Origin of the sequence: Enterobacter cloacae complex sp. 6730903 (genome assembly GCF_048283985.1) — a bacterium.
In the GTDB taxonomy this organism is placed as follows: Bacteria; Pseudomonadota; Gammaproteobacteria; order Enterobacterales; family Enterobacteriaceae; genus Enterobacter; species Enterobacter hormaechei_C.
Genome location: NZ_JBLVXX010000008.1, coordinates 56058 through 113135 on the forward strand (window position 1 = coordinate 56058; position 57078 = coordinate 113135).

52 protein-coding genes, 7 tRNA genes and 1 pseudogene (2 of these 60 running past the window's edge) are annotated in these 57078 nt (G+C 54.6%); 17 read left to right on the top strand and 43 right to left on the bottom strand.

What is annotated here, in order from left to right; translation table 11 throughout:
• Window positions 1-519: the start of an anaerobic C4-dicarboxylate transporter DcuC gene (dcuC, locus tag ACNQ0W_RS06050; protein ID WP_017382481.1), read on the bottom strand. The gene continues 849 nt to the left of window position 1, outside the view; only the first 519 of its 1368 coding nucleotides appear in the window; its start codon is at window positions 517-519; its stop codon lies off the left edge, out of view.
• A gap of 339 nt (window positions 520-858) precedes the next feature.
• Here dcuC and ACNQ0W_RS06055 point away from each other — a divergent pair, with 339 nt between their 5' ends.
• The 7 genes and pseudogenes from ACNQ0W_RS06055 (at window position 859) to cspE (ending at window position 8321) form a co-directional block, all read left to right on the top strand.
• Entirely contained in the window at window positions 859-1260 is a 402-nt protein-coding gene (locus ACNQ0W_RS06055) for a hypothetical protein (protein ID WP_032620077.1), read from the top strand.
• Window positions 1261-1313: 53 nt separating this feature from the next.
• Window positions 1314-1607, top strand: coding sequence for a copper-binding protein (locus ACNQ0W_RS06060; RefSeq protein ID WP_062932209.1), 294 nt, complete (start codon window positions 1314-1316; stop codon window positions 1605-1607).
• Window positions 1608-1618: 11 nt separating this feature from the next.
• Window positions 1619-2875: pseudogene (locus tag ACNQ0W_RS06065) on the top strand (TolC family protein).
• Complete coding sequence (locus tag ACNQ0W_RS06070) at window positions 2872-4071, top strand: efflux RND transporter periplasmic adaptor subunit (RefSeq protein ID WP_062932207.1); 1200 nt, start codon at window positions 2872-2874, stop codon at window positions 4069-4071. The pseudogene ACNQ0W_RS06065 and the gene ACNQ0W_RS06070 overlap by 4 nt, the downstream one beginning before the upstream one ends.
• On the top strand, window positions 4068-7184 hold the full coding sequence (locus tag ACNQ0W_RS06075) for an efflux RND transporter permease subunit (protein WP_062932206.1): 3117 nt from the start codon (window positions 4068-4070) through the stop codon (window positions 7182-7184). The genes ACNQ0W_RS06070 and ACNQ0W_RS06075 overlap by 4 nt, the downstream gene beginning before the upstream one ends.
• Before the next feature lie 161 nt (window positions 7185-7345).
• Complete coding sequence (pagP, locus tag ACNQ0W_RS06080; protein ID WP_062932205.1) at window positions 7346-7921, top strand: lipid IV(A) palmitoyltransferase PagP; 576 nt, start codon at window positions 7346-7348, stop codon at window positions 7919-7921.
• A 190-nt stretch (window positions 7922-8111) separates the two neighbouring features.
• Window positions 8112-8321, top strand: a complete 210-nt coding sequence (cspE, locus tag ACNQ0W_RS06085; protein ID WP_002439184.1) for a transcription antiterminator/RNA stability regulator CspE — start codon at window positions 8112-8114, stop codon at window positions 8319-8321.
• Between the two features lie 219 nt (window positions 8322-8540).
• On the opposite strand, the gene crcB is transcribed toward cspE, so the two are convergent.
• Window positions 8541-8924 (bottom strand): fluoride efflux transporter CrcB, encoded by a 384-nt coding sequence (gene crcB, locus ACNQ0W_RS06090; RefSeq protein WP_116329819.1) that lies wholly within the window; start codon window positions 8922-8924, stop codon window positions 8541-8543.
• A gap of 67 nt (window positions 8925-8991) precedes the next feature.
• Here crcB and ACNQ0W_RS06095 point away from each other — a divergent pair, with 67 nt between their 5' ends.
• Window positions 8992-9780: a deaminated glutathione amidase gene (locus ACNQ0W_RS06095; protein WP_062932204.1), complete on the top strand. Its 789-nt coding sequence runs from the start codon at window positions 8992-8994 to the stop codon at window positions 9778-9780.
• Between the two features lie 125 nt (window positions 9781-9905).
• On the top strand, window positions 9906-10109 hold the full coding sequence (tatE, locus tag ACNQ0W_RS06100; protein ID WP_003858723.1) for a twin-arginine translocase subunit TatE: 204 nt from the start codon (window positions 9906-9908) through the stop codon (window positions 10107-10109).
• A 79-nt stretch (window positions 10110-10188) separates the two neighbouring features.
• Here the strand turns inward: tatE and lipA are convergent, their stop codons facing one another.
• From lipA to leuS, 14 genes are all read right to left on the bottom strand, one after another.
• On the bottom strand, window positions 10189-11154 hold the full coding sequence (gene lipA, locus ACNQ0W_RS06105; protein ID WP_006809637.1) for a lipoyl synthase: 966 nt from the start codon (window positions 11152-11154) through the stop codon (window positions 10189-10191).
• Between the two features lie 207 nt (window positions 11155-11361).
• On the bottom strand, window positions 11362-12315 hold the full coding sequence (locus ACNQ0W_RS06110; protein WP_062932203.1) for a YbeF family transcriptional regulator: 954 nt from the start codon (window positions 12313-12315) through the stop codon (window positions 11362-11364).
• A 291-nt stretch (window positions 12316-12606) separates the two neighbouring features.
• Window positions 12607-13248 carry a lipoyl(octanoyl) transferase LipB gene (gene lipB, locus ACNQ0W_RS06115; RefSeq protein WP_017382471.1) on the bottom strand — a complete coding sequence of 214 codons (642 nt, stop codon included), beginning with the start codon at window positions 13246-13248 and terminating at the stop codon, window positions 12607-12609.
• Between the two features lie 94 nt (window positions 13249-13342).
• The gene (gene ybeD, locus ACNQ0W_RS06120; RefSeq protein ID WP_003858718.1) at window positions 13343-13606 is read right to left on the bottom strand and encodes a DUF493 family protein YbeD; all 264 of its coding nucleotides are present in this window, start codon (window positions 13604-13606) and stop codon (window positions 13343-13345) included.
• Between the two features lie 107 nt (window positions 13607-13713).
• On the bottom strand, window positions 13714-14925 hold the full coding sequence (gene dacA / locus ACNQ0W_RS06125) for a D-alanyl-D-alanine carboxypeptidase DacA (protein ID WP_003858714.1): 1212 nt from the start codon (window positions 14923-14925) through the stop codon (window positions 13714-13716).
• A 139-nt stretch (window positions 14926-15064) separates the two neighbouring features.
• Window positions 15065-16171, bottom strand: coding sequence for an endolytic peptidoglycan transglycosylase RlpA (gene rlpA, locus ACNQ0W_RS06130; protein ID WP_023303295.1), 1107 nt, complete (start codon window positions 16169-16171; stop codon window positions 15065-15067).
• A gap of 16 nt (window positions 16172-16187) precedes the next feature.
• The gene (mrdB, locus tag ACNQ0W_RS06135) at window positions 16188-17300 is read right to left on the bottom strand and encodes a peptidoglycan glycosyltransferase MrdB (RefSeq protein WP_015571139.1); all 1113 of its coding nucleotides are present in this window, start codon (window positions 17298-17300) and stop codon (window positions 16188-16190) included.
• Window positions 17301-17302: 2 nt separating this feature from the next.
• Window positions 17303-19204, bottom strand: a complete 1902-nt coding sequence (mrdA, locus tag ACNQ0W_RS06140) for a peptidoglycan DD-transpeptidase MrdA (RefSeq protein WP_015571138.1) — start codon at window positions 19202-19204, stop codon at window positions 17303-17305.
• A 28-nt stretch (window positions 19205-19232) separates the two neighbouring features.
• Entirely contained in the window at window positions 19233-19700 is a 468-nt protein-coding gene (gene rlmH, locus ACNQ0W_RS06145) for a 23S rRNA (pseudouridine(1915)-N(3))-methyltransferase RlmH (protein WP_003858701.1), read from the bottom strand.
• A 3-nt stretch (window positions 19701-19703) separates the two neighbouring features.
• A complete protein-coding gene (gene rsfS, locus ACNQ0W_RS06150) occupies window positions 19704-20021 on the bottom strand; it encodes a ribosome silencing factor (RefSeq protein ID WP_003858696.1) in 318 nt (105 codons plus the stop codon).
• A gap of 268 nt (window positions 20022-20289) precedes the next feature.
• The gene (nadD, locus tag ACNQ0W_RS06155; protein WP_062932202.1) at window positions 20290-20955 is read right to left on the bottom strand and encodes a nicotinate-nucleotide adenylyltransferase; all 666 of its coding nucleotides are present in this window, start codon (window positions 20953-20955) and stop codon (window positions 20290-20292) included.
• On the bottom strand, window positions 20948-21979 hold the full coding sequence (gene holA, locus ACNQ0W_RS06160; protein ID WP_062932201.1) for a DNA polymerase III subunit delta: 1032 nt from the start codon (window positions 21977-21979) through the stop codon (window positions 20948-20950). The genes nadD and holA overlap by 8 nt, the downstream gene beginning before the upstream one ends.
• Window positions 21979-22548: an LPS assembly lipoprotein LptE gene (gene lptE / locus ACNQ0W_RS06165; RefSeq protein ID WP_062932200.1), complete on the bottom strand. Its 570-nt coding sequence runs from the start codon at window positions 22546-22548 to the stop codon at window positions 21979-21981. Before lptE ends, holA begins: the two co-directional genes overlap by 1 nt.
• Before the next feature lie 14 nt (window positions 22549-22562).
• Entirely contained in the window at window positions 22563-25145 is a 2583-nt protein-coding gene (gene leuS, locus ACNQ0W_RS06170; RefSeq protein WP_062932199.1) for a leucine--tRNA ligase, read from the bottom strand.
• Between the two features lie 214 nt (window positions 25146-25359).
• Here leuS and ACNQ0W_RS06175 point away from each other — a divergent pair, with 214 nt between their 5' ends.
• The gene (locus ACNQ0W_RS06175; protein WP_003858689.1) at window positions 25360-25842 is read left to right on the top strand and encodes a zinc ribbon-containing protein; all 483 of its coding nucleotides are present in this window, start codon (window positions 25360-25362) and stop codon (window positions 25840-25842) included.
• 54 nt (window positions 25843-25896) lie between these two features.
• Here ACNQ0W_RS06175 and rihA read toward each other — a convergent pair whose 3' ends face one another.
• The 10 genes from rihA to miaB form a co-directional block, all read right to left on the bottom strand.
• The gene (rihA, locus tag ACNQ0W_RS06180; protein ID WP_062932198.1) at window positions 25897-26838 is read right to left on the bottom strand and encodes a pyrimidine-specific ribonucleoside hydrolase RihA; all 942 of its coding nucleotides are present in this window, start codon (window positions 26836-26838) and stop codon (window positions 25897-25899) included.
• 119 nt (window positions 26839-26957) lie between these two features.
• Entirely contained in the window at window positions 26958-27683 is a 726-nt protein-coding gene (locus ACNQ0W_RS06185; RefSeq protein ID WP_006809622.1) for an amino acid ABC transporter ATP-binding protein, read from the bottom strand.
• Entirely contained in the window at window positions 27683-28357 is a 675-nt protein-coding gene (gene gltK, locus ACNQ0W_RS06190; protein ID WP_003858686.1) for a glutamate/aspartate ABC transporter permease GltK, read from the bottom strand. The genes ACNQ0W_RS06185 and gltK overlap by 1 nt, the downstream gene beginning before the upstream one ends.
• Complete coding sequence (gene gltJ, locus ACNQ0W_RS06195) at window positions 28358-29098, bottom strand: glutamate/aspartate ABC transporter permease GltJ (protein ID WP_015571133.1); 741 nt, start codon at window positions 29096-29098, stop codon at window positions 28358-28360.
• A 155-nt stretch (window positions 29099-29253) separates the two neighbouring features.
• Complete coding sequence (locus ACNQ0W_RS06200) at window positions 29254-30159, bottom strand: amino acid ABC transporter substrate-binding protein (protein WP_047052994.1); 906 nt, start codon at window positions 30157-30159, stop codon at window positions 29254-29256.
• 383 nt (window positions 30160-30542) lie between these two features.
• Window positions 30543-32081 carry an apolipoprotein N-acyltransferase gene (gene lnt / locus ACNQ0W_RS06205; RefSeq protein WP_062932197.1) on the bottom strand — a complete coding sequence of 513 codons (1539 nt, stop codon included), beginning with the start codon at window positions 32079-32081 and terminating at the stop codon, window positions 30543-30545.
• A 5-nt stretch (window positions 32082-32086) separates the two neighbouring features.
• Entirely contained in the window at window positions 32087-32965 is an 879-nt protein-coding gene (gene corC / locus ACNQ0W_RS06210) for a CNNM family magnesium/cobalt transport protein CorC (protein WP_003858679.1), read from the bottom strand.
• 84 nt (window positions 32966-33049) lie between these two features.
• Complete coding sequence (gene ybeY / locus ACNQ0W_RS06215) at window positions 33050-33517, bottom strand: rRNA maturation RNase YbeY (RefSeq protein WP_003858677.1); 468 nt, start codon at window positions 33515-33517, stop codon at window positions 33050-33052.
• Window positions 33514-34560 carry a PhoH family protein gene (locus tag ACNQ0W_RS06220; RefSeq protein ID WP_047063366.1) on the bottom strand — a complete coding sequence of 349 codons (1047 nt, stop codon included), beginning with the start codon at window positions 34558-34560 and terminating at the stop codon, window positions 33514-33516. Before ACNQ0W_RS06220 ends, ybeY begins: the two co-directional genes overlap by 4 nt.
• A gap of 163 nt (window positions 34561-34723) precedes the next feature.
• Window positions 34724-36148, bottom strand: a complete 1425-nt coding sequence (miaB, locus tag ACNQ0W_RS06225) for a tRNA (N6-isopentenyl adenosine(37)-C2)-methylthiotransferase MiaB (RefSeq protein WP_047052999.1) — start codon at window positions 36146-36148, stop codon at window positions 34724-34726.
• Window positions 36149-36283: 135 nt separating this feature from the next.
• Between miaB and ubiF the strand changes: the two genes are divergently transcribed.
• Complete coding sequence (gene ubiF / locus ACNQ0W_RS06230; protein ID WP_062932196.1) at window positions 36284-37459, top strand: 3-demethoxyubiquinol 3-hydroxylase; 1176 nt, start codon at window positions 36284-36286, stop codon at window positions 37457-37459.
• A 108-nt stretch (window positions 37460-37567) separates the two neighbouring features.
• Here the strand turns inward: ubiF and ACNQ0W_RS06235 are convergent.
• From ACNQ0W_RS06235 to nagB, 12 genes are all read right to left on the bottom strand, one after another.
• Window positions 37568-37642 (bottom strand) — tRNA-Gln (locus ACNQ0W_RS06235).
• Window positions 37643-37676: 34 nt separating this feature from the next.
• Window positions 37677-37751, bottom strand: a tRNA-Gln gene (locus tag ACNQ0W_RS06240).
• Window positions 37752-37792: 41 nt separating this feature from the next.
• Window positions 37793-37869: transfer RNA gene (locus ACNQ0W_RS06245), tRNA-Met, on the bottom strand.
• Between the two features lie 17 nt (window positions 37870-37886).
• Window positions 37887-37961, bottom strand: a tRNA-Gln gene (locus ACNQ0W_RS06250).
• 32 nt (window positions 37962-37993) lie between these two features.
• Window positions 37994-38068, bottom strand: a tRNA-Gln gene (locus tag ACNQ0W_RS06255).
• Window positions 38069-38091: 23 nt separating this feature from the next.
• A tRNA-Leu gene (locus ACNQ0W_RS06260) sits at window positions 38092-38176 on the bottom strand.
• A gap of 8 nt (window positions 38177-38184) precedes the next feature.
• A tRNA-Met gene (locus ACNQ0W_RS06265) sits at window positions 38185-38261 on the bottom strand.
• 225 nt (window positions 38262-38486) lie between these two features.
• Window positions 38487-40151, bottom strand: a complete 1665-nt coding sequence (gene asnB, locus ACNQ0W_RS06270) for an asparagine synthase B (protein ID WP_015571128.1) — start codon at window positions 40149-40151, stop codon at window positions 38487-38489.
• A gap of 250 nt (window positions 40152-40401) precedes the next feature.
• Window positions 40402-41154, bottom strand: coding sequence for a ribonucleotide monophosphatase NagD (gene nagD, locus ACNQ0W_RS06275; protein ID WP_003858667.1), 753 nt, complete (start codon window positions 41152-41154; stop codon window positions 40402-40404).
• Between the two features lie 45 nt (window positions 41155-41199).
• Window positions 41200-42420: a DNA-binding transcriptional regulator NagC gene (nagC, locus tag ACNQ0W_RS06280; protein ID WP_006809613.1), complete on the bottom strand. Its 1221-nt coding sequence runs from the start codon at window positions 42418-42420 to the stop codon at window positions 41200-41202.
• An 8-nt stretch (window positions 42421-42428) separates the two neighbouring features.
• Window positions 42429-43577 carry an N-acetylglucosamine-6-phosphate deacetylase gene (gene nagA / locus ACNQ0W_RS06285; protein WP_062932195.1) on the bottom strand — a complete coding sequence of 383 codons (1149 nt, stop codon included), beginning with the start codon at window positions 43575-43577 and terminating at the stop codon, window positions 42429-42431.
• A 55-nt stretch (window positions 43578-43632) separates the two neighbouring features.
• Window positions 43633-44433, bottom strand: a complete 801-nt coding sequence (nagB, locus tag ACNQ0W_RS06290) for a glucosamine-6-phosphate deaminase (RefSeq protein WP_003858663.1) — start codon at window positions 44431-44433, stop codon at window positions 43633-43635.
• 325 nt (window positions 44434-44758) lie between these two features.
• Between nagB and nagE the strand changes: the two genes are divergently transcribed.
• The 4 genes from nagE (at window position 44759) to chiQ (ending at window position 50763) form a co-directional block, all read left to right on the top strand.
• Window positions 44759-46708 carry a PTS N-acetyl glucosamine transporter subunit IIABC gene (nagE, locus tag ACNQ0W_RS06295; RefSeq protein WP_062932194.1) on the top strand — a complete coding sequence of 650 codons (1950 nt, stop codon included), beginning with the start codon at window positions 44759-44761 and terminating at the stop codon, window positions 46706-46708.
• A 169-nt stretch (window positions 46709-46877) separates the two neighbouring features.
• Complete coding sequence (gene glnS, locus ACNQ0W_RS06300; protein ID WP_045335806.1) at window positions 46878-48545, top strand: glutamine--tRNA ligase; 1668 nt, start codon at window positions 46878-46880, stop codon at window positions 48543-48545.
• A 446-nt stretch (window positions 48546-48991) separates the two neighbouring features.
• Window positions 48992-50389: a chitoporin ChiP gene (chiP, locus tag ACNQ0W_RS06305; RefSeq protein ID WP_017694280.1), complete on the top strand. Its 1398-nt coding sequence runs from the start codon at window positions 48992-48994 to the stop codon at window positions 50387-50389.
• A 47-nt stretch (window positions 50390-50436) separates the two neighbouring features.
• Window positions 50437-50763, top strand: coding sequence for a ChiQ/YbfN family lipoprotein (gene chiQ, locus ACNQ0W_RS06310; protein ID WP_062932311.1), 327 nt, complete (start codon window positions 50437-50439; stop codon window positions 50761-50763).
• Between the two features lie 91 nt (window positions 50764-50854).
• Here the strand turns inward: chiQ and fur are convergent, their stop codons facing one another.
• The 4 genes from fur to ybfF all read right to left on the bottom strand — a co-directional run bounded on the left by fur (window position 50855) and on the right by ybfF (window position 53468).
• The gene (gene fur, locus ACNQ0W_RS06315; protein WP_003858655.1) at window positions 50855-51301 is read right to left on the bottom strand and encodes a ferric iron uptake transcriptional regulator; all 447 of its coding nucleotides are present in this window, start codon (window positions 51299-51301) and stop codon (window positions 50855-50857) included.
• A 291-nt stretch (window positions 51302-51592) separates the two neighbouring features.
• Entirely contained in the window at window positions 51593-52123 is a 531-nt protein-coding gene (gene fldA / locus ACNQ0W_RS06320) for a flavodoxin FldA (RefSeq protein WP_003858653.1), read from the bottom strand.
• Between the two features lie 155 nt (window positions 52124-52278).
• The gene (gene ybfE, locus ACNQ0W_RS06325; RefSeq protein WP_003858652.1) at window positions 52279-52566 is read right to left on the bottom strand and encodes a LexA regulated protein; all 288 of its coding nucleotides are present in this window, start codon (window positions 52564-52566) and stop codon (window positions 52279-52281) included.
• A gap of 128 nt (window positions 52567-52694) precedes the next feature.
• Complete coding sequence (gene ybfF, locus ACNQ0W_RS06330) at window positions 52695-53468, bottom strand: esterase (RefSeq protein ID WP_023296122.1); 774 nt, start codon at window positions 53466-53468, stop codon at window positions 52695-52697.
• A 183-nt stretch (window positions 53469-53651) separates the two neighbouring features.
• Between ybfF and seqA the strand changes: the two genes are divergently transcribed.
• Both seqA and pgm read left to right on the top strand, forming a co-directional pair.
• Window positions 53652-54197 carry a replication initiation negative regulator SeqA gene (gene seqA / locus ACNQ0W_RS06335; RefSeq protein ID WP_003858650.1) on the top strand — a complete coding sequence of 182 codons (546 nt, stop codon included), beginning with the start codon at window positions 53652-53654 and terminating at the stop codon, window positions 54195-54197.
• 24 nt (window positions 54198-54221) lie between these two features.
• A complete protein-coding gene (gene pgm, locus ACNQ0W_RS06340; protein WP_062932193.1) occupies window positions 54222-55862 on the top strand; it encodes a phosphoglucomutase (alpha-D-glucose-1,6-bisphosphate-dependent) in 1641 nt (546 codons plus the stop codon).
• 145 nt (window positions 55863-56007) lie between these two features.
• Here pgm and potE read toward each other — a convergent pair whose 3' ends face one another.
• Window positions 56008-57078, bottom strand: partial view of a putrescine-ornithine antiporter gene (potE, locus tag ACNQ0W_RS06345; RefSeq protein WP_003858648.1) — the 3' portion only. Its footprint extends 243 nt past the window's final position; 1071 of the gene's 1314 nt are visible here — the last part of the coding sequence; its start codon lies beyond the right edge, outside the window — the gene reads right to left on this strand; the stop codon is at window positions 56008-56010.

Consider the following 57078-nt stretch of genomic DNA (forward strand, 5'->3'; position numbering starts at 1 on the left):
AATAATCGCCGCCGGAGAGGCGCAAATAGCCGCCGCTGCGCCACGGCTGATCCCGACGTTAACCATTACCGGGAACAACGTTGCCATTAACAGCACGCCAAGGCCCGTTGCTGAGGAAACGGCTAATGACATCAGACAGGCCAGGAAATAGGCCGCGACCATCAGCAGATAGGGGGAATTAATATATTGCAGCGGCTTAGAAGCCAGCTTTACCACCATATCATTCGCGCCGATATGGGTCATATAGGCAGCAAATCCGCAGAGCATCATGATCATCATGCCCAGATCGCCGCCGCGGCTCATCAGCAGAATTTTTATATATTCCACAATATCGGTAGCGGTATATCCGGTGCTGGCTTCGCTGGCGGGTAAAACCTGATGACCCATTAGCGCGCTAATGATCAGCAGCGTCAGGCCGCCGACAAATAGCACGCCGGTGGCTGAGTAACCTTTAATGATGTAGCGTGCTACACCGACAATGACCACGACTCCAATGAGGAGTTCGAGAAAAGTAAGCATGATTTCCCCTGTATCCTTGCTGCCCGAGAGACAAATAATCAATAAAAAAGAAGCTGAAATGTGCCGAATAAATGTCCAGTCCTTGCTGATTAAAATCAAGAAAGAGACTACTAAAGGCACTGATGACGATATTTTTGCTAACCCTGCGTCATTTATATTAAGACGTTATTGACCTGATGAATAGATATTATATGTCATTAAATTGATGGTGAAGTGTTAAGGTTTTGAGTATTACTTGCCGACAATCGATTTAAAACGTAAATCTCTTTAAAACCACTTCTCTTTCATTCTTTTGCCTGCTTATACTCGGTTCACTTTCTCCTGTCCGACGATCTGAATATGCACGCCAGCTGGACATATCGCCTGCGCTTTATCAAAAAACATCTGCTGATGTTTTTGCTGGCGTTTGGCTGGCTGTTGATCCAGAGTCAGGTGGCCGTCGCCTCCCATCAATGTTCAATGGATTTGCGCGGCGAGGTGGCCACCATCCAGCATATGGAGATGATGGCGCAACCGGGGCCGCATTATGCTGCCGGTGCTTCACCGCTGTGTGAAAAACATTGTGTGCCGGATCAGGTACAAAAAGATCCTGCCCAGCCGCATCTGGTGGCGCTGCCTGCCGCCATGACCCTGACCTTAACGACGCCAGAGTGCTCCTCTGCGAGCCACTCTGCGTGGTCCGTTACCCCTCCTGCTGTGGGGCCGCCGGCAACGATCCGCTATTGCCGGTTTCGGGAGTAAAAACCTGTTAATTCGTTGATTTTATTTACTTAACGTTTAACAGGAGTTTTATCATGCGTACCGTATTCCTTTCCGCGCTGGTTGGCGCGTCCGTCTCTTTCGCTTCTTATACCGTTCAGGCAAACCAGACCTGGCAGGGCCACGGCGTGGTTCAGTCGATCTCTGACAGCGCCGTCATGCTCCGGCACGAGGCCATACCGGAACTAAAATGGCCAGCAATGACCATGCCGTTTACTTTATCTTCGGGCGCCACGCTGAACGGCGCCAAACCGGGGGATGAAGTGACCTTCACGCTTGAGCGTGCGGGTGACGGTTTCCAGATTATCTCGCTGACGCCAGCACGCTAAGCGAGGTCACCATGAAACAACACACACTGAGCCTGTGGCTCGGTGGGGTGTTGTTCGGCCTGTTAACCTCCGTCGCGCAGGCGGAGCCGTGGACGCTCGAACACACCCTGACCGAAGCCCAGCGCTACTCGGCAGAACTCTCCGCCAGCCGTAACGAAGCGCAGGCGCTGGATGCGATGGCGGATTCCGCCACGCAATTACCTGACCCAAAACTGAAATTCGGCATCGAAAACGTGCCGGTACAGGGCAGCAACGATCGGCGGCTGACGCGCGAAGGGATGACCATGCAGAAGGTTGGCATCATGCAAAGCTACGTCAGCTCAGAGAAGCGGGAACGTAAAGCGCAGACCTTTCAGGCGCAGGCGCGAAGCGTGCTGGCTAAATCCGAAGCCGTCCGCGCCGCGCTTCAGCGTGATACCGCCCAGGCCTGGCTGGATCTGGCGCTGGCCCAGCAGGCGCTGAATACGGCCAGAACGCTGGTACGCGAAACGGAACGCCAGCGCGGCGTGCAGAAGGCGAGCGTCGGGGCGGGAAGCGCAACGCCGGACAGCGTACTGGCCCTGCAAATGATCCTCAGCGCCATGCGTGACAAAGAGACGCTGGCGCAGCGGGATGTGCAGCTGGCGCAAAGCCGTCTGCTGGAGCTTACGGGGCACGCGATTACGGAGGTTAGCGGTCCGCTGCCGCGCTATCAGCGTCTTCCTGCCGATGAATAAACGTTGCAGGAGGGGATCGTCAGGCACCCGGAAGTGGAAGCCGCACGACGTGAAGCCGAGACCGCGAAAGCGCGTTCGGCGCAATCTGCCGTGGCGGCGATACCCGATGTGGATGTAGAGGTCTATTACGCCCACCGCGCCGAAGGTTATGACGATATGGCTGGCGTGATGTTCAGCGTGGATCTGCCTCTGTTCCAGTCAAAACGCCAGGACAAGGATTACGCAGCCGATGTTTCCCGCTCAATGCAGGCGGTGGATCAACTGACGCTGCTCAAACGCGAACACATTGCCCAGGTGCAAACGCTGGTGGCGCAGTATCAGGCTGCGCAAACGGTGTGGCAGCGTCAGCGGGACGAGGTACTGCCGTTGCAACGTCAACGGCTGGCGGTGCTGACGGCGCAATATCGCTCTGGACAGTCGGCGCTTCCGGCCCTGCTGGAGGCGCGTCGTGGCGTACTGGATACGGAACTGGCGGTGAACCAGGCGGAGCGCGAAATGGCGCGAACCTGGGCTGCCGTGAACTGGCTGATCCCGCAGGAGCTGGCGCAATGAAAAAAACAATGTTAATGGCGATTGCCATCGCGATAGCTGCCGCTGGCGGCTATTTTGTCGGAAAGAAGCAGACGCATCAGCCGGCTGCGGCTGCACAACCCTCTGAACGTAAGGTGCTTTACTGGTACGACCCTATGGTGCCCGGTCAGCGCTTCGATAAGCCGGGTAAATCCCCCTTTATGGATATGGATCTGGTCCCGCGCTACGCCGATGAAGCACAGGCGGCGTCAGGCGTGGCCATCAGCACTCAACAGCAGCAAAACCTGGGGATGAAAACCGCCAACGTTGAGATGCGCCAGCTGGTTTCGCCGTTCTCGGCCTTTGCCACGGTTGCAACGGATGAACGTAACGTCTCGGTGGTGTCAGCCCCGGCCAATGGCGTGGTGTCAAAATTGTTTGTTAATGCGCCGCAGCAGCAGGTGAAAGCCGGGGAGGCGCTGGCGCAACTGTGGATCCCGCAATGGACCACCGCCCAGCAGGAGTATCTCGCGGTTCGTCAGCTTGGCGATGCCGCATTGACCCGCGCCGCACGCGAGCGGCTGGCGTTGCAGTTTATGCCGGAAGAGGTCATTCGTTTGCTGGAGCGTAGCGGTAAGCCGCAGACCACGCTCACCCTGCGCGCTGACCGGGCGGGCTATGTGGTGAAGCTGGATGTGCGGGAAGGGGCGCAAATCACCGCAACGGCGCCGCTGTTTGAGATCGCCAGCCTCGATCCGGTCTGGCTGGTGGTCGATTACCCGCAAACGCAGGCGCAGTCTCTGGCAGTGGGCAGCAACGTGGTCGCAACGTCAGAAAGCTGGCCGGGGGAGCAATTCCACGGCACGGTCAGCGAGTTGCTGCCGCAGATGGAGGCGACCACGCGAACCCTGAAAGCCCGTATCGTGCTGGAAAATACCGCACATAAGCTGAAGCCAGGCATGTACCTCTCCGTCAGGCGTGCGGAAGAGCTGAAAGGCCCGCCGGTGCTGGCGGTGCCGGAAGAGGCGGTAATTAACAGCGGAGAGTCTGCGCGTCTGCTGCTGGCCACCGGGAACGGTTATTTCCGGCCTGTGACGGTAAAAACCGGCCTGACGGCGCAGGGCTGGACGGCGATCCTGTCCGGGGTCAAAGAGGGCGATAAGGTGGTGACGTCCGGGCAATTCCTCATTGATTCCGAAGCCAGCCTGCGTAGCGTGATGCCGGAGGTGACGCCATGATTGCCGCTGTGATTCGCGCCTCGTTGAGTAACCGCCTGCTGGTGATCCTGGCCGCGCTGATGATGGCAGGCTGGGGCTGGTGGGCGGTGCAGCGCGCGCCGCTGGACGCGTTGCCCGATCTGTCTGATGTGCAGGTCATTATCAAAGCGAGTTACCCCGGAAAAGCGCCGCAGGTGATTGAAGATCAGGTGACCTGGCCGCTGACAACCTCCATGTTGTCTGTGCCGGGCGCCAAAACCGTGCGTGGTTTTTCAATGTTTGGTGACGCTTATGTGTATGTGCTGTTTGAGGATGGCACCGATCTCTACTGGGCGCGATCCCGGGTACTGGAATATTTAAGCCAGGTACAGGCGCAGTTTCCGCCGGGCGTGAAGGTGTCGCTGGGGCCGGATGCGACGGGCGTGGGCTGGATCTACGAATATGCGCTGATCGACCGTAGTGGAAAACACAGTCTGGCAGATCTGCGGGCCCTTCAGGACTGGACGCTTAAGTTCGAGCTCAAGACAGTACCGAATGTATCTGAAGTGGCAAGTATTGGCGGAATGGTGCGTCAGTATCAGATCGTGGCGGACCCGGCGAAGATGCGCGCGCTGAATATTACCCACAGCCAGCTATCCGGCGCGGTGCAGGCCGCCAATAAAGAGAGCGGCGGCGCCCTGCTGGAGATGGGCGAAGCGGAGTATATGGTGCGGACAACGGGCTATTTGCGCTCGCTGGAGGATTTTCGCAATGTGGTGATCGCCACCCGCAATGGCGTGCCTGTCCTGCTGAAAGATGTCGCCACCCTTGGCATTGGCCCGGAGATCCGCCGGGGCGTGGCGGAGCTTAACGGTGAAGGGGAGGTCGCTGGCGGCGTGATCGTGATGCGCTACGGGCAGAATGCGCTGGAAACGCTTCGTGCGGTAAAAGCGAAACTGAGCGAGCTGCAAAAAACGCTGCCGCAGGGCGTCGAGATTATTCCGGTCTACGATCGCTCCACGCTGATTGAGGACTCGGTCAAAACGCTGACGCACAAGCTGCTCGAAGAGTTTGCCGTGGTGGTACTGGTGTGCGCGCTGTTCCTGTTCCACCTGCGCTCCGCGCTGGTGGCGATGGTCTCGCTGCCGCTGGGGATCCTCGGGGCATTTGTGGTGATGCACTATCAGGGCATTAACGCGAATATGATGTCGCTCGGCGGGATCGCCATTGCCATCGGGGCGATGGTGGATGCGGCAATTGTGATGATTGAAAATATGCACAAGGTGCTGGAGCAGTGGCGGCATGATAATCCGGGCAAGGAGCCCGCGCCGGGAGAGTACTGGCGTCTGGCGGAAAAGGCGGCGGTTGAAGTGGGACCAGCGCTGTTTTGCAGCCTGTTAATCATCACGCTGTCATTTATACCGGTTTTTTCGCTGGAAGCGCAGGAGGGACGAATGTTCTCGCCGCTGGCGTTCACCAAAACCTGGTCGATGGCCGTGGCCGCCGGGCTTGGGATCACCCTGGTGCCGGTGCTAATGGGCTTTTTCATTCGCGGGAAAATCCCGGATGAGAAGGCAAACCCGATCAACCGCCTCCTGATCCGCCTGTATGAGCCACTGCTGGACAAGGTGCTGACCTTCCCGAAAACGACCCTGGCGCTGGCATGTCTGCTGCTGATCGCCACACTGTGGCCGCTGAGCCGCCTGGGCAGCGAATTTATGCCGCCGCTGGATGAAGGGGATTTGCTCTATATGCCCTCCACGCTGCCGGGGATCTCTGCTCGCGAGGCATCGCGGCTGCTTCAGCAGACGGATCGCTTGATCAAAAGCGTCCCGGAGGTGGCGAGCGTGTTTGGCAAAGCCGGTCGGGCAGAGTCGGCAACCGATCCCGCGCCATTAACCATGCTGGAAACAACCATCCACTTTAAGCCCCGCGAGCAGTGGCGGCCAGGAATGACGCCGCAAAAGCTGGTGGAGGAGCTCGATAAAACCGTGTCGCTGCCGGGCATTGCCAATGTGTGGGTGCCGCCTGTCCGTAACCGCCTGGACATGCTGGCAACCGGGATCAAAAGCCCGGTCGGCATTAAGGTGAACGGCAATAATATTGCCGACATTGAGCGTGTGGCCCGGCAGATTGAGCAGGTGGTGAAGGACGTTCCTGGCGTCTCCTCTGCGCTGGCGGAGCGTCTGGAAGGCGGACGCTACGTGGATATTCGTATCGACCGGCAAAAAGCCGCGCGCTACGGCGTTTCCGTCGATGAACTGCAAAGCCTGGTCTCCACGCTGGTCGGGGGCGATAACATTGGCGAGGTGATCCAGGGACGCGAGCGGTATCCCATCAACCTGCGTTATCCCCGCGATTTGCGTGATAACGTCGACACGTTGCGGGTGTTGCCGGTAGTGACCGCCAGCGGTAGCCAGGTGGCGCTGGGGGAATTGGCCGATATCGTCGTGACGGAAGGCCCACCGATGCTCAAAAGTGAAAACGCGCGCCTTTCCAGCTGGATCTACGTGGACTTGCGCGGGCGCGATCTGAAATCCGCCGTGGATGAAATGCAAAAACGGGTGGAGGAGAAGGTGGTATTGCCGCAGGGCGTGTCTCTCTCCTGGTCCGGGCAGTTTGAATATCTGGAACGGGCGACCGCGATGCTCAAAATAGTTTTACCTGTCACGCTGATGATTATATTCGTCCTTTTATGGTTAACCTTCAGGCGGATATCAAATGTCCTGATAATAATGGGGACATTGCCTTTCGCGCTTATTGGGGGCGTGTGGTTACTGTGGCTGCTTGAATATAATTTGTCAGTGGCGGGGGCCGTTGGCTTTATCGCCCTTTCCGGGGTGGCGGCAGAATTCGGCGTAATTATGGTTCTTTATTTGAATCATGCGCTTGATAAATATCACAGGCTGGAGCCAGAAGGGGGAAATACGGTGCTGATTCGGGCGATCCACGAAGGAGCCGTGCTGCGCGTGCGTCCGAAGGTGATGACGGTCGCCACTATTATGGCAGGACTGCTGCCCATCATGTGGGGCAGTGGGAGTGGCTCAGAGGTGATGCAACGTATTGCCGCGCCGATGATTGGTGGCATGGTAACGGCACCGTTATTATCGATGTTAGTTATTCCCGCACTTTATAAATTGTTACATCAACGTTAAATATGTCAACTGCATGTGCTTATTCAGGCATGCAGTTTATGTTTCCTCAGATTATTCCCAGAAACGGGAGGGTAATTAGGAATAACACCCATGCTGTTAAGCGTTCATTCAAGTATTCTGTGTTAAAGTCTGCACCGAATACTAAATATGGTAATGGCACTGTGAATGTACGAATTAAATTTTCCCTGATTTTATTGTTTATTATTGGGCAGTTATCATTTGCGTCTGCTGTTAATGCAGACAGCAATACAGCGGATAAAGGCTGGTTCACCACCTTCACGGATAACGTCGCGCAAACATGGAATGAACCTGAGCATTACGATCTCTACATTCCGGCCATTACGTGGCATGCACGTTTTGCCTACGATAAAGAAAAAACTGACCGTTATAACGAGCGTCCGTGGGGGGCCGGCTTCGGTCAGTCTCGCTGGGATGAAAAAGGTAACTGGCATGGCCTGTACCTGATGGCGTTTAAGGACTCCTACAATAAATGGGAGCCTATTGGCGGCTACGGCTGGGAAAAAACCTGGCGTCCGTTATCGGACGACAACTTCCGTCTGGGGCTGGGCTATACGGCAGGGTTTACGGCGCGTGATAACTGGAAATACATTCCTGTTCCGGTACTGCTGCCGCTTGCCTCCATCGGTTACGGGCCGGCGACGTTTCAGATGACCTACATACCGGGTACGTATAACAACGGTAACGTTTACTTTGCCTGGATGCGGTTTCAGTTTTAACTGAATTTTTCTGCTAAATCGGCCAAAAAACGCACAGGCATTGAAATGTAAAGAATAAAAATCGGACAGCGAAAATTAACGCGACTTTTGTCACTTTTTATCAAAGATCCGCTGGACAAAACGCCTCACAATTGTTGTACTGATACCCGACACAGCATTTGTGTCGTTTTTTAATGTAAAGGTAATTTTGATGTCTAAGATTAAAGGTAACGTTAAGTGGTTTAATGAGTCCAAAGGATTCGGTTTCATTACTCCTGAAGATGGCAGCAAAGACGTGTTCGTACACTTCTCTGCAATCCAGTCTAATGGTTTCAAAACTCTGGCTGAAGGTCAGCGCGTAGAGTTCGAAATCACTAACGGTGCCAAAGGCCCTTCTGCTGCTAACGTAATCGCTCTGTAATTCAGACGCGTCAGCAAGAATTTCAAAACCCGCTCAATGAGCGGGTTTTTTTCGTTCTGAATCAACCAATAAGATAGATCTTCAGGAAGCTGGCGACGATCGCGACGCTTAGCAATACCATACCTGCGCCTAAGAGATTTTCTTTCATGCTATCACCCTCGTTCAATATTGAGCCAAGAGTGACAGAGAAAAATTAAGCCAACATTAAGGTTGCCGCGCTTAATGTCCGCTGGCGGAGGAAAATAACCAGAATGCGATCGCAGTCATCGCAAACGAGCCAAGCATGTTAACGGCAATGTTGGTCAGCGCCCAGCCCATCCGGTCTTCCTGAAACAGAAATACCACCTCCGCAGAGAAGGTAGAAAACGTTGTTAAGCCGCCGCAGAAACCAGTTGTAATCAGAACCTTCCACATAGGGTCGATGTTGGTCATACGATTAAACCAGGCCAGCCCCATCCCAATAATAAACGCCCCAATCAGGTTTGCCGCCAGTGTTCCCATCGGAATGGCCTGATGCAGGGGGTTAAACCGCATGCTTAAGAGCCACCGCGCAACGCTACCCGTGCCTCCACCAATAAAAACGGCTATAAGTAGTTGTAACACTGTCAATACCTGCTATTTGCTGTGTAAGTGCGTCGAGTGTAACGCTGTTTTTGACCGGGAGACAATTATGTATGTTGCAGTAGGGCAGTTCGCGGTAACGCCGGACTGGAATGAAAACGCGGAAAAATGCGTCTCCCTGATGCATCAGGCGAAGCAAAAGGGGGCGTCGTTGCTGGTACTTCCCGAGGCGTTACTGGCCCGTGATGATACCGATCCGGATCTGTCGGTAAAGTCTGCACAAACGCTGGAAGGGGCGTTTCTGAAACGACTGCTGGCCGAAAGCGTTGACAACACGCTCACCACCATATTGACGGTCCATGTTCCGTCCACGTCGGGGCGCGCGGTGAACACGCTGGTGGCGATACGTGAAGGCGCCATTATCGCGAGCTACGCCAAACTTCATCTGTATGATGCGTTCAGCGTTCAGGAGTCGCGCCTGGTCGATCCGGGGAGTGTAATTCCGCCGCTGATTGAGGTGGAGGGATTTAAGGTTGGCCTGATGACCTGCTACGACATTCGTTTTCCCGAGCTGGCGCTGAACCTGGCATTGCAGGGGGCCGAGGTGCTGGTTCTGCCTGCCGCCTGGGTCAAAGGACCGCTTAAGGAGCATCACTGGGCGACGCTGCTGGCAGCACGCGCGCTGGATACCACCTGTTACGTGGTAGCCGCGGGTGAATGTGGTAACAAAAATATCGGGCAGAGCAGGGTTGTCGATCCGCTGGGGGTGACGGTTGTTGCGGCAGCGGAGACGCCTGCGTTATTGCTGACGGAGATAATTTCAGCCCGAATAGCGCTTGCGCGGCAGCAATTACCTGTTCTGCGCAATCGCAGGTTTGCGCCACCGCAATTAATGTGATGTTTTTTTCAACAATGCTTGATTCACCTTGTTACAGATTGCTATTGTGTGCACGCGCCAAATGACCGTTAATACGTTCAGGTTTTTTGGCGGAATGCAGCCTGTTTCATGTAAAGAAGGTATTTATGGGTGAGATTAGTATTACCAAACTGCTGGTGGTTGCCGCACTGGTCGTCCTGCTGTTCGGTACCAAGAAGTTACGCACGCTGGGTGGAGACCTGGGTGCTGCCATTAAGGGCTTTAAGAAAGCAATGAACGATGACGACGCGGCAGCGAAGAAAAGTGCCGAAGATGACATCACTGCACAGAAGCTTTCACACAAAGAGTAATGGCAATGCTGCAAGGCTTGCATAAAAAACCGGCTCAGAAGGCCGGTTTTTTGTTTTACTGTAAATAAATTTTACAGCTTTATTTCACTTCTTCGCCCTTCGCCTGCATATCGGCGTGATAAGAGGAGCGAACAAACGGACCGCACGCGGCATGGGTAAAGCCCATCGCCATCGCTTCGGCTTTCATTTCATCGAACTCATCCGGGCTCACGTAACGCTGTACAGGCAGGTGGTGACGGCTTGGCTGGAGGTACTGGCCCAGCGTCAGCATGGTGACGCCGTGGCGGCGCAGATCGCGCATCACTTCAATGATCTCAGCGTTGGTTTCACCCAGGCCGACCATCAGGCCAGACTTGGTTGGAATATGCGGATGGGCTTCTTTAAAGCGCTCCAGCAGCTTCAGCGACCAGTTGTAGTCTGCACCGGGACGTACCTGACGGTAGATACGCGGTACGTTCTCCAGGTTGTGGTTGAACACGTCTGGTGGCGTCGCGGTCAGGATATCGAGCGCGCGATCCATACGGCCACGGAAGTCCGGCACCAGCGTCTCAATCTTAATGTTCGGGCTTTTTTCGCGGATGGCGGTAATACAGTCAGCGAAATGCTGAGCACCGCCATCGCGCAGATCGTCACGGTCAACGGAGGTGATAACAACATAACGCAGCGCCATATCGGCAATCGTCTGCGCCAGTTTTTGCGGTTCGTTAGCGTCAGGCGCAACAGGACGGCCATGGGCAACGTCACAGAACGGACAGCGGCGGGTGCAGATGGCACCCAGAATCATAAATGTCGCGGTACCGTGATTGAAACATTCAGCAAGGTTAGGGCAGGAGGCCTCTTCACAGACAGAGTGAAGGCCATTTTTGCGCATCGCCGCTTTGATCCCCTGGATACGCGAAGAGTCGGCCGGAAGTTTGATTTTCATCCATTCCGGTTTTCTTAACAGCGCCTCGCGCTCTGTAGCCACGTTTTTAACCGGGATAAGGGCCATTTTATCGGCATCGCGGTATTTAACACCGCGTTCCATCACAATGGGTTTACTCATAGCGTGCGTGTTCCAGTTGCGAATATCGAAGGAAAGCGTTTCAATTCAAGGGAATGTTGTAATTATCAACTATTTTTGAACGAACGACAGGCAGTATATCATTTAAAGGGGCGATAAAGCAGCCTGCCAGGTCGCCAATTTGTAAAATAGTTGTTGATTTGTGCCTTTTGCCCCGCATGCGGCAGGGGCTTGTGCTGAAAGGCGGGATCAGAACGCCTGGCGGATCACGTTAATGACGTTTTCCAGCACCGGATCGCGCAGGCTTAGCTTGTTGTAATGCAGTGAGATTTCAACAGATTCCGTCGTAAGTTGACTCAATGGAATACTCTCCAGCGGCCAGCACTTTTGAAGCAGAGTGAAGAGACGCACAGGCATAATACAGAGCAAATCGCTGCTGCCAATCAGGGCCGCGAGGGTAAACATATTGTAACTGCTGAAGCTGATCAGACGGTCCGGGAACAGTTCGTCAATACGCTGGCGCAGCGGATCCGGACCCTGTCCCTCGGACATAAAGGTTGCATGTTCGTAATGACGTAAATTTTCAGGCGTTAAAGGTGCGCCCAATGCAGGATGATTCTGACGACACACGAGCGCCAGAGAGTCGGTATAGAGAACGTTATGCCCTAATGCCCTGGCTGCGAAGCTATTGCTGTCGATGATCAGGTCCGTCTGGAATTGTGCCAGCTGAGTTTCCGGATCGTTAACGGGCACGTTGCGGATCAGCAGCTGTGGCACATGCTGTTTAACAGCCTGGTAAATAGCGGGCATGACCAGAACGCCCACAGAGGGAGAGGTGCCTATGGTGATGGTTCGTTGCTTATCGTAACTGCCGGTGAGATCCAGCGCGCCCAGTATCGATTCCAGACCCTGGCTGATGTACTCATGCAGATGGGTGGCGTACGCGGTGGGGGTTACGCCCTGGCCTTTACGAATAAATAAGGGATCGGGAAATATCGCGCGCAATTTTTGAATTGACTGGCTAATTGCAGAGGGCGTGAGATTAAGAATTTTCGCAGCATTAACGATCCCTTTGTGGACATATACCGCCTCAAAAATAGTCAATAAATTGAGATCAATATTACGTAAAGTCCGGAAAATTTGCGGCTTATCTTCGCCGCTGGTTTCATTCAGGCGTTTGGCTGGTAAATTAGTAGGCTCCACGCTCTTACTCCGTATCCATTCACAATATGAATGATAGTTGAATTTATTTATTATGCTTGCAGAGATTCGTAAAGTGTTTCGTAAGTTTCCCTTGTTTATCGAAAACAAGCAGTTGGGTGATTATCACGCACGTTACACGATACCCAGTGATGGTACTATTAAGGTTATAATTAATATGGGACGCTAATATATGGGCGACTCGAAAATATAGAATATGCGGTTTATTGTAAAGCGTAAATGCGGCAATTAAGCAGTGGCTGGTCAAATAACCGAGCCACTGCCGGAAGTGTGTTAAGCAGCAATATATTCGTAGTCAGGATTGTTAAGCAGTGCTAAAAACTTCTTCAGAAGCACGGGGCGGATATTCTCAGGCGTGGCGGTATCTACCCACTGGCGCATTTGCGTCATTTCCATACCGGCATACCCGCATGGGTTGATGCGCTGGAAAGGGGTCAGATCCATATTGATATTCAGCGCCAGCCCGTGGAACGAGCAGCCTTTACGGATACGCAGCCCCAGCGAACAGATCTTCATCTCTCCCACGTAGACGCCCGGGGCATCGGCGCGAGGGTGAGCATCGATACCGTACTCAGCGAGCGTGTTCACCACGGTCTGTTCCAGTAAGGTCACGAGCTCACGCACGCCCAGCTTTCTGCGTTTCAGGTTAAGCAGGACATACATGACCTGCTGGCCCGGGCCGTGGTAGGTTACCTGTCCACCGCGATCGCTCTGGATCACCGGGATATCACCCGTCATCAATAAATGTTCGGCTTTTCCTGCCTGGCCTTGAGTAAACACCGGCAGGTGTTCAACCAGCCAGATTTCATCAGGGGTGGTGTCATCGCGCATATCGGTAAAGTCATGCATAGCCTGAGAGACTGGCTCGTAAGGCTGTAGCCCAAGATGGCGGACAAGAATTTTATCCTGGTACAAAAGGACGTCTCCGAAGACAAGGGAGAATAGGTAACGGGGAGTATATCACAGCGGGGAAGTGGGTTACCCGGCAAACCGGGTAACCGCTGAGGGACTACAGCACCATACGAACAATTTCGATATTGCCGAGCTCTTCGTACAGCGTCTCAACCTGCTCAATGTGTGTCGCAGTGATGGTGATTGAGACCGAGTGGTAGTTACCTTTGCTGCTCGGTTTGACTGATGGAGAGTAGTCGCCCGGCGCATGGCGCTGTACCACTTCAACCACCTGATCAACCAGCTCAGGTTTCGCCAGACCCATTACTTTGTAAGTAAAAGGGGTAGGGAATTCAAGCAGTTCGTTAAGTTTGGTTTTCATGTCAGCTCCGGCGTGTGTATAAAAAATAATAACTCCCGCCACGGGGCGGGAGTTTTACTGATACGTAGTATATGGGGATCAAAATCACACTTTCAAGTGTTCAATTTTTAACCAAACCAGTGATGGAACATCAGCTTAATGTAATCAATGATTTTGCCGAAGAAATTGCCTTCAGGAATTTCCTCCAGCACCACCAGCGGGCGCTGATCGATGGTTTTGCCATCCAGCTGGAAGTTGATAGTACCCACGACCTGATTCTTTTGCAGCGGGGCGTGCAGCTCGGTGGTATTCAGCACGTAGCTGGCTTTCAGATCTTTCATACGACCGCGTGGGATCGTCAGATAGAGATCTTTGTCCACGCCCAGGGAAGCGCGGTCGTTATCGCCAAACCAGACAGGTTCAGAGGCAAATTCTTTACCGGCTTTCAGCGGGTTCACGGTTTCGAAGAAGCGGAAGCCCCAGGTCAGCAGTTTTTTGCTTTCCGTTTCGCGACCTTTAAACGTACGTCCCCCCATCACGGCAGAGATCAGACGCATCTGGCCTTCAGTGGCGGAGGCCACCAGGTTATAGCCGGCTTTGTCGGTGTGGCCGGTTTTGATACCGTCGACGTTCAGGCTGTTGTCCCACAGCAGGCCGTTACGGTTGGTCTGACGAATGCCGTTGAAGGTGAACTCTTTCTCTTTGTAGATAGAGTACTCGTTTGGCACATCGCGGATCAGCGCCTGACCGATCAGCGCCATGTCACGCGCGGAGCTGTACTGACCCTCGGCGTCCAGGCCATGTACGGTCTGGAAGTGGCTGTTTTTCAGACCCAGCGCGGAGACGTAGCTGTTCATCAGGCCCACAAACGCGTCCTGGCTGCCCGCTGCAAAATCGGCCATGGCCACGCAGGCGTCGTTACCGGACTGCAAGTTGATGCCACGGATAAGCTGAGAGACCGGAACCTGCATGCCTGGCTTCAGGAACATCAGCGATGAACCTTTGAACACCGGGTTGCCGGTTGCCCACGCATCGTTACCGATGGTCACCAGGTCGGTTTCTTTGAATTTGCCTGCTTTCATGGCCTGGCCGATAACATAGCTGGTCATCATTTTGGTCAGGCTGGCCGGATCGCGGCGGGCATCGGCGTTCTGTTCTGCCAGAACTTTGCCGGAGTTGTAATCAATCAGGATGTAGGATTCCGCGTCGATCTGCGGAACGCCAGGGATCATGGTCTTGATGTTCAGGTCGTCCGCGTGAGCTGCGGAGAACGCAGCAGCGCAAAGGGCCGTGGTCAGCGCCATGCGCTGCACAAAACGAGCAGAAAAAGTGGTCTTCATGGTCAGAACTACGACATCCGTGATGGAATTAAAAAAAGTGCCTTACTATAGCAAATGCTATACGGGCAGGCATCCGACTTTCATCATGAGAGTGTTAACGTGCTTTACACAAACTGACATTTCGGATACCACCGAATAATTATTTTGCAACAGCGATAAACGACTGGAGCTGCGCCTCGCTCTGCAAACGCTGTTGCAGGGAAGCTGCCTGCGATTTGCTGGCAAATGGACCCATCTGGATACGCCATACCGCACCGTTTTGCTCAACGCGGCCTGGCACGCCAAACTGCTTGCTTAAACGCTGCTGATATTGCTCTGCACGGGTCCGATCGCTGACGGCGCCAACCTGAACCACGTAGCTGCCGCTCGCCGTAGCAGGCGCCGCAGTCTGCGTAGCAGCAGGCGCGGTCACCGGGGCGGGTTGTGTAGCGGGTGCAGCAGCGACGGGCGCAGGCGCTGGAGCAGGTTCATTTGATTCAATCACGCCCGGCGCTAACGTGGTGGGTGCGCCAAGGAAACCACTGCTTTTAACCGGGGCGCCTGTCGCGTCTTCACTTTGCAGCGTATCGTTGCTGATAGCACGCACTTCACCCTGAGGCTGTGCGGGCTCTGCCGGCGTTGAAGCGCCCCCCATACCACCGCTCAGATCCGGGCGAGCGGGCAGGGCATAGGTCTGTTTCGCGACCGTGGTACAGGCCGTGCCCGGGCCAGACAGTGAACCATCCTGCGCCACGATAATCGGGTCGATACGCACTTTAGTATTGTTTGAGGTGTTCAGACGGTCGGCCGCCGCGCGGGACAGGGAGATGACGCGATCGGTGCCGTAAGGACCGCGATCGTTGATACGCACCACGATCATTCGGCCATTCGCCAGGTTAGTGATGCGTGCATAGCTCGGGACAGGCAACGTCGGGTGTGCCGCTGTGATCTGCATCGGATCGAAGGTTTCACCCGACGCGGTCAGATTGCTGCCGGGCTCAGCGTCATAGATGGCAGCAAAGCCAGCCTGGCTGAAACGGGAAGGATCCTGAACGATTTTATAGCTTTTACCGTCGCGCTGATAATCCTGATTCACGCTGGCGTTCAGCGGTTCATAAACGGGATCGGCACCGCTAATCTCGACAATCGGGCCATTACAGACCGCAGGCTGCGGCGGCGCGACGGTTGCCTGTTGCTGACCATCATCACTTGTACAGGCGGCAAGTAAACTTGCTGCGATGCAGATCCCCAGCCACTGCTTACGCATTGCGATCCCCTTATTTTTATACGCTTTTGGACAACATTTTCCTGTGGGTATGGATCGACATGACGATACCAAACCCGGCCATCAACACGATCAGTGCCGAGCCCCCGTAACTCACCAGCGGCAGCGGTACGCCAACAACCGGCAGGATCCCACTCACCATACCAATATTTACGAAGACATAAACGAACAAAATCAACATTAATCCGCCTGCCATCACGCGACCAAAGGTGGTTTGCGCGCGCGCGGCAATCCACAAACCTCGCATGATCAGCAGCACGTAGAGTGCAAGCAGCACCAGGATGCCTACCAGCCCCAACTCCTCAGCCAGAACGGCAAAGATAAAGTCGGTATGGCGTTCCGGTAAAAATTCGAGCTGCGACTGCGTACCGTGCAGCCAGCCTTTACCGCGCAGGCCGCCGGAGCCAATCGCAATCTTCGACTGAATAATATGATAGCCTGCGCCCAGCGGATCGGTCTCGGGATCGAGCAGCATCATAACGCGCTGACGCTGGTAATCATGCATCAGGAAGAACCAGAGGATAGGGATAAACGCGGCAACCAGCACCACGGCGATACCGATCAGACGCCAGCTCAGGCCGGACAGGAACAGGACGAACAGGCCGGAGAGGGCGATAAGAATTGAAGTACCGAGGTCCGGCTGTGCGGCCACGAGCAGCGTCGGCAGGAAAATCAGCACCAGCGCAATGGCGGTATTTTTCAACGACGGCGGGCAGACGTCGCGGTTAATAAAGCGCGCCACCATCAGCGGGACGGCGATTTTGGCGATTTCCGACGGCTGGAAGCGAACAATCCCCAGATCCAGCCAGCGTTGCGCCCCCTTCGAGATGGCGCCGAAAGCATCTACTGCCACCAACAAAATGATACAGAAAATATAGAGATAGGGCGCCCAGCCCTCGTACACGCGTGGCGGTATTTGCGCCATCACCACCATAATGACCAGACCCATGGCGATCTGGCCGATTTTACGCTCCATCATGCCGATATCCTGGCCGCTGGCGCTCCAGATAACGAGGGCGCTATAGACCAGCAGAGCCAGCAGGATCAGCAGCATGGCTGGATCGATGTGGATCTTGTCCCACAGCGATTTTTTATTCGGATTATCCGTCATGATTATTGGTCCTCCGCCGCAGCGGCTGCCGGGTTTTCAGCTGGCAGTTCGGTGTTGTTGTCACCCAGCATGATGTGGTCGAGGATTTGACGCATGATGGTACCCACCGCCGGGCCTGCGCCGCCGTTCTCCAGAATCATCGCCACCGCAACCTGCGGGTTATCATAAGGGGCAAACGCCGTCATGAGCTTGTGGTCACGCAGACGTTCGGCAATTTTATGTGCGTTATAGGTTTCATTCGCTTTCAGACCGAAGACCTGAGCCGTACCTGATTTCGCGGCTACCTTATACGGTGCGCCAGCGAAATATTTGTGCGCCGTCCCGTTAGGGCGGTTGGCTACACCGTACATGCCGTCTTTCGCGATTTCCCAGTACCCGGAATGAATGTCACCCACCGGCGGCTCGTGCGGCTGTATCCACGGCACTTTTTTGCCGTCTTCAACGGTGCTTTGCAGCAGGTGCGGCACTTTCACGACGCCATCGTTAATGAGGATCATCATCGCCTTGTTCATTTGCAGCGGCGTTGCCGTCCAGTAGCCCTGGCCGATCCCCACCGGAATGGTGTCACCCTGATACCAGGGTTTTTTAAAGCGCTTCAGCTTCCATTCGCGGGTTGGCATGTTGCCGGAACGCTCTTCCGCCAAATCTATACCGGTGTAATGCCCGTAGCCGAATTTGCTCATCCATTCAGACAGACGGTCAATACCCATGTCGTAGGCGACCTGATAGAAGAAGGTATCCGCCGACTCCTCCAGTGATTTGGTCACGTTCAGATGGCCGTGGCCCCATTTTTTCCAGTCGCGGTAGCGTTTCTCAGAGCCAGGCAACTGCCACCAGCCGGGGTCAAACAGACTGGTATTACGGGTGATGACGCCCGCACTCAGCGCAGACACGGCGACATACGGTTTAACCGTTGAAGCTGGAGGATAAACCCCCTGCGTTGCGCGGTTTACCAGCGGCGTGTTTGGATCGTTGAGCAGGCCGGAGTAATCCTTGCTGGAGATGCCATCCACGAAGAGGTTCGGATCGTAGCTTGGCATGGAAACCATCGCCAGAATGCCGCCGGTACGCGGGTCGGTCACGATAACCGCCGCACGGCTACCCGCCAGCAGCGTCTCGATATACTGCTGTAGCTTCAGGTCGAGCGTCAGATAGACGTCATGTCCCGCCTGCGGGGGAACCTCTTTCAGCTGACGGATCACGCGGCCACGGTTGTTAACTTCAACCTCTTCATAACCGGTCTGACCGTGCAGCACATCTTCGTAATAACGTTCGATCCCCAGCTTGCCAATATCATGGGTTGCGGCGTAGTTAGCCAGCTTGCCGTCTTTATCAAGGCGTTCGACGTCTTTATCGTTGATTTTGGAGACGTAACCGATGACGTGCGTCAGCGCGGAGCCGTAAGGATAGTAGCGGCGTTTATAGCCTTTGACTTCCACACCGGGGAAACGGTACTGGTTAACGGCAAAACGGGCGACCTGCACTTCTGTCAGGTTGGTTTTTACCGGAATGGAGGTGAATCGGTGAGAACGTGCGCGCTCTTTTTTGAACGCAGCGATATCGTCATCAGTCAGGTCGACAACGCTTCTCAGCGCGTTCAGCGTATCCTGCACGTTATCCACTTTCTCGGGCATCATCTCTATCTGGTAGATGGTGCGATTAAGCGCCAGCGGCGTGCCGTTACGATCGTAGATAATGCCGCGGCTGGGCGCGATGGGCACCAGCTTGATACGGTTTTCGTTTGAGCGGGTCTGGTAATCGGTATAGCGGACAATTTGCAGATTATAGAGGTTGGCGATCAGCACGCCGGTAAGCAGCAAAATCCCCGTAAAGGCGACCAGCGCCCGGCGCACAAACAGCGCGGACTCAGCCGTATAGTCGCGAAAAGAATTCTGTAGTTTCATCCGCTGCTTAAATTACCCTGGTCAGTCATTACTCGCGGTGATAAGGGTGGTTGGTAGTGATGCTCCATGCGCGATACAAACTTTCTGCCACGAGAACCCGTACAAGCGGGTGGGGCAGCGTCAGCGCCGAGAGTGACCAACTTTGTTCTGCTGCCGCTTTGCAGGCGGGAGATAACCCCTCTGGTCCGCCAATCAACAGACTGACGTCCCGACCATCCTGCTTCCAGCGCTCCAGTTCGTGCGCCAGCTGCGGCGTATCCCAGGGTTTGCCCGGGATATCGAGGGTCACGATGCGGTTTTTGCCTGCGGCAGCCAGCATCAGCTCTCCCTCTTTATCGAGAATACGTTTGATATCTGCGTTCTTGCCGCGCTTTCCTGCTGGGATCTCCACCAGTTCGAACGGCATATCTTTTGGGAAACGACGCAGATACTCAGTAAAACCGGTTTGTACCCAGTCCGGCATTTTGGTGCCGACGGCGACCAGTTGCAACTTCACGCATTAACCCCAGAGTTTTTCCAGCTCATACAGGCGACGGCTCTCTTCCTGCATGACGTGGACAATCACATCGCCGAGATCGACAACCACCCAGTCAGCGGTCGCTTCACCTTCAACGCCCAGCGGAAGCAGCCCTGCCGCGCGCGATTCCTGAACAACATGGTCAGCAATCGAAACAACGTGACGAGTTGAGGTCCCGGTGCAGATGATCATGCAGTCGGTGATGCTGGATTTACCCTTAACGTCGATAGCGATGATGTCCTGACCTTTCAGGTCATCAATTTTGTCGATAACAAAATCCTGGAGTGCTTTACCCTGCAAGTTTTCCCCCTGGGTGAATGAGATTATACAACTATGATTTCGTGGCCAGTCAGTATACCTGAACTGACGCCAGTCGCGGGACAAATGTCACCGCCCGGCTTTTGAAGGCGGGTATCATCCCACCCTCCGCCTGAGATTGCATCGCCATTTTTGTAAAACAATTTCTGTAAAGCAGCGATCGGCGGGAAAGTCTGGCAGCGGAGGATATCAGTATGGCTTAGCCTGTCAAGGCAGGATAATCATTAACGGACAATTTCGCCGGCGATGATCAGACATCTGTACTTTTCTGATACAGACCGTGCGCATGGATATAGGCCAGCACGGACGAGGGGAGGAGATCGTCACAGTCTAAACCCTGCTGGAGACGCTCGCGGATGAGGGTTGCGGAAATATCAAACCACGGCGTTTCAGCGAGGTAAATTTTCCCGGCGGGGAGACTGTGCAGGTCTTCTATATTGTCCGTCAGATGCGCGTCAAGCCACTGCTGATGCTGCGCCTCGCGCATGGTCAGCGGGTAGCCCGGACGGCGGCAGACCAGCAGATGACTGTTTTCCAGGATGGTTTCGTACTGGTACCAGCTGGGAAAGTTGAGCAAGGAATCCTGGCCGATGATAAACGCCAGCGGTTTCATGGGCCCTTGCTCAGCGCGCCACTCCCGCAGCGTTTGCGATGTCCAGGAAGGGGTATCCCTGCGCAGTTCACGCTCATCCAGCGTGAAGAGAGGCTTATCGGCTATAGCCAGTGCGAGCATCGCTTTACGCTGCTCGCTGGTTGCTTCTGGCTGAGGACGGTGCGGCGGAACATTGTTGGGCATGATGATTACCCGCTGCAACCCAATCAAATTCGCGAGGATTTCTACCGGCTTAAGATGTCCATAGTGTACCGGGTCGAAGGTCCCGCCATACATGGCCTGTAAAGAATGCATATCACCCATCGATAAATACGTCTGCCAGCGCCTTATGGCAGAGCAGCAAAGAGAGGCTCTCCAGCTCCGCCCAGACAGACTGGCCGTAATCCTGTTTTAACGTCAGTTCGGCGCGCATCAGAAGTTGCACTGCCTGACGCAACTGCTCCTGGCTCAGGCGGTTTATCGCCTCCGTGGTCATCGCCCGACGGTTTTGCCAGACGCGATGTTTGTCGAATAAGGCGCGCAGGGGTGTATGTGCCGACTGGCGTTTAAGGTTGTTCAGCAGCAGTAATTCGCGCTGGAGCGTACGGAGCAGGATGACCGGCTCACTCCCTTCCAGGCGCAGCTGTTGCAGGATGTGCAGAGCACGCTTACTTTTCGCCGACAGCAGCGCATCAACCCAGTGGAAGGGGGTAAAGTGCGCGGCATCATTCACCGCCTGTTCCACGCGCGGCAGCGTCAGCTTGCCATCGGGCCACAGCAGGGCTAGCCTGTCCAGCGCCTGCGCCAGTGCCAGAAGGTTGCCTTCGTAGCAGTAGCACAGGAGCTGACTGGCGGCCTCATCCAGCTGCAAATTGTGCTGCCTGGCTCGCGCGGCAACCCATTTTGGCAGATGTGCCTGCTCTGGCGTCTGGCAGGTGATCAGCACCGCACTGGGGGCAAGCCGGGTAAACCAGGCCGCGTTTTCCTGCGCTTTTGTGAGTTTGTTGCCGCGTACGATAAGCAGCAGATCGCCGTGTAACAAACTCACGAGCATAGCCAGCTGTTCATTGATGGCAGCGTTAGGTCCATTCTCCGGCAGCAGGATCTGGATTGTCTGACGAGAGGCAAACAGGCTCATGGCCTGACAAAGCGAGAAGATAGCGTTCCAGTCGGTACTGTTATCGATCTGGAACGTATGATGCTCATCGAAACCCTGCGCGGCTGCCGCATGGCGAACCGCATCAAGGCTTTCCTGAAGTAACAGGGGGTCATTGCCGAGTAGCAGATAGGCCGCGCGCAGCCCTTCGTTGAGCTGCGCGCGGAGTTGTTCAGGATACAACCTGATCATCAGTTACCCAGCGACGTTGGCATATCCGGCGTGCTGGCATCCGGTGTTTCGATGACGTCAGCGCCTTTTTTCGTCGACGCGGCAATGGCAGGCAGTCTGCGGATCAGCTGTTCCGCGGCCTTATCGTACATTTCCTTGATGATAATCTGCTGTTCGGCGTCTTTTGCCAGCGCCGTCTGCGGGTTATCAAAGAACGAGCGGTAGACTTTGGTACTGATAGGGTAAATATCTTTACCTGGCATCAAGACGGCCGCATCAACGGTAAGCACCATCTGATATTCCGCCGTCCGCCCATCCTGGAAGATCGAGGCCGTATCTTGTGACAGCGTTGATTTCAGGACGCGAAGCGAAGGAACATCCTGACGCAGGGTTTCCTTCTCGATCAGCTCAACATCGTTCAAACGCAGCTGGTTACGAATGGCCCGGCTCAGCGGTCCGTTCGGATCGGATGAGTCGAAGATCATTGTTTTCATCTGAGCAGGCACTGCCGTGGTGTTGCGCAGGTGCCAGCCACAGCCAGCGGTGACCAGCACCGCCAGAGATAAGAGTATTGTTGCCAGTTGTCGCACGTTTCCTCCCGCGCTTAGCCAACGACCAGATTCAGCAGTTTACCCGGTACGTAGATCACTTTACGTACGGTAACGCCCTCAAGGTATTTCGCGACCAGATGCTCCTGGCCTGCGCGCTCGCGAACCTGTTCTTCGGTTGCGTCGACCGCGACGGTAATTTTACCGCGCACTTTACCGTTAACCTGCACCACCACCAGCGTGGTATTTTCCACCATAGCGGATTCATCCGCCACTGGCCACGGCGCGTTGTCGATATCGCCTTCGCCTTTCAGTTCCTGCCACAGGGTGAAGCTAACGTGCGGCGTGAACGGGTTCAGCATGCGAACGACCGCCAGCAGCGCTTCACGCATTAACGCGCGATCCTGCTCGCCATCCTGCGGAGCTTTCGCCAGCTTGTTCATCAGTTCCATAATAGCCGCAATTGCGGTATTGAAGGTCTGACGACGACCAATATCATCGGTGACTTTCGCAATGGTTTTATGAACATCACGACGCAGCGCCTGCTGATCTTCGCTCAGTGCAGCCACGTTCAGCGCTGGCGCATCACCCTGAGAGGTGTGCTCGTACACCAGTTTCCAGACGCGCTTCAGGAAGCGGTTTGCCCCTTCAACGCCGGATTCCTGCCATTCCAGCGTCATATCTGCCGGGGAAGCGAACATCATGAACAGACGCACGGTGTCAGCGCCGTAACGCTCAACCATTACCTGCGGGTCGATACCGTTATTTTTCGACTTGGACATCTTGCTCATGCCGGTATACACCAGTTCATGACCTTCGGCGTCTTTCGCCTTCACGATACGGCCTTTCTCGTCGCGCTCCACAATCGCATCAACCGGAGAAACCCAGTTACGCTCGCCGTTCGCGCCAACGTAGTAGAACGCATCTGCCAGCACCATACCCTGACACAGCAGCTGTTTTGCCGGCTCGTCGGAGTTGACGAGGCCTGCGTCACGCATCAGTTTGTGGAAGAAGCGGAAGTAGAGCAGGTGCATGATGGCGTGTTCAATGCCACCGATGTAGATGTCTACCGGCAGCCAGTAGTTTGCTGCATCGGAATCCAGCATGCCTTCTTTGTACTGCGGGCAGGTGTAGCGCGCATAGTACCAGGAGGATTCCATAAAGGTGTCAAAGGTGTCGGTTTCACGCAGCGCAGGCTGACCGTTGACGGTGGTTTTCGCCCACTCAGGATCGGCTTTGATCGGGCTGGTGATGCCGTCCATGACCACGTCTTCCGGCAGGATCACCGGCAGCTGATCTTCCGGCGTTGGCATCACGGTGCCATCTTCCAGAGTCACCATTGGGATTGGCGCACCCCAGTAACGCTGACGGGAAACGCCCCAGTCGCGCAGACGGTAGTTCACTTTACGCTCGCCCACGCCCAGGGAGGCCAGCTTGTCGGCGATGGCGTTGAAGCCCTCTTCGAAGCTCAGGCCGCTGAACTCACCGGAGTTAAACAGGGTGCCTTTTTCAGTCAGCGCTTGCTCAGAGAGATCCGGTTCAGAGCCGTCAGCAGCAAGAATAACAGGCTTGATGGTCAGGCCGTATTTGGTGGCAAATTCGTAGTCGCGCTGGTCGTGACCCGGCACGGCCATCACGGCGCCTGTGCCGTATTCCATCAGTACGAAGTTGGCGGCCCAGACAGGGATCGCTTCGCCCGTCAGTGGGTGAATGGCTTTAAAGCCGGTATCAACGCCTTTTTTCTCCATCATCGCCATGTCGGCTTCGGCCACTTTAGTATTGCGGCATTCGTCGATGAAGGTCGCCAGTTCCGGATTGTTTTCTGCCGCTTTCTGCGCCAGCGGGTGACCTGCGGCCACGGCCAGGTAGGTCGCGCCCATAAAGGTGTCCGGACGGGTGGTGTAGACGGTCAGGGTCTGGTCGTAGTTCTCAACGTTGAAGGTAATTTCCACACCTTCGGAACGGCCGATCCAGTTGCGCTGCATGGTCTTAACGGTATCTGGCCAGTGGTCCAGATTATCCAGATCGTTCAGCAGTTCGTCAGCGTAGGCAGTGATTTTGATAAACCACTGCGGGATCTCTTTACGCTCTACTTTGGTGTCGCAGCGCCAGCAGCAGCCATCGATAACCTGTTCGTTCGCGAGAACGGTCTGGTCATTCGGGCACCAGTTAACGGCAGAGGTCTTCTTGTACACCAGGCCTTTTTTATACAGCTCGGTGAAGAATTTCTGCTCCCAGCGGTAGTATTCCGGGGTACAGGTTGCCAGCTCGCGGCTCCAGTCATAGCCGAAGCCCAGCATTTTCAGCTGGTTTTTCATGTACGCGATGTTGTCGTACGTCCACGGCGCCGGTGCCGTGTTGTTTTTCACCGCCGCGCCTTCAGCAGGCAGGCCGAACGCATCCCAGCCGATAGGCTGAAGCACGTTTTTGCCCAGCATACGCTGGTAGCGCGCAATCACGTCACCGATGGTGTAGTTACGCACGTGGCCCATGTGTAGTCGACCAGAAGGATAGGGAAGCATCGACAGGCAGTAATACTTCTCTTTGCTCTCGTCTTCGGTTACTTCAAAGGTGCGCTTCTCGTCCCAGTGTTGCTGGACTTTTGATTCTATCTCTTCCGGGCGGTATTGCTCTTGCATGGCAGCCAGTGGTCCTGTGTTCAATACAGCTACAAATGTAGCCAATGGATGTGGTAATTCAGATCCGCATAGCATAGCCCAAACGCCCGCGTCAAAACAGCCTTTCACGCAAATGCACTTTGCAGGAATTTACCGGGTCTGTGCTTCACCTGACAAAGCGGCGGCGAAATAAGGTCTATTATTAGAGACAGTTACTTACCCGGGAGGCAAAATGATGAACAAGGTTGCTCAATTTTACCGTGAACTGGTAGCGACTCTGACGGAACGGCTGCGTAACGGCGAGCGTGATATCGACGCGCTGGTCGAACAGGCACGCGCACGCGTGACGCAAACGGGTGAGTTAACGCGAACCGAAGTGGAAGAGGTAACGCGCGCCGTGCGTCGCGATCTGGAGGAGTTTGCGCGAAGCTATGAAGAGAGCCAGGACGAGATCGCCGACAGCGTTTTTATGCGGGTCATTAAAGAGAGCCTGTGGCAGGAGCTGGCGGATATTACCGATAAAACTCAGCTGGAATGGCGTGAGGTGTTTCAGGATTTAAACCACCACGGTGTCTATCACAGCGGCGAAGTAGTGGGGTTGGGGAATCTGGTGTGTGAGAAGTGCCACCACCATATAGCCGTTTATACGCCAGAGGTGTTGTCGCTGTGTCCGAAGTGCGGGCACGACCAGTTCCAGCGTCGGCCATTTGAGCCATAAGTAAAAGCGCAGGTTTATTCCCTCTCCCACAGGGAGAGGGTCGGGGTGAGGGCATCAGGCCGCAGAATAATAAGCCAGCCGCTCCGCCAGCAAATCCACAAACGCTTCCCGATCGATATCCACCATCACCGTGGTATTCGGCTTGTTTCCCGTCAGCGAGTAATAGTCCACCACCGTCATTCCCTGGGTATATTTCCCCTGTGTTTCCACACCAACCCAACGCTCGACCGTGGTAAACATCTCCGGCTTCAGCAGCCAGGCGATGGTGCATGGGTCATGCAGCGGGGCGCCGTGGAAGCCCCACTTCTCGGCTTTGTGATACTCCATAAAGAAGTCGAGCAGCTCTGCCACGGTCGTTGCAACCGGGTTGCCCACAGAACGGAATCGTTCGATGTCCTGCGCCATAATTTGTGCGCGGTGGGTAACGTCCAGCCCCGCCATCACAATCGGCAGGCCAGACTGGAAGACGATTTCCGCGGCTTCCGGGTCAACGAAGATGTTGAATTCCGCGGCTGGCGTCCAGTTTCCCAGCCCCATTGCCCCGCCCATGATGACGATACGGGCGATGTTGCTGTGCAGTTCAGGATGGCTGTTCAGCAGCAGCGCAACGTTGGTCTGCGGGCCGGTCGCCACCAGCGTCACGGGCTCGGCGCTTTCACGTAGCACCTTCGCCATGAGCTCGACGGCAGTGCAGTTTTGCGGTGCGAAATCCGGCTCCGGCAGCGCCGGACCATCCAGCCCACTTTCACCGTGAACGTTATCCGCAATGATCAGCTCGCGCATCAGCGGCTTAACGGCGCCACCAGAGACCGGAATATCGGTGCGTTTCAGCAGCGTCAACATGCGCAACACGTTTCGCAAGGTTTTATCCGGCGTCTGGTTTCCGGCGGAGGAGGTGACAGCTTTTACGTCCAGTTCAGGGGAAGCAAGAGCAAGGACGAGTGCGATCGCGTCATCATGACCCGGATCGCAGTCGAGAATAATTGGCTGTGCCATAGCGTTCTCCATTCTCAGCATTATTTGTGACAAGGTTAACGCTGCGATGTGACGCCGAATAGAAAAAGAGATCTAAAGCGTGAAGCAGTGCGCAATCCGCAGATTGCGCACTAAAAAGATTAATGCAGGATTTTGGCGAGGAAGTCTTTTGCTCGTTCAGATTTAGGATTGGCGAAGAACTCTTCTTTCGGTGAGTCTTCAACAATTTTCCCTTCATCCATGAAGATCACGCGGTTGGCCACTTTACGGGCGAAGCCCATTTCGTGCGTCACCACCATCATGGTCATCCCTTCGTGCGCCAGCTCCACCATGACGTCCAGCACTTCGTTGATCATCTCAGGGTCGAGCGCCGACGTCGGCTCATCAAACAGCATCGCCACCGGATCCATGCACAGCGCACGCGCGATTGCCACACGCTGCTGTTGCCCGCCCGAAAGCTGCGCCGGGAACTTATCCGCATGCGCAGACAGCCCGACGCGTTCCAGCAGCTTCAGCCCCTTTTCGCGCGCCGCTTTTTTGTCGCGCTTCAGCACTTTGACCTGCGCCAGCGTCAGGTTCTCAATGATGGACAGGTGAGGGAATAGCTCAAAATGCTGGAACACCATCCCTACGTGGGAGCGAAGCTGGGCAAGGTTGGTTTTGCGGTCATTCACTTTGGTGCCGTTAACGACAATCTCGCCCTGCTGGACAGGTTCCAGCCCATTAACGGTTTTGATAAGCGTCGACTTACCGGAACCGGACGGGCCGCAAACTACCACCACATCGCCTTTTTTCACTTCTGTTGAGCAGTCGGTCAGCACCTGAAAGTGCCCATACCATTTAGAAACATTTTTCAGGGAAATCATTATACCGTCCTTTTCTTCAGCCAGCTGACCAACAGCGATGCGCTTAAACTAATCACAAAATAGACCCCGCCCGCGAAGAGGATCATCTCAACCTGCGTTCCGTCACGTTCGCCAATGGTGGAGGCGGTACGGAAGAAGTCTGCCAGACTCAGCACGTAGACCAGGGAGGTATCCTGGAACAGGACGATGCCCTGCGTCAGCAGCAGCGGAACCATGGCGCGAAACGCCTGCGGCAGAATTATGAGCTTCATGGACTGCCAGTGCGTCATACCGAGCGCCAGCGCAGCGCTGGACTGCCCGCGAGAGATACTCTGAATACCTGCGCGGATGATCTCTGAGTAGTAGGCGGCTTCAAACATGGAAAACGCCACCATGGCAGAGATCAGGCGGATATCGGTCTTTGGCGACAGTCCCAGTACGTTCTGTAAAAAGCCGGGAACAATCAGGTAAAACCACAGCAGCACCATGACCAGTGGAATGGAGCGGAACACGTTAACGTAAGCCGTGGCAAACCAGGCGAGCGGCTTAAAGCTCGACAGGCGCATCACTGCCAGCAGGGTGCCCCAGACAATACCGACGATAATGGCGATAACGGTGATCTTTAAGGTGATTGCCAGTCCATCCAGCAGATAGGGCATGGAGGGAACAATAGAACTCCAGTCAAAATCGTACATTTATTTGCCCCCCAGATTGCCCGGCAGGCGTACTTTGCGTTCAACCAGGTTCATCACCAGCATGATGAATGCGTTAATCAGAACATAGGCGAGCGTGATCGCCGTGAAGGATTCCCATGCGTGAGCGGAATAATCCAGCAGTTTGCCCGCCTGCGCCGCCATATCTACCAGACCAATGGTTGAGGCGATAGCCGAGTTTTTTACCAGGTTCATCATCTCGGACGTCATCGGCGGAACGATGACGCGGTAAGCGTTCGGCAGCAGTACGTAACGGTAGGCCTGAGGCAGAGTCAGGCCCATCGCCAGTGCCGCATTCTTTTGCCCGCGCGGCAGTGACTGTATGGCGGCACGTACCTGCTCGCAGACGCGCGCAGCGGTGAACAGCCCCAGACACAGCATGGAGGAGACAAAAAATTGTACGTTAGGATCCAGCTCGGCCTTAAACCACATGCCGAGATCTTCCGGCAGCAGTTCCGGGATCACCAGATACCAGGTAAAGAACTGCACGATCAGCGGAACGTTACGGAACAGTTCCACATAGAGCGTGCCAATCGAAGAGAGAAAACGGTTAGGGACGGTACGCAGAATACCGAACAGCGAACCGACAAGAAACGCGATAATCCACGCCGTTATCGATAACGCAACGGTAACCTGAAAGCCGCTCCACAGCCAGCCGAGATAGGTGGTGTTGCCGAACGGGGCTTGTTGCAGAAAGATGCCCCAGTTCCAGTCAATTGACATAGTAAACTCCAGAAAAAAAAGGGTAGCAGCGCTACCCTCGAAGATTGGTGAGAAGCTCAATTTTTGCGCTGAGTGGGGAACGACCACTCAACGTATAGTCTGTCCATGCTTCCCGACAATCGAGAGGGCAGGAGAGCCCGCCCCTGTCGTTCTAATTAGTTAAGAGCTTTGTCGTTTGGTGATTTGAACAGCGCTTTCATGTCGTCAGACAGTTCAAAGTTCATGTTCAGGTTTTTTGGTGGAATTGGGTTTTTGAACCATTTGTCGAACCATTTTGCCGCTTCGCCAGAGGTTTGCGCCTGAGCGATGGTGTCATCGATCAGTTTCTTGAAGTCCTCGTCACCTTTACGCAGCATACAGCCGTAGGCTTCTTTCGACTGGGCGGTACCGACGATTTCCCAGTTGTCTGGTTTCTTCGCTTTCGCGCGCTCGCCTGCCAGCAGGGCGTCATCCATCATAAACGCAACAGCACGGCCGCTTTCCAGGGTACGGAAGGAGTCGCCATGGTCTTTCGCGCTGATGATGCGCATGTCCATTTTCTTCTCGTCGTTCAGCTTGTGCAGCAGCACTTCGGACGTGGTACCGGAGGTCACGACAACCGCTTTGCCTTTCAGGTCAGCAAAATCTTTGATATCGCCGCCTTTCTTCGTCAGCAGGCGGGTGCCCACAACGAAGATGGTGTTCGAGAAAGCGGCCTGTTTCTGACGCTCAAGGTTGTTGGTGGTTGAGCCACATTCAAAATCAAATGTGCCGTTTTGCAGCAGAGGAATACGGTTTTGTGAAGTGATGGGGATCAGCTTCACTTGCAGGTCAGGTTTGTTCAGCTTTTTCTTCACGGCTTCAACGATGGCGTTGGAGTAATCCTGTGAATAGCCCACGACTTTTTGCGTGTTGTCGTAGTAAGAGAACGGGACAGAAGATTCACGGTGGCCGACCACGATCACGCCGTTTTTGGCAATCTTGTCGAGAGTGCTTCCTGCTGCCGGAGCGTCTTCAGCGTGGACAACCCCCGCAGACATTCCCATAACCAGCATTGCTGTGGCCAGTTTACGTAATTGCATACCCAACTCCTTTCTTATCAGCGCCAGTGACGCATAGATACCCATTGTGATGTTGTTATATCTCGCGCAATGCGAGTGCAGTGTTATGCAAGCTTGTTAACATTTAGTCTGGCTTAATGTAAAGATTTTGCTGCGTTATTGTTTATTTTTGCGAAGCGCGCCGCACCATTCAGAGGCAATAATCCCTCGTTGCACCTTTTCGGTGCTACCGATGATCTACGCTGGTGCGACAAGGTTGCACGTTAAGCCAGACAGCGTTTGCGTGAATAAATAAAGCAACAGGCGTGCCAGAATTGCAGTTTGGGAGGAAATTGTTGGGTGGCGGCGGTGCCGGAAAGTTGGCCGGGTAAGGCGTAGCCGCCACCCGGCAACAGAAGGTAAGGTTATTTACGACGCTGACGCAGGCTCATCAGTACGGCGCCAAAGCCGAACAGCACGGTCAAAATCCACAGCGGCCAGTTCCCGGTGCGCGCGTAAGGCGTAAGCCCGGTAGTTGGCGTGACGTTAGTGGTCAACACTTCACGGGTAAACTGCGGGATCATGGCCTGGATTTCCCCCTGCGGACCAATCACGGCGGTAATGCCGTTATTGGTGCTGCGCAGCAACGGACGCGCCAGCTCCAGAGAACGCATTCGCGCCATCTGGAAGTGCTGCCACGGGCCAATCGATTTACCGAACCACGCATCGTTTGAGATGGTCAGCAGATAGTCGGTGTCCGGGCGGAAATTATCGCGCACCTGCTCGCCGAGGATAATCTCGTAGCAAATGGCGGCCGTCAGGGCAAAACCGTGCGCATGCAGCTGCGGCTGAACGTAAGGACCCCGGCTGAATGAGGACATCGGCAAATCAAAGAACGGTGCCAGTGGGCGCAGAATAGACTCCAGCGGAACAAATTCGCCAAACGGTACAAGGTGGTTTTTGTTGTAGCGATTGGTGGAGGTATAGCTGTATTCGCTGTCCTTACCGAGTGTAATGATCGTGTTGTACGTGTCATAGCGGTTCTGCTGATTCAGACGTGCATCCACAATTCCGGTGATCAGCGTACTGCCGCGCGCGCGCAGCAGATCGTCCATCATCTTCAGGAAGGGCTGCTGATTGATCTCCAGGTCCGGGATCGCAGACTCAGGCCAGATGATGAGCTGCGATTTGCCCATCACCTTTTCAGTGGCGTTGGCGTAGATTTTCAGCGTGTTCAGCAGCTGATTCTCATCCCATTTCAGGGACTGCGGGATATCGCCCTGGACCAGAGAAACCTGCGTGGCGCGCGCGGGCTCCAGCGTAAACCACTGGATATAACGCAGCGGGAAGGGCAGGGCAAACAGGATTAACGCGGCAACCAGCGGCTTCCAGTTACGTGTCACCAGAGCCAGCACCAGAAGGCCGCTGACCGCCATGAGCAGGAAGTTGATCGCCTCCACGCCCATGACCGGGGCCAGGCCTTTCAGCGGGCCGTCTACCTGGCTATAGCCGAACTGCAACCACGGGAAACCGGTCAGTACCCAGCCGCGCAGAAATTCGGTGATTTGCCAGACAACGGGTGCCGCTATCGCCACGCGCAGCCAGGTCGTTTTTGGCCACAGGCGAGAGAGGATGCCCGCGAACAGGCCGGTGTAGAGCGAGAGATAGGCGGCGAGCAGCACAACCAGGAAGACGTTAACCGGCCCCGGCATTCCGCCAAATTGCGCGATACTGACGTAGACCCAGTTGATACCAGAGCCAAACAGCCCCAGCCCCCAGAAGTAGCCAATGGCCGCGGCCTGTACCGGACGGCGGTTCAGGGTAAGACCCTGTAGCCCCATCAGGGAGAGAATAGCGGCCGGCCAGATATCGTAAGGAGAAAAAGCCAGCGTACCGCTGGCTCCGAGTAACAGCGCCAGCAGCAAACGGACGCGCTGGCGTTCAAAGAGTGGGGCAAATGCCATTTACATTAATCTTCCAGTTTTGGCACCGGTGAGTCGTCCGGCATTCTGACATGAACCTGAATAATACGTCGGCTGTCAGCCATTGCGACCTTGAACTGGTAACCATCGATGTCAACGGTTTCACCGCGGGCCGGAAGATGGCCGAAGGCCTGCATCACCAGACCACCAATGGTGTCCACTTCTTCATCGCTGAAGCTGGTGCCAAAGGTGTCGTTGAAGTCTTCAATGGAGGCCAGCGCGCGCACGGTCCAGGTGTGGCGGCTCAGCTGACGGAAGTCGATATCCTCTTCTTCGTCATACTCATCTTCGATTTCGCCCACGATCAGCTCAAGGATGTCTTCGATTGTGACCAGACCGGAAACGCCACCAAATTCATCAATAACAATCGCCATGTGATAGCGCTGGGAGCGAAACTCCTTCAGCATCCGATCCACACGTTTACTTTCCGGCACAACCACGGCCGGGCGTAACACCTTTTCCATACTGAAGGCTTCAGCATCGCTGCGCATAAACGGCAGCAGATCTTTCGCCATCAAAATCCCTTCAATGTGATCTTTGTCTTCGCTGATGACCGGGAAACGTGAGTGAGCCGATTCGATAATCACATCGAGGCACTCGTCCAGCGTCTGGTTGCGTTTCAGGGTAATCATCTGCGAGCGGGGGATCATGATGTCGCGGACGCGCTGGTCGGCGATGTCCATCACCCCTTCGAGCATTTCGCGCGTATCTTCGTCGATAAGGTCGTTCTGCCCGGAATCACGAATCAGCTCCAGCAGTTCATCACGGTTTTTTGGTTCGCCGTGGAAAAGCTGGTTCAGAATGAGGGAGAAAAATCCCTTTTTAGTGGTTGTCGTGTCGCTACTGTGTGAATTGTCGTCGCTCATGGCGTTTGTTAAGGGTTCTCTTGTTAGTTCAACGTTAACCGCCGCGCTATGTCCCTGCGCGGCGGCATGGTAGTCAGTGACTGACTATTCTTTCTCGGCAATGTACGGATCCTCATAGCCCAGAGCAAGCATTATCTCTGTCTCGAGGGATTCCATCTCTTCCGCTTCGTCATCTTCAATATGGTCGTAACCCAGAAGATGCAGGCTACCGTGCACCACCATGTGTGCCCAGTGCGCTTCCAGCGGCTTTTGCTGCTCTTTGGCTTCCTGCTCAACCACCTGACGGCAGATGATCAGATCGCCCAGCAGCGGCATCTCAATGCCCGGAGGGGCTTCGAACGGGAAAGAGAGCACGTTGGTCGGCTTATCTTTCCCGCGGTAGGTCAGGTTGAGCTCATGGCTTTCTGCTTCATCCACCAGGCGAATCGTGACCTCTGATTCTTCCTGAAACTGGGGGATAACGGCATCCAGCCATTTCTGAAACTGTGCCTCTTCTGGCATGCCGGAATTATCTTCACAGGCCAGCTGTAAATCGAGGATCACCTGACTCATTTCTGTTCATGCTCCTGCGCTTCGCGCTTACGTTCTGCGGCCAGTTCGGCCCTGCGCTTCTGATCTGCCTCTTCCCAGGCCTCATAAGCGTTAACGATACGCGCGACCACCGGGTGGCGTACCACGTCTTCACTGTGGAAGAAGTTAAAGCTGATTTCCTCTACCTCGGCCAGGACTTCGATGGCGTGACGCAGACCCGATTTGGTGTTACGCGGCAGGTCAATCTGGGTGACGTCACCGGTGATAACCGCTTTCGAGTTAAAGCCAATACGCGTCAGGAACATCTTCATCTGTTCGATAGTGGTGTTCTGGCTCTCATCCAGAATGATGAACGCGTCGTTAAGCGTACGGCCACGCATGTAGGCGAGCGGGGCCACTTCAATCACGTTACGCTCGATGAGCTTTTCAACTTTCTCGAAGCCGAGCATTTCGAATAGCGCGTCATACAGCGGGCGCAGGTAGGGGTCCACTTTCTGACTTAAATCGCCTGGCAGGAAGCCGAGTTTCTCACCGGCTTCAACCGCAGGGCGGGTCAGCAGGATACGGCGGATCTCCTGACGCTCAAGCGCATCAACCGCAGCAGCAACGGCCAGATAGGTTTTACCCGTACCCGCCGGGCCCACGCCGAAGGTGATGTCATGGTCGAGAATGTTGGCAATGTACTGCGCCTGATTCGGGGTTCGAGGCTTAATCACGCCGCGTTTAGTTTTGATGTTGATGGCTTTGCCATAGTCCGGCACGCTTTCTGCGCTCTGCTCAAGCACGCGTGCCTCTTTGATGGCCAGGTGAATCTGTTCAGGTTCAATATCCTGGATCTCACCGCGCATCGGGGCGGTATCAACATACAGGCTGCGGAGAATATCCGCCGCGGCGTTGACGCAGATTGGGCGTCCGGTGAGTTTGAAATGGTTATCGCGACGATTGATTTCGATACCCAGACGTCGCTCAAGTTGTTTGATGTTGTCATCAAACGGCCCGCACAGGCTCAGCAGGCGAGCGTTGTCTGCGGGCGTTAGGCTAATTTCACGCGTATCTATGTTCAAACTGTTCCTCTTTGAGTAGTTAACTGACTCGCCGCCACACGGCGTAATAAAACGGTCATTACCGAAATTATTCACGCCACAGAATAAAGGCGCAAGCGTTGCGGTAGATATTGGGGGTGATGAGAGGAAATACAAGGCCTGCCGGACAGGCAGGCCAGGAAGATCACGGCTGGTAAATACCTACGCCAGAATCGTTGACTTTGCGGGTGCGGGAGATAACGGACTCAGGCGTCTCGGCAATACGCAGACCCATTTCGTCCTCAGTGCGTACCACCTTCCCGCGCAGCGAGTTCGTGAGCACTTCAACAATCTCGACGTCCACAAACTTACCGATCATGTCCGGGGTGCCTTCAAAATTCACCACGCGGTTATTTTCGGTTCGACCAGACAGTTCCATGATGCTCTTACGGGAAGTACCTTCCACCAGAATACGCTGGACAGTGCCGAGCATACGACGACTCCAGGCGTTGGCCTGCTGGTTGATACGCTCCTGTAGAATATACAGACGCTGCTTTTTCTCTTCTTCCGGCACATCGTCAACCATATCGGCCGCCGGAGTGCCCGGGCGCGCAGAGAAGATGAAGCTGTAGCTGACGTCGAAATTCACCTCGCCGATGAGCTTCATGGTGCGCTCGAAGTCATCAGCGGTTTCGCCAGGGAAGCCGACGATAAAGTCGGAGCTAATCTGGATATCCGGGCGCGCTTCACGCAGCTTGCGGATGGTGGACTTATACTCCAGCACCGTATGTGGACGCCCCATCAGGTTCAGCACGCGGTCAGAGCCGCACTGGATCGGCAGGTGCAGGAAGCTCACCAGCTCTGGCGTATCGCGATAGACGTCAATAATGTCGTCGGTAAATTCCATCGGATGGCTGGTGGTAAAGCGAATGCGGTCGATGCCGTCAATCGCCGCCACCAGACGCAGCAGTTCAGCAAAGCTGCCGGTGGTGCCGTCGTAGTTTTCCCCGCGCCAGGCGTTCACGTTCTGGCCCAGCAGGTTCACTTCACGAACACCCTGCGCGGCAAGCTGCGCGATTTCAAACAGGATATCGTCTGCCGGGCGGCTCACTTCTTCGCCGCGGGTATAAGGCACCACGCAGTAAGTACAGTATTTGTTGCAGCCTTCCATGATGGAGACGAAGGCGGTCGGGCCATCAGCGCGCGGCTCTGGCAGACGGTCAAATTTCTCGATCTCCGGGAAGCTCACGTCAACCACCGGGCTACGGCTGCCGCGAACCTGATTAATCATCTCTGGCAGGCGGTGCAGGGTCTGAGGGCCAAAAACGATATCCACATAGGGGGCTCTCTGGCGGATCAGCTTACCTTCCTGCGATGCGACGCAGCCACCCACGCCAATGATCAGGTCCGGATTTTTCCGTTTGAGAAGCTTCCAGCGGCCTAACACATGAAAGACTTTTTCCTGTGCTTTTTCACGAATTGAACAGGTGTTCAGCAGCAGCACATCGGCTTCTTTCGCATTTTCAGTCAGCTGGTATCCGTGGGTGGTATCCAGCAGATCGGCCATCTTCGATGAATCGTATTCGTTCATCTGACAGCCCCAGGTTTTTATATGGAGTTTTTTAGTCATCGACTTGCTCAGCTCAGGATTGCAAGCCGCGTATTGTAATGCTTTGGTGCGGTTGTGACCAGTATGAAGGTTGTCAACCTCAGGGCCGCAAAAATCCGGTAAACTTAAGGTATTCTTCAATAAGGAATAGTGACCATGACACTCCTGAACACCGAAGTTGCCGTTGTTGGCGGCGGTATGGTCGGCGGCGCACTGGCGCTGGGGCTGGCGCAGCAGGGATTTGACGTAACCGTTATTGAACAGGCGGCTCCGCCGGCATTCGATCCTGCCAGCCAACCGGACGTGCGTATTTCCGCCATCAGCGCGGCCTCTGTTGATCTGCTTCGCGGGCTGGGCGTCTGGGAGGCGGTGCTGGCGATGCGCGCGCACCCTTACAGCCGTCTTGAAACCTGGGAGTGGGAAAATGCTCACGTGTCGTTTGATGCCGCCGAGCTGAAACTGCCGCGCCTGGGTTATATGGTGGAAAACAACGTGCTCCAGCAGGCACTCTGGCAGGCGCTGGAGGCGCACCCGAAGGTGACGCTGCGCGTTCCGGACTCGCTGAAAGGCCTGCATCGTCATGAGGGCGGGTATCTCCTGACGCTGGATAACGACGATGAGCTGGCCGTGAAGCTGGTGGTGGGGGCGGATGGCGCGAACTCGCAGGTCAGGCAGATGGCAGGCATTGGGATCCATGCCTGGCAGTACCAGCAGTCCTGCATGCTGATCACCGTGCAGTCAGAAAACGCGCCGGGCGAAAGCACCTGGCAGCATTTTACGCCGAACGGCCCGCATGCATTCTTACCGCTGTTTGATAACTGGGCTTCGCTGGTGTGGTACGACAAACCGGCGCGCATTCGACAGTTGCAGGGGCTGTCCATGGATCAGTTGCAGCGCGAAATCCGCCAGCACTTCCCGAGCCGTCTGGGCAACGTGACCCCGGTTGCCGCCGGCGCATTCCCGCTGATGCGACGCCATGCGTTGCAGTATGCCCGTGAAGGACTGGTGCTGGTGGGAGATGCGGCGCACACCATTCATCCGCTGGCGGGGCAGGGGGTGAATCTGGGATACCGTGACGTCGATGCGTTACTGGATGTGCTGGGGAACGCTCGCGCCCACGCGGAAGCCTGGGCCAGCCTTCAGGTACTGAAGCGCTACCAGACGCGCCGCATGGCGGATAACTTCATTATGCAGTCGGGGATGGATCTGTTCTATGCCGGGTTCAGCAATGATGTTGGTCCGGTGCGTATAGTGCGCAATATTGGATTGATGGCAGCGGAGCGTGCCGGTGGGCTGAAGCGTCAGGCCCTGAAATACGCCCTCGGACTCTGATCTTTATTCCCTCTCCCCGTGGGAGAGGGTTAGGGTGAGGGCATCAGGCCGCACTATTCTGAGCAACAAAAACAAAAAAGCCCGCAGAGCGGGCTTGTTTGTTTTAAGTGGCTGGGGTGCAGGGATTCGAACCCCGGAATGCTGGTATCAGAAACCAGAGCCTTACCGCTTGGCGACACCCCAATTGCGTTAAACAAACTGCTTAACGACTTTAAAGTGGCTGGGGTACGAGGATTCGAACCTCGGAATGCCGGAATCAGAATCCGGTGCCTTACCGCTTGGCGATACCCCAACAATGTTCAGTTTACCGAATCGTATTCGATAACATAAATATGGTGGCTACGACGGGATTCGAACCTGTGACCCCATCATTATGAGTGATGTGCTCTAACCAACTGAGCTACGTAGCCAGTACTGCAATCTTCGATGGCTGGGGTACCTGGATTCGAACCAGGGAATGCCGGTATCAAAAACCGGTGCCTTACCGCTTGGCGATACCCCAATACCGCGGAGAACCGCATAATCGAAGAAATATGGCTGGGGTACCTGGATTCGAACCAGGGAATGCCGGTATCAAAAACCGGTGCCTTACCGCTTGGCGATACCCCATCCGTGCAACGCTTACCTGGGAATGGTGCGGGAGGCGAGACTTGAACTCGCACACCTTGCGGCGCCAGAACCTAAATCTGGTGCGTCTACCAATTTCGCCACTCCCGCAAAAAAGATGGTGGCTACGACGGGATTCGAACCTGTGACCCCATCATTATGAGTGATGTGCTCTAACCAACTGAGCTACGTAGCCATCTTTTTTTCGCGTTACCTTATCGGCGTTGCGGGGCGCATTATGCGTATAGACCCTTGCAGCGTCAACACCTTTTTCAATGAAAATAGCCGGAATGTGACTGTTTGGTTAGGTTGCGAACAGCGAGGCCGAATATTCGACAATTATTGGTTATTAATCGATTTTATGCGGAGAAAAGAGAGGCAAAAAAATCAGGCCCCGGAGGGCCTGATTATAGTCTGGACATTATTTATAAGCAGACTGGTGAACGCCCACCGCGCGTCCTGACGGATCGTTCATCGCTTTGAAGGATTCATCCCATTCAATGGCTTTAGCAGAAGAGCAGGCGACCGAAGGACCACCCGGTACGCACTCGGCTGCGCTTGGAACCGGGAACAGCTCCTCAAAGATCTCACGATACAAATACGCTTCTTTCGAGGCTGGCGTGTTGTACGGGAAACGGAAGCTCGCAGTTTCCAGTTGTTGATCAGAAACCTGTTTCGCCGCCACCTCTTTCAGGGTGTCGATCCAGCTGTAACCCACGCCATCCGAGAACTGCTCTTTCTGACGCCACGCCACGCTCGCCGGCAGGTAGGATTCAAAACATTCACGCAGGATATGTTTCTCCATTTTGCCGTTGCCGCACATTTTGTCCTGCGGGTTGATGCGCATCGCCACATCAAGGAATTTCTTATCGAGGAACGGCACGCGGGCTTCCACACCCCAGGCGGACATCGCTTTGTTGGCGCGCGCGCAGTCAAACATGTGCAGCGCCTGTAGCTTACGCACCGTTTCTTCATGCAGCTCTTTGGCGTTTGGCGCTTTGTGGAAATAGAGGTAACCGCCAAACACTTCGTCAGAACCCTCGCCGGAGAGCACCATCTTGATGCCCATCGCTTTGATCTTCCGCGACATCAAATACATCGGCGTGGAGGCGCGAATGGTGGTCACATCATAGGTTTCAATGTGATAGATCACGTCGCGGATCGCATCCAGACCTTCCTGTACGGTGAAGTGAATTTCATGGTGCACCGTGCCGAGATGATTTGCCACTTCCTGGGCGGCTTTCAGGTCAGGTGCCCCTTCCAGACCCACGGCAAAGGAGTGCAGCTGCGGCCACCAGGCTTCAGAGCGCTCCTGATCTTCCACGCGACGTGCGGCGAATTTCTTGGTGATCGCGGAGATCACGGAGGAGTCCAGACCGCCGGAGAGCAGTACGCCGTAGGGGACATCTGACATCAGGTGGCTTTTCACTGACTCTTCCAGGGCCTGACGCAGTTCGGCTTTGTCCGTCACGTTGTCTTTCACCGCTTCATAATCAAACCAGTCGCGCTGGTAGTACGGGCGGATCTCGCCGTCTTTACTCCACAGGTAGCTACCTGCCGGGAACTCTTTGATGGTACGGCACACCGGTACCAGGGCTTTCATCTCTGAGGCAACGTAGAAGTTGCCGTGCTCATCGTGTCCCATGTACAGCGGGATAATACCAATATGGTCGCGGCCAATCAGGTAAGCGTCTTTTTCGCTGTCGTACAGGGCGAAGGCGAACATCCCTTGCAGATCGTCGAGGAACTCCGGGCCTTTCTCCTGATATAGCGCCAGGATCACTTCGCAGTCTGAGCCGGTCTGAAACGCGTAGCGATCGCCGTACTCGGCGCGCAGCGCCTGATGGTTGTAAATTTCACCGTTAACAGCCAGCGCGTGCGTTTTTTTCTCGTTATACAGCGGCTGTGCGCCAGCGTTGACATCAACAATGGAGAGACGTTCGTGAGCCAGAATCGCTTTATCGCTGGCGTAAACGCCTGACCAGTCCGGACCGCGATGGCGCATCAGGCGGGACAATTCGAGTGCTTTTTTACGCAGTTCGCCCGCGTCAGTTTTAATATCCAGTACGCCAAAAATAGAACACATAACCTTCTCCGTTAACCCTGTTGCGTTGTGATGTTGCTTGCTTATGAAAATGCCGCAAAAGTGGGAGGGGGCGCAAGCGTTTTACCGATGAAAACGTAAAAAGTGCAATGGCAATTGCCGAATCTTAAAAAAAGAGTATGTCTTAAGCGATTCTATTGATGATTTCTCAATGAAGGGCTGATTTCGTTAGATGAAGTGATGTTTTCAGACGGCAGAAATGAAAAACCACGCCCTGAGGCGTGGTTCTGAATCAAATAACGTCGATTTCGTCGACAGAGGGGTAAATCCAGCTTGGCCGGAACGGCATCGTATCAATGTCATCAAGCTGTGAAACGCCAGAAAGCACCAGGATGGTTTCAAGCCCCGCCTGGAAGCCAGCCAGAATATCGGTACGCAGGTTGTCGCCCACAATGACGGTTTCTTCTGAGTGTGCCTGCATCGTATTCAGTGCGGCGCGGATGATCCACGGGCTCGGTTTACCGACAACAAACGGCTTACGGCCCGAGATTTTTTCGATACCGGCGCACAGCGCACCGCAGGCGGGATAAAAACCACGACCGTGCGTGTCCGGGTTGGTGGCGATAAAACGCGCACCGTTGGCGACAAAGTAGGCTGCCTTATGCATCATCTCCCAGTTAAAGGAGCGCGTTTCGCCCACGATGACAAAGTCCGGGTTCACGTCGGTGATGGTGAAGCCCGCTTTATACAGCTCGTGGATCAGCGCACCTTCACCAACGACATAGGCTTTTTTGCCTTCCTGACGCTTCAGGAAATCCGCGGTCGCCATCGCAGAGGTATAGAACACGCTGTCCGGGACGTTGACGCCTGCGGTAGCAAAGCGGTTTGCCAGATCCTGACCAGTCTGTGAAGGGTAGTTCGTGAGAAGAACCAGTGGCATTCCTTTGTCGATGATGCGGTGAAGAAACTCCGCAGCACCCGGCACGGCAACGTTGTCGTGCATCAGCACGCCGTCGATATCACAAATTACATTCTTAATGGTCATGGACAATCCGACATCAAAAAAAGAAGGCGTTACTATAAGGTCCGATCAGGATTCCAGCAAATGTTGCAGCAGGATCCCGTTGAGCATGGCACGTTTTACCAGCGCGAATGCGCCAATTGCCGAGCGGTGATCGAGCGTAGATCGCACCACCGGCAAATTCTGGCGAAATGCCTTCAGCGCCTGGGTATTGATGCAGCCTTCAATTGCGGGCAGTAACACTTTTTCGGCTTCAACGATCTCGCCGGCAATTACCACTTTTTGCGGATTAAACAGGTTGATGGCAATGGCGATGGTCTTACCCAGGTGGCGTCCTACCTGTTCGATCACTTCGCAGGCCAGCGCATCGCCTTTGTTTGCCGCTTTGCAGATGGCGCCGATCTTACAATCGTCCAGCGTGACGCGGCTCTGGTAACCCTGCTCCAGCAGATGGCGAACGCGATGTTCAATGGCGGCATTGGCGGCAACGGTTTCAAGACAGCCAAAGTTACCGCAGTGGCAACGCTCGCCAAGCGGTTCCACCTGGATATGACCAATCTCGCCTACGTTACCGTTACGACCAATAAAAATGCGGCCATTCGAGATGATGCCCGCACCTGTACCACGGTGAACGCGCACCAGAATAGAGTCTTCGCAGTCCTGGCTCGCACCAAAGTAGTGCTCCGCCAGCGCCAGCGAGCGAATATCGTGACCAACAAAGCAGGTCAGCTTGAAGCGCTTTTCCAGCGCCTCAACCAGCCCCCAGTTCTCTACCTTAATATGCGGCATGTAGCGAATAACGCCGCTTTCCGGGTCAACCAGGCCGGGCAAAATCACCGAGATGGCGATGAGTTCACGGATCTTGCGCTGACAGCTTTCGATAAAATGCGCAATGGTATTCAGCAACGCGTGTTCAAGCGTCTCCTGCGTGCGCTCAGGAAGGGGGTAGTGTTCTTCGGCAATGGCCTTGCTGCTCAGATCGTAGAGCGTAAGCGTGGTGTCATGACGTCCTAAGCGAACGCCAATGGCCTGAAAATTGCGGGTTTCCGTGACGATGGAAATCGCGCGGCGGCCCCCGGTGGAGGCCTGCTGATCGACTTCTTTGATCAGGCCGCGCTCAATAAGCTGACGTGTAATTTTTGTCACGCTGGCGGGAGCAAGCTGGCTTTGTTCGGCTATCTGAATGCGTGAGATTGGCCCGTGCTGGTCAATCAGGCGATAAACTGCCGCGCTGTTAAGCTGTTTAACGAGATCGACATTACCGATTTGAGCTTGTCCGCCTGGTGTCATACTTTTACTTACTCAGTGACGACCTCGTTACCATTAACGATGGTCTTAATAATTTTATAATCGTGTGTGAACGCCGTCAGGTTTGCAACCATACCTGGCGCAATACCACCGAGCTGTTTATCAACGCCAATGGCGCGCGCCGGATAAAGCGTGGCCATGCGCAGCACTTCCTCAAGCGCGATGCCGCAATGTTCAACGAGGTTACGTACCCCTTCGATCATCGTCAGAGAAGAACCGCTCAGCGTGCCGTTCTCATCCACACACAGTCCATTCCGGTAGTATATTGTTTTACCAGCAAAAATGAACTGGTCAATATTCGCCCCTGCCGGAGCGGTAGCATCCGTCACCAGGCAGAGCTTGTCGCCTTTCAGGCGTTTGGCGTTGCGGATGTTGGTGTAATCGACATGCAAGCCGTCGGCGATAATGCCGCAGTAGACGTCTGGTTCATCCAGAATGGCGCCAACCAGTCCCGGTTCGCGGCCAGTAATATAGGGCATCGCGTTATAAAGGTGTGTGGCAAACGTAATCCCTGCGCGGAAACCGGCCTTCGCCTCTTTCAGCGTCGCGTTCGAATGGCCCGCAGACACCACAATCCCGGCGGCGGCCAGTTTGCTGATAACGTCCGTGCCGGTTATTTCCGGCGCCAGCGTCACTTTGGTGATCACATCGGCATTAGCGCACATGTAATCCACCAGCTCGGCATCCGGTTTGCGCACGTAGTTCGGGTTATGGGTGCCTTTCTTGACCATGTTCAGCCAGGGCCCTTCCAGGTGCAGGCCCAGCGCCTGATTCGGATGTTTTGCCAGGTATTCGCGCATGACGCGGATACCCTGTTTCATCAGGTCATCGCTGCTGGTGATCAGCGTTGGCAGATAGCTGGTGCAGCCCGATTTCTCGTTGGCTTTTTGCATGATTTCCAGCGTTTCAACCGATACCGCCTCTGCGGTATCGTTAAACTGGACACCGCCGCAGCCGTTGAGCTGTACGTCGATGAAACCGGGGGAGATTACTGCTCCATTGAGGGAACGCTGTTCGATCTCCGGCGGCAGTTCCGCCAGCGGGCAAACACGTTCAATCAGGCCATTAGCGATTACAATCGCATGGTCATCCAGAATTTCATGGCCGGTATAAATCCGACCGTGGGTTAAAGCGTACATATCGACCCCCGGTTAAAAAAAGCGACCGCCCCTGATAAAAGAGGCGGTTATTCAATTACAGACCTTTGATGTTCTCAGCTTCCAGCTCGTTGAAGTATTTCAGCGTTTTCACTTTCAGCTCCATGGTGGACGGTTCGTCACACACGACAACCGCTTTTGGATGCAGCTGTAAGCAGCTGATCGTCCACATATGGTTCACGTTACCTTCAACGGCAGCCTGAAGCGCTTGCGCTTTCACCGCGCCCAGCACCAGAATCATCACTTCTTCGGCATCCAGCAGCGTGCCCACGCCTACGGTCAGCGCGTATTTAGGCACCTGATTGACGTCGCCGTCAAAGAAGCGGGAGTTAGCCACGCGCGTATCATGGGTCAGCGTTTTAATACGGGTGCGGGAAGCCAGTGAAGATGCCGGTTCGTTGAACGCGATATGACCATCGTTGCCTACGCCGCCCATAAACAGGTGGATTTTACCGTAGGAACGGATTTTTTCTTCATACTGACGGCATTCTGCGTCAATATCAGGCGCGTTTCCATTCAGCAGGTTAATGTTTTCAGCCGGAATATCAACGTGATCGAAGAAATTACGGTGCATAAAGCTGTGGTAACTTTCCGGATGTTCCTTTGGCAGGCCGACATATTCGTCCATGTTGAAGGTCACAACGTGTTTAAAGCTAACCTGGCCCGCTTTGTGCATTTCAACCAGTGCTTTATACGCGGTCAGGGGCGTGCCGCCGGTTGGAAGACCGAGAACGAAAGGACGATCGGCTGTGGGTTTGAACGCGTTGATGCGGTTAACGATATGACGAGCAGCCCATTTTCCGACTTGTTCAGCTGTTGCCAGGGGAATCAGTCTCATTATTCACCTCTAAAGTTTAAGTAAAAGTGGGCGGATGATTAGTGCAACCTGAACTAAGCGTAACCTGGAACCTTTCAGGCCGGATCAATCCGTCTTGATTTTTTGAATGATAAAATAAGTTTTCGTCGTTAGCCAGTGAAAGGGAGGGTTTAATACGATATTTGGTGACAATAATCACAAAAAATAGGTGTTTAATTTGCGATACGAATTAATTTTTCACACACTCACACTGCCAGTGAATCATCAACTGTATCTATCGTTCGTGACACAATAAAAACATAGTTTATGCGCGAGTCTTAACAAAGGGTCTCGTAGGGGGAATAGGATGAATATTTTAGGTTTTTTCCAGCGCCTCGGTAGGGCTTTGCAGCTCCCTATCGCCGTGCTACCGGTTGCAGCGTTGCTGCTGCGATTCGGGCAACCCGATCTTCTTAACGTGCCGTTTATTGCCCAGGCAGGCGGCGCAATTTTTGACAACCTGGCGCTGATTTTCGCCATCGGTGTGGCGTCAAGCTGGTCAAAAGACAGCGCTGGTGCCGCGGCACTGGCAGGGGCTGTCGGTTACTTCATCCTCACGAAAGCGATGGTAACCATCAACCCTGAAATCAACATGGGTGTGCTGGCAGGTATCATTACCGGCCTGGTCGGTGGCGCCGTGTACAACCGTTGGGCAGGTATCAAACTTCCTGACTTCCTGAGCTTCTTCGGCGGTAAACGTTTTGTGCCGATTGCGACGGGCTTTTTCTGTCTGATCCTCGCCGCCATCTTTGGCTACGTTTGGCCACCGGTGCAGCATGCTATCCATGCGGGTGGCGAGTGGATCGTGTCTGCGGGCGCAATGGGCGCGGGCATCTTCGGTTTCATTAACCGTCTGCTGATCCCAACCGGTCTGCATCAGGTACTGAACACCATCGCCTGGTTCCAGATTGGTGAGTTCACCAACGCGGCTGGCGCGGTATTCCACGGTGATATCAACCGCTTCTACGCAGGCGACGGCACCGCGGGCATGTTCATGTCTGGCTTCTTCCCAATCATGATGTTTGGTCTGCCTGGCGCGGCGCTGGCAATGTACCTGGCTGCGCCGAAAGCGCGTCGCCCAATGGTTGGCGGGATGCTGCTGTCCGTTGCGATCACCGCCTTCCTGACCGGCGTGACCGAGCCACTGGAATTCCTGTTCATGTTCCTGGCTCCGCTGCTGTATCTGATGCACGCGATCCTGACCGGTATCAGCCTGTTCGTCGCAACCCTTCTGGGTATCCATGCTGGCTTCTCCTTCTCCGCAGGCGCCATCGACTATGTGTTGATGTACAACCTGCCGGCGGCAAGCAGCAACGTCTGGATGCTGATGGTGATGGGTCTGATCTTCTTCGTTATCTACTTCGTTCTGTTCAGCGCGGTTATTCGTATGTTTAACCTGAAGACGCCGGGCCGCGAAGATACGAAAGATGATGTTGTGACCAGTGAAGCCAACAGCAATACCGAAGAAGGTTTAACCCAGCTGGCAACCAGCTATATTGCCGCTGTGGGTGGCACCGACAACCTGAAAGCGATCGATGCCTGTATTACCCGTCTGCGTCTGACCGTAGGTGACTCCGCGCGCGTGAGCGATGCAATGTGCAAACGCCTGGGTGCGTCTGGTGTGGTGAAACTGAACAAACAAACCATCCAGGTAATCGTGGGTGCGAAAGCCGAATCTATCGGCGATGAAATGAAAAAAGTGGTTGCCCGTGGGCCGGTCGCTGCCGCCTCAACGGATAACGCGCCAGTGGCTGACGCGCCGGTTGCAAAACCGCAGGCTGTGCCAAACGCGGTGACCATCGCTGCGCTGGTTTCTCCGGTGACAGGTGACGTTGTTGCGCTTGAGCAGGTGCCTGACGAAGCGTTCGCCAGCAAAGCGGTCGGTGACGGCGTGGCGGTGAAACCTACGGACAAAACCGTGGTCTCTCCGGCAGCCGGTACTATCGTGAAAATCTTCAACACCAACCACGCGTTCTGCCTGGAAACGGAAAAAGGCGCGGAGATCGTAGTCCATATGGGTATCGATACCGTTGCGCTGAACGGTCAGGGCTTTACTCGCCTGGTGGAAGAGGGCGCAGAAGTGGCGGCAGGCCAGCCGATTCTGGAAATGGATCTGGACTTCCTGAATGCCAACGCGCGCTCCATGATAAGCCCGGTAGTGTGCAGCAACATCGACGACTTCAGCGGTCTGGTGATCCAGGCGCAGGGGCAGGTAGTTGCAGGCCAGACGCCACTGTATGAGATTAAAGGCAAGTAATCGCTCCTGAGTAGAGTTATGCCTTTAGCGGCGGGGGATATCCTCCGCCGCTTTTTTTTGCAGCAATTGCCCCCATTATTTTCTTCCGGGACGTTTTAAGGGTTGTCACTACGTCCGGCTTATAAGATCATATGCCGTTATACGTTGTTTACGCTTTGAGGAATCCACGATGAGTGAGGCAGAAGCCCGCCCGAGTAACTTTATTCGTCAGATCATCGATGAAGATCTGGCCAGTGGTAAGCACACCACAGTCCACACGCGTTTCCCGCCGGAGCCAAATGGCTACCTGCACATTGGTCACGCCAAATCGATCTGCCTGAACTTTGGTATTGCGCAAGATTACCAGGGGCAGTGCAACCTGCGTTTCGATGACACCAACCCAGTAAAAGAAGACATCGAATACGTTGAGTCGATTAAAAACGACGTGCAATGGCTGGGCTTCAACTGGTCTGGCGATATCTGCTACTCCTCAGACTATTTCGATCAGCTGTATGCCTATGCGGTTGAACTGATCAACAAAGGCCTGGCATACGTCGACGAGCTGTCTGCTGACGAAATCCGTGAATACCGCGGTACGCTGACTCAGCCTGGCAAAAACAGCCCGTTCCGCGATCGTAGCGTGGAAGAGAACCTGGCGCTGTTTGAAAAAATGCGTGCCGGGGGCTTCGAAGAAGGTAAAGCGTGTCTGCGTGCCAAAATCGATATGGCGTCTCCGTTCATCGTGATGCGCGATCCGGTGCTGTACCGCATTAAGTTCGCTGAACACCACCAGACCGGTAACAAGTGGTGCATCTACCCGATGTACGACTTCACCCACTGCATCAGCGATGCGCTGGAAGGCATTACGCACTCTCTGTGCACGCTGGAATTCCAGGACAACCGTCGCCTGTACGACTGGGTGCTGGATAACATCACCATTCCTGTGCATCCGCGTCAGTACGAATTCTCTCGTCTGAACCTGGAATACACCGTGATGTCCAAGCGTAAGCTGAACCTGCTGGTCACCGACAAGCACGTTGAAGGCTGGGACGACCCGCGTATGCCGACCATCTCTGGCCTGCGTCGTCGTGGCTACACCTCGGCGTCCATTCGTGAGTTCTGCAAACGCATCGGCGTTACCAAGCAGGACAACACCATCGAAATGGCGTCTCTGGAATCCTGCATTCGCGAAGACCTGAACGAAAACGCGCCGCGCGCGATGGCAGTGATCGATCCCGTGAAACTGGTTATCGAAAACTATCCGCAGGGCGGAAGCGAACGGGTCTCGATGCCTAACCATCCTAACAAACCGGAAATGGGCACCCGCGACGTGCCGTTCAGCGGTGAAATCTGGATCGATCGTGCCGACTTCCGCGAAGAAGCGAACAAGCAGTACAAGCGTCTGGTGCTGGGCAAAGAAGTGCGTCTGCGTAACGCCTATGTGATCAAAGCCGAGCGCGTAGAGAAAGATGCGGAAGGTAACATCACGACAATCTTCTGTACGTACGACGCAGAGACGCTGAGTAAAGATCCGGCGGATGGCCGTAAAGTGAAAGGTGTAATCCACTGGGTGAGCGCGCAGCATGCGCTGCCGGTTGAGATCCGTCTCTACGATCGTCTGTTCAGCGTACCTAACCCAGGCGCTGCGGAGGACTTCCTGGCGGTTATCAACCCTGAGTCACTAATTATCAAGCAGGGTTATGCCGAGCCGTCTCTGAAAGCCGCTGAAGCCGGTAAAGCGTTCCAGTTCGAACGTGAGGGTTACTTCTGCCTGGACAGCCGTTACAGCACGGCAGAAAAACCGGTATTTAACCGTACCGTCGGTCTGCGTGATACCTGGACTAAGATCGGCGAATAATAACGCTGCCCTGGTCAATGAGAAACAAACGCCGCGTAATGCGGCGTTTTTTTATTTAACGATCATGTCGTTAGGCATCGGGATAATCATTTAAAGCCAACATTCCAGGTCAATGTGGTGCTACTTATTTTATTTAAAAAAGTTTGTTGTTTTCCAAAAAGAGAAACGCTGAAAAATATATTCACAATATCAATGTTACTTACTGAAAATTAGCGCATTCCCCCGCCAGTACTCGCTTCCCGGTAAATGTTACAAAGCACTACGAAATATGTGCTCTTCGTCATAATCCTGACTTTTGCCTGATTAAAAGCATTGATAATTCGCGTCGCGAAAAATAACCTAAAGACGGTAGTTAATTCGAGGGTATTTCTGACTACCCCTGACCACTTGGTCTTTTCTGTTTTTCGCCGTTTAAGGCGTTTTAATTCGTCAAAGAGGAATAATCTATGCGTACGTTCAGTGGCAAACGTAGTGCGCTGGCGCTGGCTATCGCCGGTGTAACAGCAATGTCGGGCCTGGTGGTTGCGCCAGAGGCAAAAGCAGCAGGTTTCATTGAAGATTCTACCCTTACGGGCGGTATTTATTACTGGCAGCGTGAGCGTGACCGTAAAGACGTCACTGAAGATAAATACAAAACCAACCTTTCTCACTCGACCTGGAACGCCAACCTGGATTTCCAGTCGGGATATGCTGCCGATATGTTCGGGATCGATATTGCAGCGTTCACCGCAATTGAAATGGCCGAAAATGGCGACAGCGGCCATCCGAACGAAATTGCGTTCTCCTCCAGCAATAAAGCCTACGATGAAGACTGGTCCGGCGATAAAAGCGGTATCAGCCTGTATAAAGCGGCTGCAAAATTCAAATATGGCCCGGTCTGGGCGCGTGGGGGTTATATCCAGCCAACCGGCCAGACGCTGTTAGCGCCGCACTGGAGCTTTATGCCAGGCACCTATCAGGGGGCGGAAGCCGGTGCTAATTTTGACTACGGCGATGCGGGGGCGTTGAGTTTCTCCTATATGTGGACCAACGAGTACAAAGCGCCGTGGCACATTGAGATGGACAAGTTCTATCAGAACGATAAAAAAACCAAAGTTGATTATCTCCACTCGCTGGGGGCGAAGTACGACTTCAAAAACGATCTGGTGCTGGAAGCTGCTTTTGGTCAGGCTGAAGGCTATATCGATCAGTACTTTGCTAAAGCCAGCTACAAATTTGATATCGCGGGTAGCCCGCTGAGCACCAGCTATCAGTTCTACGGTACGCGCGACAAGGTCAGTGATGGCAGCGTAAATGATATCTATGACGGCACCGCGTGGTTACAGGCGCTGACCTTCGGCTACAAGGTAGGTCAGGTTGATTTACGTCTGGAGGGAACATGGGTCAAGGCAGAAGGGCAGCAGGGCTACTTCCTGCAACGTATGACGCCAACCTACGCCTCTTCCAATGGTCGTCTGGATATCTGGTGGGATAACCGCTCTGACTTCAACGCCGACGGCGAAAAGGCAGTCTTCTTCGGCGCAATGTATGACCTGAAGAACTGGAACCTGCCTGGCTGGGCAGTGGGGGCGTCTTACGCGTACGCCTGGGATGCGAAGCCAGCGGATATGGCTACGCCAGACGCCTACTACGATCCGAACTACCGTCTGAAAGAATCTTCATACAGCCTGGATGCGATTTACACCCTTCAGGAGGGCCGTGCGAAAGGCACGATGTTCAAACTGCACTTCACCCAGTATGACAACCACTCCGATATCCCGAGCTACGCGGGCGGTTACGGCAACATCTTCCAGGATGAACGTGACGTGAAATTCATGGTCATTGCGCCATTCACAATCTTCTGATGAACACGCTGGCGGGGGAGATCCCGCCAGCATGGAGACTGCACATGATGAAAAAAATGGTAATCGTTGCGCTGCTGGCATCGGGGCTGGTGGCGTGTGCGCAGGATCAGGCGCAGAAAGAAGACACGCGTCTGAAGGAGGCGTATAGCGCCTGTATTAATACTGCCGAAGGATCGCCGGAGAAAATTGAAGCCTGTCAAAGCGTGCTGAATGTGCTGAAAAAAGAGAAAGCGCACGAGCAGTTTGCGACGCAGGAAAATGTTCGCGTGATGGATTACCAGGCCTGTATCCAGGCGCGGAAAACCGGTAACGATCAGGAAGTGGCGAAGCGTTGCGATAAGATCTGGGACGAGATTCGCAATAACAATAAATAAGTTGCTTTACGCCCGGTGGCGCAGCGCCACCGGGCTTTTTTCATGCAAAAAAAAGCCAACCTTACGGCTGGCTCAGAGTATGAACACTCACTTATTTTGCGTCGTGCGCATGTTCATTTTCGCGGCAATCCCCTTCAGCGCAGTGACCGTACAGGTACAGGCTGTGGTTGGTCAGGCGGATGCCATGACGGGCGGCGATTTCACGCTGGCGTGATTCAATGGAATCATCGCTAAATTCAATGACCTTGCCACAGTCGAGGCAGATCAGGTGATCGTGGTGGTGCTGCTGAGTCAGCTCGAACACGGATTTACCGCCTTCGAAATTATGACGAGTAACAATGCCCGCGTCATCAAACTGGTTCAGCACACGATAGACGGTTGCCAGCCCAATCTCTTCACCCATATCGATAAGACGCTTATAAAGGTCTTCCGCACTGACATGGTGATTGTCTGGCCCCTGAAGCACTTCAAGGATTTTTAACCGAGGAAGCGTTACTTTCAGGCCAGCTTTCTTTAATGCGGTATTGTTGTCAGTCATGCGGAATCTGTCCTGTTGCTAAACGATTCACTTCAAAAGAAGAAGTGACAGAAAATGCACTTGGGATAATGCGTCTCATTATAGAACTGCCATGGCTAAATGAAAACTGCAAGTCTCAAGCAAAGTATGCTTATAAAAACGTGGTATCACCAACAAACTTGTTCGATGGCACCCACTTTTTACCAGGGGGATATTGTACAGGTCTGGGCGAAAAAGTTAAAAGTTTGTAGCAATTAATTTAATCGGTTTTACCTGGAAAACGGGCGCAACCGGAGTTGCGCCGCAGGGATATCAGGCGTTAAGGATATCGTCCAGGTTCAGCTCTTCACGAACCTGCTTAACCCATTTTTCTACACGCTCAGCGGTCAGCTCTGGCTGACGGTCTTCATCAATGGCCAGGCCAACGAAGTGATCGTCATCTGCCAGACCTTTGGACGCTTCGAAATGGTAACCCGCCGTTGGCCAGTGACCGACGATCGCCGCACCGCGTGGCTCAATGATGTCGCGAATAGTGCCCAGCGCATCACAGAAATACTCAGCATAGTCTTCCTGATCGCCACAGCCAAACAGGGCAACCAGCTTGCCGTTGAAGTCTACTTCTTCCAGCGTCGGGAAGAAATCGTCCCAGTCACACTGTGCTTCACCGTAGTACCAGGTCGGGATGCCCAGCAGCAGGATGTCATAGCCCTCGAGATCTTCTTTGCTGCTCTTGGCGATGTCATGCACATCAGCAACGTCTTTACCGAGCTGTTTTTGAATGTTTTTTGCGATATTTTCAGTATTGCCGGTATCACTGCCAAAGAAAATGCCGATGATTGCCATGAGTAAAATAACCTCTTGAAACTTAATGGTATGGTGGCGCAAATTGTCCACGGATAAGGGCAATAATAGCAGAACAGGCAACCCTGCGGAAACAGCTATCACGCAGGACTGCACTCTGTGCTACATGAAAAAGGTAATATTGGGGATTTTCTGACTTACGCCTTGCCGCGTAACGTCTCAAGCTGGGCGATCAGCATCTCTTCGATCAGTTCGCTGCGGCTGATGTTGCGCGCGTCAGCCAATTCGTTAAGCGCATCGACGGCATCGGCATTCAGCTTCAGTTCGACACGCTTAAGCCCACGATTTTTATCGCGTTTAAGCTGGTTGCGTTTGTTGATACGCAGCTGTTCATCGCGCGAAAGCGGATTCGTTTTCGGTCGTCCCGGTCGACGCTCATTCGCGAACAGATCTAGTGTCGTACGGTCCGTTTGTTCTTTGGCCATGATTCTGAGACTTCGGGGGAAACACGCCGCCCTGCTAATGCCCGGGCGATAAGCGCGCCATCATACATCACCCAAATCCACACGCCAACGACTGGAAGCCCGTCGTCTTCCGGTCGCTGGCTTTTTAATCAATTCGCTGTATCAGTAAGATAGCGGCGAATGGCGCGCAGGACGGCATCCGGTTTTTCCGCGTGTACCCAGTGCCCGGCACCGGCAATGACGTGAGCGCGAGCCTGCGGGAATTGCGCCAGCAGCGTGTCACGGTACGCGTCAGTGACGTAAGGGGAGTTGCCGCCGCGAATAAAAAGGGTAGGGTGCGGCCAGGCGGGGACGGTTTCCCAGCCCACAATATGCGAATACTGATCCCACAGTACCGGGACGTTAAAGCGCCATTGTCCGTCAACAAACGATTTCAGCAGGAACTGGACCACGCCTTCTTCATCAAGATGCTCACGCATAACGGCAGCCGCCTGTTGGCGGGTTGCGACACCCGCTTCGGTGACCGCATTGATGGCGGCAAAAATCTCATCGTGACGGCGAACGTCGTAATTGACGGGCGCAACGTCGATGACCACCAGCCCGGAAATTCGCTCAGGGGCCAGCGCAGTGAGCGCCATCACCGCTTTGCCGCCCATTGAATGCCCGATAAGCGTCGCTTTCTGGATATTATTCGCATCGAGGGTGTCCCGCAGATCCTGCGCCATGGCTGCGTAGGTCATCTCCTCCGAGCGCCCAGAAAGACCGTGATTGCGCATATCAACCTGGAGGATCGCGTGATCGGTCACTAAATCGCGCGCCAGCACGCCCAGATTATCCAGGCTACCAAACAGGCCGTGAACCAGTACGATGGGAGAATTATTGTTCGGCGATTGTGCAGTTTGCGCTCGGGTATTCAATTTCATGGCAAAGTTCTTTTTTTAGGTTTGTCAGGTTAGGGTATCATGTTGACCATTCTGCCGCCCGGGGGCAAGGATCCAGTTTAATCTGACTTTTGCCGCCAACCTGGTTTGACGCTATCCGCTGTTGGGATTTGACCTTATAATCTCAACGACTTGTATTCAGATAAGATATCGCACTGGATTAAGATGAAAACAATCGAAGTTGATGACGAACTCTATCAGTATATTGCCAGCCAGACGCGGCATATTGGGGAGAGCGCGTCCGACATTTTACGGCGCATGCTTAAAATTTCCGCCGCCTCACAGCCCACTCCTGTCACTAAAGATGTCGTGTCTCAGCCGAGCGTTGTTGCACAAGTAAAACCTGCCGTTATGCCGGCAAAAGACAAAGTGCGCGCGATGCGCGAGCTGCTGCTGTCCGATGAATATGCCGAGCAGAAAAAGGCGGTTAACCGCTTTATGCTGGTGCTGTCTACACTTTACTCACTGGATAACAACGCATTTGCAGAAGCGACAGAGTCGCTGCACGGTCGCACGCGCGTTTACTTCGCAGGCGACGAGCAGACCCTCCTGCAAAATGGCAACCAAACCAAGCCCAAACACGTTCCCGGTACACCATACTGGGTGATCACCAACACCAATACGGGCCGTAAGTGCAGCATGATCGAACATATCATGCAGTCCATGCAGTTCCCGGCGGAATTGATCGAAAAGGTTTGCGGTACAATTTAACCCTTGCATCAGAAGGACCAGGCAATGGCAAATCACAGCCGTGCAGGACAACCTGCACAACAACGCGATTTGATTAACGTCGCTCAACTGACCGCGCAGTACTACGTGCTGAAACCGGTGGTGGGCAACGCAGAACACGCAGTGAAGTTTGGTACATCTGGCCACCGCGGCAGCGCGGCGCGCCACAGCTTTAACGAACCGCACATTCTGGCCATTGCTCAGGCCATCGCGGAAGAGCGCGCCAAAAATGGCGTCACCGGTCCGTGCTATGTAGGGAAAGATACCCACGCCCTGTCTGAACCTGCTTTTATCTCCGTGCTGGAAGTGCTGGCGGCGAACGGCGTAGACGTGATTGTTCAGGAGAACAACGGTTTCACGCCAACGCCTGCGGTGTCTAACGCTATTCTGGTACACAACAAAAAAGGTGGCGCGCAGGCTGACGGCATTGTGATCACCCCGTCCCACAACCCACCGGAAGATGGCGGCATCAAGTACAACCCACCTAACGGTGGCCCGGCGGATACCAACGTCACGAAAGTGGTGGAAGATCGCGCCAACGCGTTACTGGCTAACGGTCTGAACGGCGTGAAGCGTATCTCGCTGGATGAAGCCATGGCCTCCGGCCACGTGAAAGAGCAGGATCTGGTGCAGCCGTTCGTGGAAGGGCTGGCGGATATTGTCGATATGGCCGCTATTCAGAAAGCCGGTCTGAAGCTGGGCGTGGATCCGCTTGGCGGCTCCGGTATTGAATACTGGAAGCGCATTGCCGAGCACTACAAGCTGGATCTGACCATCGTGAACGATCACGTCGATCAGACCTTCCGCTTTATGCACCTGGACAAAGACGGCGCGATCCGTATGGACTGCTCCTCCGAATGCGCAATGGCTGGCCTGCTGGCGCTGCGCGACAAGTTCGATCTGGCGTTTGCCAACGACCCGGACTACGACCGTCACGGTATCGTCACCCCTGCCGGGCTGATGAACCCGAACCACTACCTGGCTGTTGCAATCAATTATCTCTTCCAGCACCGTCCGCAGTGGGGCAAAGAGGTCGCGGTGGGTAAAACGCTGGTCTCTTCCGCTATGATTGACCGTGTGGTCGACGCGCTGGGTCGCAAGCTGGTGGAAGTGCCGGTGGGCTTTAAGTGGTTTGTTGATGGTCTGCACGACGGCAGCTTCGGCTTTGGCGGTGAAGAGAGCGCGGGGGCATCCTTCCTGCGCTTCGACGGCACCCCATGGTCAACCGATAAAGACGGCATCATCATGTGCCTGCTGGCAGCGGAAATCACCGCGGTCACCGGTAAGAACCCGCAGGAACATTACAGCGAGCTGGCGGAACGTTTTGGCGCGCCAAGCTATAACCGTATCCAGGCTGGCGCCACGTCTGCGCAAAAAGCAGCTCTGTCAAAACTCTCTCCGGAGATGGTCAGCGCCAGCACCCTGGCAGGTGACCCGATCACCGCGCGTCTGACGGCGGCGCCGGGTAACGGCGCATCGATCGGCGGCCTGAAAGTGATGACCGAAAACGGCTGGTTCGCCGCGCGTCCATCCGGTACGGAAGATGCGTACAAAATCTATTGCGAAAGCTTCCTCGGCGCTGAGCACCGCCAGCAGATTGAGAAAGAAGCGGTAGAGATTGTCAGCGAAGTGCTGAAAAACGCATAAGTCGTGATCTGGTGCGGGCTGATGCCCTCACCCCGGCCCTCTCCCACCGGGAGAGGGAGAAAACATAAAAAACGGCAACCTCAGGGTTGCCGTTTTGCATTAACCGCGTAGGCCCGGTAAGCGCCAGCGCCACCGGGCTTCTTTTTTAACTATGCTTATTCTTCAGTTCAAACCGTGGTGAGACCAGACCGTACAGCGTCCAGCCCATAAAGGTCACCATCGCCCCATACAGCATCGCTTCCTGACCGGACGAGTAGAGCGCGTAGAAGCTGTAAATCGCCCCAATCAACGCCACGATATTGGCCGCCCGGGCTTTGCGCGGATCCACCTTCGCCACCTTCTGAATAATCACCAGCGCCGCCATCGACAGAATGTACGGAATGATGTTCGTCACCACCGCCAGGTTGACCAGCACGTTAAACTGGCTGTTTAGTGACGGGCTGATGGTCATCAGCGACAAACCGCTCTGGAAAATCACAATCGCCAGCATACCCTGCACCGGCGCATCCGCTTTGGTGACGCGGGAGAAGATTTTCGGGAAATAACCTTCGTCAGCGGAAGATTTGAATACCTGGGCGATGGTGAACTGCCAGCCCAGCAGCGAGCCGCAACAGGACATCACCATCAGTCCCATGATCACTTTCCCTACCTCCGGCGTAAACATCTGCGCAAACGCCAGTCCGAACGGCGCCGTGGAGTTAGCCAGATCCATGTTGGGCACAATTCCCGCAATCACGTTGGTCGAGACGATATAGATTACCGCCGCCCCCAGCGTCCCGCCGAGTACCGCGATCGGCACATTTTTCTCCGGGTTTTCCACCACTTCCGCATTCGCACAGGCTGACTCCAGCCCGAGGAAGGCCCACAGCGTCATGGCGATGGACGATCCCACGGCGGTGAAGAACGGCACATGATGCGGATTCCAGGAGTTGGCGTACAGCGTCGGACTGAACCAGAACCAGCCGATGATGCACAGGCCGACAACCGGGATGATGACGCCCCAGACGGTGATGCTGCTGAGCTGTCCGGTGATGCGCGCGCCGCCAAAGTTGGCGACGGTGCAGATCCACAGCACGCCGATGGTCGCCAGCCCAATTTGCACCGGGGTCAGCGTCGCGCCAAACAGCTCTGTGCCGTAACCGACAGCGGAAATGGCAATCGCCACGTTGGCGATCAGCAGCGACACGCCGTAGGTATAGTTGGCCATAAAGTTGCC

Excerpts from the sequence above, each read along its gene's own strand:
- ACNQ0W_RS06055 (WP_032620077.1), top strand. The coding sequence starts at position 859 with ATGCACGCCAGCTGGACATATCGCCTGCGCTTTATCAAAAAACATCTG.
- fldA (WP_003858653.1), bottom strand. The coding sequence starts at position 52,123 with ATGGCAATCATCGGCATTTTCTTTGGCAGTGATACCGGCAATACTGAA.
- ACNQ0W_RS06070 (WP_062932207.1), top strand. The coding sequence starts at position 2,872 with ATGAAAAAAACAATGTTAATGGCGATTGCCATCGCGATAGCTGCCGCT.
- asnB (WP_015571128.1), bottom strand. The coding sequence starts at position 40,151 with ATGTGTTCTATTTTTGGCGTACTGGATATTAAAACTGACGCGGGCGAA.
- rihA (WP_062932198.1), bottom strand. The coding sequence starts at position 26,838 with ATGGCACAGCCAATTATTCTCGACTGCGATCCGGGTCATGATGACGCG.
- ACNQ0W_RS06075 (WP_062932206.1), top strand. The coding sequence starts at position 4,068 with ATGATTGCCGCTGTGATTCGCGCCTCGTTGAGTAACCGCCTGCTGGTG.
- lipA (WP_006809637.1), bottom strand. The coding sequence starts at position 11,154 with ATGAGTAAACCCATTGTGATGGAACGCGGTGTTAAATACCGCGATGCC.
- chiP (WP_017694280.1), top strand. The coding sequence starts at position 48,992 with ATGCGTACGTTCAGTGGCAAACGTAGTGCGCTGGCGCTGGCTATCGCC.
- gltJ (WP_015571133.1), bottom strand. The coding sequence starts at position 29,098 with ATGTCAATTGACTGGAACTGGGGCATCTTTCTGCAACAAGCCCCGTTC.
- miaB (WP_047052999.1), bottom strand. The coding sequence starts at position 36,148 with ATGACTAAAAAACTCCATATAAAAACCTGGGGCTGTCAGATGAACGAA.
- ACNQ0W_RS06200 (WP_047052994.1), bottom strand. The coding sequence starts at position 30,159 with ATGCAATTACGTAAACTGGCCACAGCAATGCTGGTTATGGGAATGTCT.
- nagE (WP_062932194.1), top strand. The coding sequence starts at position 44,759 with ATGAATATTTTAGGTTTTTTCCAGCGCCTCGGTAGGGCTTTGCAGCTC.
- nagB (WP_003858663.1), bottom strand. The coding sequence starts at position 44,433 with ATGAGACTGATTCCCCTGGCAACAGCTGAACAAGTCGGAAAATGGGCT.
- cspE (WP_002439184.1), top strand. The coding sequence starts at position 8,112 with ATGTCTAAGATTAAAGGTAACGTTAAGTGGTTTAATGAGTCCAAAGGA.
- seqA (WP_003858650.1), top strand. The coding sequence starts at position 53,652 with ATGAAAACAATCGAAGTTGATGACGAACTCTATCAGTATATTGCCAGC.
- dacA (WP_003858714.1), bottom strand. The coding sequence starts at position 14,925 with ATGAAGACCACTTTTTCTGCTCGTTTTGTGCAGCGCATGGCGCTGACC.
- nagD (WP_003858667.1), bottom strand. The coding sequence starts at position 41,154 with ATGACCATTAAGAATGTAATTTGTGATATCGACGGCGTGCTGATGCAC.
- chiQ (WP_062932311.1), top strand. The coding sequence starts at position 50,437 with ATGAAAAAAATGGTAATCGTTGCGCTGCTGGCATCGGGGCTGGTGGCG.
- tatE (WP_003858723.1), top strand. The coding sequence starts at position 9,906 with ATGGGTGAGATTAGTATTACCAAACTGCTGGTGGTTGCCGCACTGGTC.
- lnt (WP_062932197.1), bottom strand. The coding sequence starts at position 32,081 with ATGGCATTTGCCCCACTCTTTGAACGCCAGCGCGTCCGTTTGCTGCTG.
- mrdA (WP_015571138.1), bottom strand. The coding sequence starts at position 19,204 with ATGAAACTACAGAATTCTTTTCGCGACTATACGGCTGAGTCCGCGCTG.
- ybeY (WP_003858677.1), bottom strand. The coding sequence starts at position 33,517 with ATGAGTCAGGTGATCCTCGATTTACAGCTGGCCTGTGAAGATAATTCC.
- holA (WP_062932201.1), bottom strand. The coding sequence starts at position 21,979 with ATGATCAGGTTGTATCCTGAACAACTCCGCGCGCAGCTCAACGAAGGG.
- corC (WP_003858679.1), bottom strand. The coding sequence starts at position 32,965 with ATGAGCGACGACAATTCACACAGTAGCGACACGACAACCACTAAAAAG.
- ACNQ0W_RS06095 (WP_062932204.1), top strand. The coding sequence starts at position 8,992 with ATGTATGTTGCAGTAGGGCAGTTCGCGGTAACGCCGGACTGGAATGAA.
- ybeD (WP_003858718.1), bottom strand. The coding sequence starts at position 13,606 with ATGAAAACCAAACTTAACGAACTGCTTGAATTCCCTACCCCTTTTACT.
- nagC (WP_006809613.1), bottom strand. The coding sequence starts at position 42,420 with ATGACACCAGGCGGACAAGCTCAAATCGGTAATGTCGATCTCGTTAAA.
- glnS (WP_045335806.1), top strand. The coding sequence starts at position 46,878 with ATGAGTGAGGCAGAAGCCCGCCCGAGTAACTTTATTCGTCAGATCATC.
- ubiF (WP_062932196.1), top strand. The coding sequence starts at position 36,284 with ATGACACTCCTGAACACCGAAGTTGCCGTTGTTGGCGGCGGTATGGTC.
- nadD (WP_062932202.1), bottom strand. The coding sequence starts at position 20,955 with ATGGGTGATATGCATTCTTTACAGGCCATGTATGGCGGGACCTTCGAC.
- gltK (WP_003858686.1), bottom strand. The coding sequence starts at position 28,357 with ATGTACGATTTTGACTGGAGTTCTATTGTTCCCTCCATGCCCTATCTG.
- ACNQ0W_RS06060 (WP_062932209.1), top strand. The coding sequence starts at position 1,314 with ATGCGTACCGTATTCCTTTCCGCGCTGGTTGGCGCGTCCGTCTCTTTC.
- pgm (WP_062932193.1), top strand. The coding sequence starts at position 54,222 with ATGGCAAATCACAGCCGTGCAGGACAACCTGCACAACAACGCGATTTG.
- nagA (WP_062932195.1), bottom strand. The coding sequence starts at position 43,577 with ATGTACGCTTTAACCCACGGTCGGATTTATACCGGCCATGAAATTCTG.
- fur (WP_003858655.1), bottom strand. The coding sequence starts at position 51,301 with ATGACTGACAACAATACCGCATTAAAGAAAGCTGGCCTGAAAGTAACG.
- ACNQ0W_RS06175 (WP_003858689.1), top strand. The coding sequence starts at position 25,360 with ATGAACAAGGTTGCTCAATTTTACCGTGAACTGGTAGCGACTCTGACG.
- ybfE (WP_003858652.1), bottom strand. The coding sequence starts at position 52,566 with ATGGCCAAAGAACAAACGGACCGTACGACACTAGATCTGTTCGCGAAT.
- mrdB (WP_015571139.1), bottom strand. The coding sequence starts at position 17,300 with ATGACGGATAATCCGAATAAAAAATCGCTGTGGGACAAGATCCACATC.
- ybfF (WP_023296122.1), bottom strand. The coding sequence starts at position 53,468 with ATGAAATTGAATACCCGAGCGCAAACTGCACAATCGCCGAACAATAAT.
- leuS (WP_062932199.1), bottom strand. The coding sequence starts at position 25,145 with ATGCAAGAGCAATACCGCCCGGAAGAGATAGAATCAAAAGTCCAGCAA.
- rlpA (WP_023303295.1), bottom strand. The coding sequence starts at position 16,171 with ATGCGTAAGCAGTGGCTGGGGATCTGCATCGCAGCAAGTTTACTTGCC.
- ACNQ0W_RS06185 (WP_006809622.1), bottom strand. The coding sequence starts at position 27,683 with ATGATTTCCCTGAAAAATGTTTCTAAATGGTATGGGCACTTTCAGGTG.